The sequence below is a fragment of the Klebsiella sp. ME-303 genome, from assembly GCF_007910085.1.
GTDB lineage: Bacteria > Pseudomonadota > Gammaproteobacteria > Enterobacterales > Enterobacteriaceae > Klebsiella > Klebsiella michiganensis.
On the sequence record NZ_VOJB01000095.1, the window covers coordinates 43,180 to 100,850 of the forward strand.

Below are 57,671 nucleotides of genomic sequence, written 5' to 3' on the forward strand. Positions count from 1 at the left end.
TGACCCACGAAGCGTGCTGTAAATCAATCCCCCGGTGGTTAAGCAGCGTCGGCATCCAGCTGGAGAGCAGATAGATAATCAGCAGGCTCATAAAGAACACCACCCATAGCATTAAGGTGATGGCCAGCTGGCGACCGGTGAACAGCTGGCTGATGCTGCCCTTCGCCCCTGCGGCAGGCTCATCAAGCCAGAAATGGGTATCGGTATAGCGTTCGCCGGTTATGGCACTAACGTTTTTGGCAATCACCGCCTGCGGGAGCTGGCGACGGATCTGCCAGCGCGGAGATTCGGGAAGCAGCGGTATCAGCGCCACCGCCAGCAGCAGCGGCAAAACGCCGCCCAGCACCAGAATACCGTGCCAGCCAATCAGCGGGACCAGCTGCGCGCTGACCACGCCGCCGAAGGCCGAGCCGAGGGTGAATCCACAAAACATCAGGGTCACCAGCGCCCCGCGCCGCCGGGCGGGCAGATATTCCGAGGTCATGGTAATGGTATTAGGCATCGCGCCGCCGAGGCCGAGACCGGTCAGAAAACGCAGGAACACCAGCATCTGTAGATCGGGGGCAAACGCGGAAAGCAGGCTGAACAGGCCGAACAGCGCGACGCAGAACTCAATCACCCGTTTGCGGCCAAAGCGGTCGGAGAGCGGACCGCAGAGCAGCGCCCCGGCGGTCAGGCCCAGCAGCCCTGCGCCAAATAGCGGCGCGAGGTCACCGGCGGTTAATTGCCAGTGGCTGCGGATATCCGGCGCAATAAAACCAATCGCGGCGGTATCGAAGCCATCAAGCATCACCACCAGGAAACAGCAGATAATCACGCGCCACTGCCGGGCGCCGACCGGCACAGCGTTGAGTAGTTTTTGTAGTTCAAGTCGTTGAGTCATGATTATGCCTCAGAGCAGGTAGGGGTAGATGTTGTATTTATTTCTTTTATGTTGCGAGTTTGTAACTGTGGCAATGAAATGTACAATGGTATTTCGGGCATAGACATAACCTGGAGGTTATCGCTGATGGCAGACTGGACGCAGAAACTGAAGCTGCACCATTTACAGATGCTGGTGGCGCTGGGGGAGCAAGGCAATCTCACGCAGGTGGCGAAAATGATGAACATTACTCAGCCCGCGCTCTCCAAATGGCTCAGCCAGTTTGAAGACGAAGTCGGCATGGTTTTGTTCGAACGCCACAGCAAAGGTCTGCGCCCGACCGAAGGCGGAAAGCTGCTGCTTCAGCACGCCCAGCGGCTGATTAACGATATGTCGCGTTCGCAGTATGAAATCGAGCGTTTTAAACAGGGAGGACAGGTGGGCAGCCTGATGATCGGCTGTTCGCCGGTGGCGACCGACTGCGTCTCACAGGCGATCCTCGAACTGCTGAAAGAGATGCCGACCCTGCACCTGAATATTGAAGAGAAAGTGATGACGCCGCTGCTTAACGACCTGCTCGCCGGGGTGGTGGATGTCGTCGTCGGGCGCGTCGGCGGGCGGGCGCTGGAGCTGCCGCTGAGCTACCGGGTGCTCTACACCGAACCGGTCTGCTTTGTCGCCCGCCCCGATCACCCGCTGGCCCAGAAATCGCGATTAAGCTGGGCCGACCTCTCTCCTTGGCGCTGGATCGTCTGGCCCACCGGCACGCCAATTCGCCTGAGCATCGACAACGCGCTGGTGGATAACGGCGTGATGCTGCCGGAAAACACCATTGAGTCCGCCTCGATGAACGTCACCAGCAATCTGCTGCAGAGCAGCGATATGGTCTCGATTCTCTCACTGCGCCTGGCACAGCGCTACGCGGCCCAGCACCAGCTGGCGATTCTTAATTTGCCGCGCATTGAACAAAAAGGTAGCGTTGGGGTGTTCTGGCGAAAAAGTGAAGCGCCGTCGCTGGCGCTGAGCCGATTTCTCCATTGCCTGTCCCTGCAATCTTCACTCTGACCGCCGTCCGGTCCGGTGTTCACGGTCTCTATCGCAGGTATGCGCAGAATTCATGATGTGATCGGTAGCACATTTTTGGCTTTAATTGTATGATGAATGCGGTTCATCAAGGGTTATTACCATGAGTAAATCACTGATTATTATCTGGCAGTATCTGCGCGCTTTCGTGCTCATCTACGCCTGCCTGTATGCGGGCATTTTTCTCTCTTCGCTCCTGCCGATCGCGATTCCCGGCAGCATTATTGGCATGTTGATTCTGTTTTTTCTGCTGGCGCTGCAAATCTTGCCTGCACAGTGGGTCAACCCCGGCTGCAACATCCTGATTCGCTATATGGCGCTGCTGTTTGTACCTATTGGCGTCGGCGTCATGCAGTACTGGGATTTACTGCGCGCGCAGTTTGGCCCGGTGGTGGTCTCCTGCGCGATAAGCACGCTGGTGGTCTTTTTAGTGGTCAGCTGGAGTTCACACCTGGTTCACGGTGAGCGCAAAGTGGTTGGGCAAAAAGGAAGTGAAAAATGATCCATGAAATCTGGTGGTCGCTGCCGTTAACCCTGGCCGTCTTTTTCCTTGCCCGCAGGCTGGCGGCGCGGTTTAAATTTCCGCTTCTCAACCCGCTGCTGGTCGCGATGGTGGTGCTGATACCTTTTCTGCTGATTACCGGCATCTCCTACGAGCGCTATTTCCTCGGCAGCAAAATTCTTAACGACCTGCTGCAGCCGGCGGTGGTGGCGTTGGCCTTTCCTTTGTATGAGCAGCTGCACCAAATCCGCGCCCGCTGGAAGTCAATCATCACCATCTGCTTTATCGGCAGCGTGGTGGCGATGGTCACCGGCACTACCGTTGCCCTGATGATGGGCGCAACCCCGCAGATTGCCGCCTCTATTTTGCCGAAATCGGTAACGACGCCGATTGCCATGGCGGTGAGCAGCAGCATTGGCGGGATCCCGGCGATCAGCGCGGTCTGCGTTATTTTCGTCGGCATTCTCGGCGCGGTCTTTGGCCACACCCTGCTGAATGTGATGCGCATCCGCACCAAGGCCTCGCGCGGGCTGTCGATGGGTACCGCATCCCACGCCCTGGGGACCGCCCGCTGCGCTGAGCTCGACTATCAGGAAGGGGCGTTCAGCTCGCTGGCGCTGGTGCTTTGCGGGATTATTACCTCGCTGGTCGCGCCGTTTTTGTTTCCGCTCATTTTAGCGGTGGTGGGTTAAATGTGATTTTAATCACATTTTTAAATGCAACACAGATTAGTTGCAATGACAATGAGATGTTTATCACATATACAGGTTGTAACCACCCGTACACTAGATTTCCATTACATTGTTATGAGGCAACGCCATGCACCCACGTTTTCAAGCTGTTCTTCCCCAACTGGCGGCGGACCTGCAAGCGGCCATCGCCCCGATGCTGGCCGACCCGCATTTCCCGGCCCTGCTGAATGCAGACCAGGTGGCAGCGCTGCAAAGCGCGACGGGGCTGGATGAAGACGCGCTGGCCTTTGCTTTGCTGCCGCTGGCGGCGGCCTGCGCGCGGGCCGATCTGTCGCATTTTAACGTCGGCGCGATTGCCCGCGGCATCAGCGGCACCTGGTACTTCGGCGGCAATATGGAATTTCTCGGCGCCACCATGCAGCAAACCGTGCACGCCGAACAAAGCGCCATCAGCCACGCCTGGCTGCGCGGCGAAAAATCCCTGCGGGCGATTACCGTGAACTACACCCCCTGCGGCCACTGTCGTCAGTTTATGAACGAACTGAACAGCGGCCTGTCGCTGCGCATCCACCTCCCCGGGCGCGAAGCGCATTCGCTGCAGCACTATTTGCCGGACGCTTTCGGCCCGAAAGATCTGGACATAAAAACCCTGCTGATGGATGAGCAGGACCACGGCTTCCCGCTCAGCGGCGACGCGCTGGCTCAGGCGGCGATTCAGGCGGCCAACCGTTGCCATATGCCTTACAGCAACTCACCATCCGGCGTTGCGCTGGAGCTGAAAGACGGTACCCTTTTCACCGGTAGCTATGCCGAAAACGCCGCCTTTAACCCGACGCTGCCCCCGCTGCAGGGTGCGCTGAATCTGCTGAGCCTCAACGGATACGATTACCCGGATATCCAGCGCGCGATCCTGGCCGAGAAGGCCGATGCGGCGCTTATCCAGTGGGACGCCACCGTGGCGACGCTGAAGGCGCTGGGCTGCCATAATATCGATCGCGTACTGTTAGGTTAGTCACATTCTGCGGGCCAAACGGCCCGCGCTGTTGAAAATCCCCGCAATTAAACGACGGTTTCTTGCGCTTGCCCGACGGGTAAAGTAGCCTGAAGCTTCCTTCGTCCACTATTGAGCCAGGTTCATGTTAAAGCGTGTGTTATACAGCCTGTTAGTCCTGTTCGGCTTGCTGCTGTTAACCGTGTTGGGACTCGACCGCTGGATGAGCTGGAAAACCTCTCCCTATATTTACGATGAGCTACAGGACCTGCCCTACCGCCAGGTCGGCGTCGTGCTCGGTACCGCCAAGTACTACCGTACCGGGGTTATCAACCAATATTATCGTTACCGGATTCAGGGCGCGCTGAACGCCTACAACAGCGGCAAGGTGAACTACCTGCTGCTCAGCGGCGATAACGCACTGCAAAGCTATAACGAGCCGATGACCATGCGCCGCGATTTAATTAAAGCCGGCGTCGATCCGGCGGATATTGTGCTGGACTATGCGGGTTTCCGTACGCTCGATTCGATTGTCCGCACCCGTAAAGTCTTCGATACTAACGACTTTATTATTATTACCCAACGCTTCCACTGCGAGCGCGCGCTGTTTATTGCCCTGCATATGGGGATTCAGGCGCAGTGCTACGCGGTGCCGTCGCCGAAGGACATGTGGAGCGTTCGCCTGCGCGAGTTCGGCGCCCGCTTCGGCGCGCTGGCGGATCTCTATATTTTTAAACGCGAACCGCGCTTTTTAGGCCCGCTGATCCCGATTCCCGCGCTGCAGGAAGTTCCCGACGGCGCGCAGTCCTATCCGGCGGTCACGCCGCAGCAGCTGCTGGAGCTGCAGAAAAAAGAGAAGTAAAGCCTCCATAAAGTGAGCGTGATAACTGGCGTCTTATCGAGCGGGAATACTTTTCTGATTACGCGAGTGAGTATCGGGATACTGAGGATAGATACCCTGAATAATTCGAGTGGCAGGAAGGCGGCAAATTATCATCCAGAAAATGCAAAAGGCAGACGCCTGAACTGACGCCTGCCTTCATTCACTACTCGTTACTTCTTCCGCGCATACTTAAGCGAATCCAGCGCCACGGCGAAGATGATAATCGCCCCTTTGATGATGTACTGCCAGTACGGGTTCACGCCGATATAGGTCAGACCGTAGTTGATGACGGTGAAGATTATCACCCCGGTCACCACGCCAAATACGGTACCGACGCCGCCGCTGAACGATACGCCGCCGACCACGCAGGCGGCAATCGCATCCAGTTCATACATAAAGCCAAGGTTGTTGGTCGCCGAACCGATACGTCCGGCTTCCAGCAGCCCGCCGAACGCGTAGAACACGCCGGAGAGCGCATAAATCATCAGCAGGTTCAGGGCGACGTTGACGCCGGAGACCTTCGCCGCTTCCGGGTTACCGCCGATAGCAAAAATGTTTTTACCAAAGCGGGTCTTGTTCCACAGGATCCATACGAAGAATACGGCAATCAGCGCATAGAAGGTGATATACGACAGGCGGAATGAGCCCAGCGCCACAAACCCCTGGGCAAACTGCGAGAAGTGGCTATCGAAGCCGGAAATCGGCGACGCGCCAACAAAGTCGTAATACAGGGAGTTGATACCGTAAACGATGATCATCGTGCCGAGGGTGGTGATAAACGGCGTCACGTTCAGGTAAGCGATGATAATACCGTTGATAAGACCAATGACCGCGCCGATCGCACACACCAGCAGGATAACCAGCGGGATCGGCATCGTGGCCATCTCCGGGAACACCTTATTGGCATTGTCCACCGCCTGCAGCATCGTGGCGGCGATAACCGCCGCCAGGCCGACCTGGCGTCCGGCTGAAAGGTCGGTTCCCTGGGTGACAATAAGTCCGGCCACGCCGAGAGCGATAATAATACGCACCGAAGACTGGGTCAGAATATTACTTAAGTTCAGCAAACTTAAGAAAGTCGGATCCTGGAAAATAATAATGGCCAGCAATACTAAAAGAACCACGTAAATCCCACCTTCTTTCAAATAGGTGAGAAAACTCTTTTTATTTAACGCACTCATGAGGAGCCCCTGATCTTAAAGGTGCAACGACGCAAGACGGAGAATTTCGTTTTGCGTGGTGGTTTTAGTCTCAACAATTCCGGCAACAAGACCATTGCTCATTACCAGAATACGGTCAGTAATACCCAGCAGCTCCGGCATCTCGGAGGAAATAATAATGATTCCTTTGTCTTTTTTTGCCAGCTCGGCGATCAGCTGGTAAATTTCGAACTTCGCCCCAACGTCAATGCCGCGCGTGGGTTCATCGAGCATCAGAATTTCCGGCTGGGTCAATAACCAGCGACCGATAATCACTTTTTGTTGGTTACCACCGGACAGCGAACCAATTTGCGTGTGCTGCCCCGGGGTTTTCACGCGCATCGAATCAATCACCCATTGGGTATCGCTTTTCATGCGTGAATTATCCAGCAATCCGACCTTATTCTTGTATTTCTTAATATTGGAGATCAGCGAGTTAAAACCGATATCCAGGTAGGCATAAATTCCCGTCGAACGGCGCTCTTCGGTCACCAGCGCAAAGCCATGGTTGATGGCTTCATTGGCATTATGGTTATTAATCTTCTTACCGTGCAGCTTGATCGTCCCGCCGGCCTTCTCGCGAATACCAAATAACGTCTCCACGATATCGGTACGTTTCGCGCCAACCAGTCCGGCAATCCCCAGGATTTCGCCTTTGTGCAGATCGAAAGAGACATCGCGAATCGATGGCTGGCGCAGTGAGGTTAAATTGCGCACCTCAAGAATTACCTCACCCGGCTTATTCTCCTTGTTCGGGAAGCGCTGATTGAGGGAGCGGCCCACCATCATCGCGATGATCTTATCCATATCCAGCCCTTCCAGCGGCTGGGTGGCAATCCACTGGCCGTCGCGCAGGATGGTAATTTCATCGCACAGCTGGAAGATCTCTTCCATTTTGTGGGAAATATAGACTATGCCGCAGCCGCGCTCTTTCAGCTTGCGGATAATTTTAAACAGATGGTTGACCTCTTTTTCGGTTAACGAAGAAGTCGGCTCATCCATAATCACAATTTTGGCGTTATAGGAAAATGCCTTCGCAATTTCAATCATCTGCATTTGCGATACCGATAGCGTTCCGACGCGAGCGCGCGGGTCGATATCAATATCCAGCTCATCGAAAATCGCTTTGGTATCACGATACATTTTGTCCTGATCGACAAACATGCCTTTGGTGGGATAACGCCCCAGCCACATGTTGTCCATTACCGAACGTTGCAATACCAGGTTTAATTCCTGATGAACCATTGAAATACCGTTTTCCAGGGCTTCTTTTGCCGAATGGAAATCGATCTCTTGTCCCTGAAAAAGAATACTGCCGGAATCTTTTTGATAGATTCCAAATAGGCATTTTAATAATGTAGATTTGCCCGCGCCGTTCTCCCCCATTAACGCGTGAATAGAGTGGGGACGAACCTTGAGGTTCACATTATCGAGAGCCTTGACGCCAGGAAACGATTTGTTGATGTTGCTCATTTCCAACAAATATTCGCCTGACCGTTCGCTATTATTGCTGACCATAGTTATACCTGGCTGCGTGCGTGCATACCCCAGCCGACGCATTAACGACGAGCCGGGACGAGTTCTGTATCAGGAATAATCGGGCGTACAAGCGCGTACGCCCGCAGCTTATTAAGCGATTACTTACCGATAAATTCGCTCAGATTATCTTTATCAACGCCAACGTACGGTACGCGGACAATCTTATTATCAATTTTCCATTGAGTACCGGCAGCCGGTTCTTTACCATCGGCCAGGTTTTTCGCCAGATCGAAGGTGGCTTTCGCCTGATTGTTGGCATCGTTCAGTACGGTACCCGCCATGGCGCCGGATTTCACCAGCGCCAGCGCTTCAGGCAGCGCATCGACGCCGAATACCGGAATGCTGCTCTTATTGTGCGCTTTCAGCGCTTCTACCGCGCCCATGGCCATCGCATCGTTGTTAGCGATGACGACTTCAATTTTGTTGGCATTCGGGCCAGACAGCCAGGCATCCATCTTATCTTTCGCCTGAGCGGTATCCCACATGGCGGTATCTAACGCCAGTTGCTGAGTTTTGAAGCCTTTATCGTTCAGCTCTTTAATAACGTAGGTGGTACGCGCTTCCGCATCCGGATGGCCCGGCTCGCCCTTCAGCAGGACAAACTGAATCTGGCCGTCTTTATTCAGATCCCAGTTCGGGTTCGCTTTCCAGTGCTTGGCAATCAGGTCACCCTGAATCACGCCGGACTCTTTTGAGTCGGTACCGACGTAGTACGCTTTATCGTAGCTATCCAGCGCCTTGCGGGAAGGTTCTTTGTTAAAGAACACCACCGGCACGTTCTGGCCACGCGCTTTATCGATGACCGTCCCCGCCGCCGCCGGGTCAACCAGGTTAATCGCCAGCGCCTTCACCCCTTTTGCCAGCAGGACGTCAATCTGATCGTTCTGCTTGGACTGGTCATTTTGCGAGTCATTCATCAGCAGCTGAACATCCGGCGCTGATTTGCCATCTTTTTCAATCGCCTTACGCACCACCGACATAAAGTTGTCGTCGTATTTATAAATGGTCACGCCGATACGGGTATCTGCTGCGTGAGCCGCGGCGCCAAATAACATGCTAGCCATTACAGCAGACAGGGTTAACACCTTCTTATTCATGGAATCTCCGGTTTTATTATGCAGGGTCTTTGGTGTGAAAATGGCTGGCGAGCGTTACATTTATGTTACTGCACAGCGACATTCACGACTGTAATTCTGTCTTCCGTGTAGGGTAACGCTCCTGAAAAACGGCTTTATTAATCGTTTAACCGCCGATTACTGCTGTAAAAGTGATTAATCACCGTGACATAGTATGTTCAGACTTGTAAACGCAGCAATCATAGTCAGCTTAATGTTAACAAACTGTGAAATCACTCACATATTGAAAGCGGTTACATCAGGCAGATAATTAGTTAGTGATCGGCCCCACAATTTGCCTCTGCGCCACCGAATGTCGGCGCACCAGCGTCGGCATAAAGCAGTGGCTGGCATCACGATCCAGCTTTCCCGCCGCGCCCTGTAGCGCCAGCTCTGTCGCCAGTTTCGCCATCGACATAATCGGATAACGAACCGTCGTCAGCTGCGGGTCGGTGTAACGGGAAATGGGGATATCATCAAAACCGATCAGCGAAAGATGCTGCGGTACGGCAATGCCGTTATCTTTAAGCGTCGTGAGCGCGCCGGCCGCCATACTGTCGTTGTAGGCGAAAACCGCGCTCAGACCAAGGTTGCGCCCCAGCAGTTCGACCATCGCCGCCTCACCGCCCTGCATATCCGGCGACCCGGATCCCACCCAGCTTTCGGGAGCGACAATGCCGTGTTCATGTAACGCCCTTAACCACCCTTCTCGCCGTAAATCATCATCTTCAATGCCGTGATTGGAAGAGAGGTAGCCGATGCGCTGGTGACCATGATTGAGCAGCATGCGGGTCGCCATCAGCGCGCCGCTGACGTTATCCAGCCCAACGCAGCGGTGGGCGTATCCCGGCACGATGCGGTTAATCAGCACCATTCCCGGCATATGCTCCATAAAATCCCCCAGCTCCGCGTCGCTCAGCGCTTTAGAGTGGACGATCAGCGCTGAACAGCGCTGGCGAATCAGCACCTCAATGGCGTTACGCTCTTTTTCCGCTTCATGATAGCTGTTGCCGATAAGCACATATTTCTGATGCTGCTGGGCGACGGTATCAACCGCTTTGACCAGCGCGCCAAAAAAGGCGTCCGACACGTCCATCACGACCACGCCGATGGTATCGCTGACCTGCGTCGCCAGCGCCTGCGCGTTGGCGTTCGGCCGATAGCCCAACAGCGTTACCGCCTTCATTACCGCTTCTCGCGTATCCGGGCTCACCAGCGCGCTGTTATTCAGCACGCGCGAAACCGTCGCGACGGAAACACCCGCCTGGCGGGCGACATCACGAATGGTGATCATACTCACCGACCTGTAGAGCATTGCAGTACGTCACACTCACCTCCTGTGTTCAGCAAGGAGGCTATTCTGGCAGCGACGTGCCGTACGCTACGTGAGTGAAGTCACAGGGATGGAAACGGTTACATCCATTTTGTTAATGATTGTGATCCAGATCGTTATCTGGATGTATCTTTTAATGATGTCCCCGACGCACGCAGGGTGAATTGACGCCATAGCCACTCAACGGGCCCCTGGCGGAAATGACGTAGCCAAAACCACGAGAAGAGAATATTAACCGCCCATACGGCCGGTACGAAGGCTAACAGCTGTAAGCGGTCATACTTCATAAACAGGCCGAAGCGGTAGAACAGGGTAGTGCAAATCAGGGTCTGCAGCAGATAGTTGGTTAGCGCCATGCGCCCGACGCAGGCAATCGCCCCCACCAGACGACTCTGACACAGCTGCGGCCAGAAGCCCCAGGCCAGCGCCGCGTAGCCGATGGTTTGCAGCGGCGCGCCCAGCTCCCGCGGCGCCTGTAGCAAAAATGCGCACCAGCGGTAGTCCCAGCCAAGATGCCACTGGGCAATAATCGAGGGCAAGTTGACCGCCATTCCGGCCGCAATCAGCAGCCCGCCGGTACGCCGATAGTGGCGAAGGCTGAACTGCCCTTTGAGCCAGCCGCTGCGCATCAGCGCGGCGCCCATCAGCATCATACCGGCCAGCTGCCAGCCGTACTGCGCGCCCAGCGCCAGCAGGTTATCCGACAGCATATCCGCACGATTGCTCACCGCTTCAAAGCCGCCTTTTAGCTTCCAGTACTGCTCGTACTGCAAATTTGCCGCGTCCGGCAGCCACGAACGATTGGGCGTATTGCCGGAAATCAATCCCAGCAATAGCAGTACCGCCACGCCGATAACGTACAGCACCACGCCGGTATTAAACAGCGATTTGACATCGTGCGCGTCGCGCACCATCCGCCAGCCCACCAGCCCGACCAGCGCATAGGCCAGCAGAATATCGCCGTCCCAGAAAAACAGTCCGTGAATAAAGCCAAGCAGCGCCAGCAGCGTCAGGCGCGACTGGATCCAGCGCTTGCCGCGCGGCAGCAGAAGCTGAAGTCCGGCGCCAAACAGCAGGGCGAAGAGGGTCAGGAATTTGACCTGCGCCAGCAGATCGAGAATCGCCCAAGTCCAGGCGTCGCTGGCGGAAATGTTCCCGGACCACGCCGGGTTGAGGTAAGCGGCCTTCGGTAAACCGAAGGCGCTGATATTCAGTAGCAGGATACCGAGGATGGCGACGCCGCGGACAAAGTCCAGCGTGACATTTCTCTCCATGTACCCTGCTCCGTTTTAGTTGTGGTGACGTACGGCGCGCAGGAACTCCTGGCGGGTATTCTGGCTGGATTTAAACAGGCCGCCCAGCGACGTGGTGGTGGTGGCGCTGGTCGCATCGCGAATGCCGCGCGCTTTCACGCAGTAGTGCACCGCATCGATGGAAACCGCGACGTTGCTGGTCCCCAGCAGCGTTTGCAGCGCGGTGAGGATCTGCTGCGTCAGCCGCTCCTGCACCTGCGGACGCTGGGAGAAGAACTGCACGATACGGTTAATTTTCGACAGGCCAATCACCGAATCTTTCGGGATATAGGCCACCGTGGCTTTGCCGTCAATGGTCACAAAATGGTGTTCACAGGTGCTGGTCAGGGTGATATCGCGCACGGTCACCATTTCATCAACCTGCATCTTATTTTCGATGACGGTGATTTTGGGGAACCGGGCGTAGTCCAGTCCGGAGAAGATCTCATCGACGTACATTTTGGCGATGCGATGCGGGGTCTCCATCAGGCTGTCATCACTTAGATCAAGGTTTAACAGCTGCATAATCTCGGTCATGTGTCCGGCGATCAGACGCTTGCGAGTTTCATTATCAATTTCTTGTACTGGCGGACGCAGCGGCGTCTCCAGCCCACGAGCGACCAGCGCTTCATGAACGAGTATGGCTTCTTTACTCAGTGATGACATTTTTGTTCTCCTGCAGGTGTGGCGCTCTTTGCTCTTCTGAGGGCAAAGTTTGTATTCATTGTGCGTGAGGTGACGCACAGAATCCAGTAGCCGCATCGATAATTGTTGAAATTGGCGTCACCTCTCGTTCCACGCCGCCAGACCAGCGCACTACGATGCGTCACGCAACGCCCTGCTCACCTTGCCGCAACCAAGCCAATCGCCGACCCATAGCGCGACGCCTGCCGCTGCGGCAAGGTCAGCATGTTGGTTAAAAGTTGCATTAATGATGCAATACGTTCCGAAAAGGAGGAAGTGAAAGTTACTCACGAGGGCATGAAATATCTGTATTATGGAAAATTACGCCTGAGACACTTAAGGAGCCCTGCATGGAACTGCTCGAAGAGCACCGCTGTTTTGAAGGTCGGCAGCAACGCTGGCGGCACGACTCCGCAACGCTGAACTGCGCAATGACCTTCAGCATCTTTTTACCTCCCGCCGCCGCTGACGCGCCGCCGCCGGTTCTCTACTGGCTCTCCGGCCTGACCTGCAACGATGAAAACTTCACCACCAAAGCGGGCGCTCAGCGCGTCGCCGCCGAACTGGGCATTGCGCTGGTGATGCCGGACACCAGTCCGCGCGGTGATAACGTTGCCGACAATAGCGCTTACGATCTGGGGAAAGGCGCTGGTTTTTATCTCAATGCCACCCAGGCGCCGTGGTCCGCGCATTTCCGCATGTACGATTACCTTCGCGACGAGCTGCCGCAGCTGATTGCCCGCGAGTTTAATCTCAGCGGCCGCTGCGCCATCAGCGGGCATTCCATGGGCGGCCACGGCGCGCTGGTGATGGCGCTGAAGAATCCGGGCCGCTTCGTCAGCGTTTCCGCGTTCGCGCCTATCGTTAACCCGACCCAGGTTCCCTGGGGCAAAAAAGCGTTTACCGCCTATCTGGGAGCGGATAAAGCGGCCTGGCAGGCCTGGGACAGCTGCGCGTTAATGCAGGCCAGCAGCGAGTCAGATGCGATTCCAACCCTGATTGACCAGGGTGACAGCGATACATTCCTCGCCGAACAGCTGCAGCCGGCGGTGCTGGCGGAAACCGCGCGTCAGAAAAGCTGGCCGTTAACCCTGCGTATTCAGCCCGGTTACGATCACAGCTACTACTTTATCGCCTCATTTATTGAGGACCACCTGCGTTTCCATGCCCGACACCTCTTCTCCTGATCCTTCAATGCGTCGTGAATCACCTTCCCGGCGCATTGATGCTTTTCCATCTGGCTTCACCCTGAGCGCCTTTAGCGAGGGCTGGCAGGGAAATCCGCCAGCCCTCTTTTATCGCCCGGTTAGAAGCGGTAATCGACGGCCATAAAGTAGCGGCGGCCTTCTTCCGTATAGCTATAGTCGTCGCGGCTCAGATCCTTATCGCCCACGTTGAGTACCCCGGAGCGCAGCTTGACGTTTTTGGTGACGTTCCAGGCCGCGCCGATATCAAACATGGTGTAGCCGCCGGGCGTTTTGCCCGTCGCGCTGACCGAACGCTGTTCGCCGGTATAGTTGGCGGTGACGTAGAAGGACCAGTCGTCCAGCGGTTTCCAGTCGAGGGTACCGTTAGCGGTATGGAACGGCAGCGTTTGCAGCGGTTTATCGCCGCCGTTACTCAGGTCGCGGCCATCGTTGTAGGTGTAGTTGACCGTCAGCTTCCATTCGTCGCCGAACGGCACCTTCAATTCCGTTTCTACCCCTTTGATACGCGCCTTATTGACGTTGAAGTAGCGGAATACCGGCACACGCTTACCGTTCACGGTTTTCCAGCCGACAAAATTCGGGTAGCCCGGCGCTTCGCTGGCGCTGGAAGTACGCAGGATATCGATCATATCGTCAACGTTATTCTGGAAGGTGGTGACGCTTCCTTCCACGCCTTCAAGCCAGCCTTCTTCACCGCGATAGTAAAGACCCAGTTCGAAGCTTTCGCTGGTTTCCGGTTTCAGATCCGGGTTACCGATAATGCTGCACGAGCCGCGGCAGGAGTTGGTGGTCCAGTCCGGGTTCAGCTGCAGCAGGGATGGCGCTTTAAATGCTGTCGCCCAGCCGCCCTTCACGGTCACGGTATCGGTGGCGTTATACACCAGATAAGCTCGCGGGCTCCAGTGATCGCCATAGGTCTGGTGATCGTCCATACGAATGCCGGTCGTTAAGGCCAGAGGCTCGATTATCCGCCATTCATCTTCGAGGAACAGCGCGTACTGGCTGGCGGAAGTGGATTTACCGCCGCTGCTCAGGTTGACCGGATCTTTCAGCTTATCGTGACGCCATTCGCCGCCGAAGGTCAGCAGCTGGTTGATCATGCCCAGCGGCAGAACGTATTTGCCGTCCACCGAGTTACTCTCAGATGTGATCGTGCCGGCCTGGCCCGGATTTTTATTATCCACTTTCTCGCCGTAGAATTTCAGCTCGCTATTGCCGACATCCCAGCGGCCGTTGTGGCTCAGGGAGTAGTTCTGGCGCTCAAGGCGGTTGCGGTCAAGAGAGTCGGAATCCCGATCCTGGCGATCGAACCCGTAGCCAGCGGTGATGTCCTGATTATCAGTGGGCGTCCAGGCGAATTCGACGTTGCCGTCGCGGCTGGTGAAGCCTTCAATACGCGGCGTTTCGCCAGCTGCGTTGCTGGAAGCCTGCTGATCGTCCTTGGCACGCTTTGCCAGGCTGCCGTAGGCTTTCATCCCCAGCACGCCGTCAATCAGCGGGCCGCTGGTAAAGAACTGACCGTTGTACGTATCGCCGCGATCGCGGTGTTCCTGAATGGTGGTATCCGCGCTGAGGGTGCCCGTCCACTGCTGACCGACTTTTTTGGTGATGATATTGACCACGCCGCCGAGGGCGTCGGAACCATAGAGGGAAGACATCGGCCCGCGCACCACTTCGATACGCTCAATGGCATCAACCGGGATCCAGTTGAGGTCAAAATCGTTGTGGCGGAAAACGGCGTTGCGCGAGTTAACGCGTTTGCCGTCAACGAGGATCAGCGTATAGCCGCTGCTGAGGCCGCGAATGCTCACCCCTTTGCGGTTATCCCCTTCGTTGGTGAGCTGCACGCCCGGCACTTCCCGCAGTACATCCTTCAGGTTTTGTACCGGTCTACGCTGCAGATCCTGTTGGGTGATAACGCTAATACTGGCGGGCGCATCTTTGACGCTCTGTTCAGTTGCCGCAGCGGTGACGACCAGCGTTTCTTCGTTAACGTCGGCGAGCGCCGGAAACGCCAGGGATACGACGGACGCGCATAATCCGGCCCGGACAAAAGGGTTTAGCCTGAACATTCCATATCTCCATGAGGTGTACAACAAAACAAACAAAAAAGGTCCTGCTCACAGGTACTGTCGGCATAGCGCTCTAACGGCGTATGCGCGCAATTTTTTACAGTAGATGTGGCTGGTCGCCCCTTGTCAGTCTGACCCTCTGCAAGATACGGGGATTGGCTTCATCCTGAATTTGGCGGAAATGATAAAGATAATGATTACAATTATCAATAAAATTATGAATAACTGTATCAACATGTAAGAATCGCAGACATAAAAAAAACCCTCTCGATGAAAGGGTTTTATCTTACGGCGTCAGCTGACCTTAGCTTTTAAAACGCTCCGGGAACTTCATTTCGCTGTAGCGCACAAAACGCGTTCCTTTCGCCAGCTTGTAACCGAACCAGATCACCAGGAACAGCGGAATGCCGATATAGGTTGCCGCCACGCCGCCCCAGTCGATGGTATCTTTGAGGAACGCTTCGTAATTCTGGCCCAGGGTAATGATCAGGCACAGCACGAAAGCGAAGATCGGCCCCAGCGGGAAAAAGCCGGAACGATACGGCAGATCGTTGAGATCGTTCCCCTGCAGCACGTAGCCACGACGGAAGCGATAGTGGCTAATAGCAATCCCCAGCCAGGCGATAAAGCCGGTCATGCCGGAGGTATTCAGCAGCCACAGGTAAACGGTCTGATTACCGAACATCGAGCTCAGGAAGCACAGCCCTGCAATCACCGTGGTGGCATACAGCGCATTACGCGGCACGCCGCCTTTAGACAGTTTAGAGAAAATACGCGGCGCTTTGCCATCGCAGGCCAGGGTGTAGAGCATGCGGGTGGACGCGTACATCCCGGAGTTACCCGCCGACAGTACCGCCGTCAGAATAACCGCGTTCATAATCGCCGCCGCCGACAGCAGCCCCGCGTGCTGGAAGACCAGCGTGAACGGGCTGACGGAAATATCTTTCACGTCGTTACGCAGCAGGCTCGGGTCGGTATACGGAATAATCAGGCTGATGATCAGGATGGCGAACACATAGAACAGCAGGATACGCCAGAACACCTGCCGCACGGCGCGCGGAATGTTCTTCTCCGGATTTTCCGACTCGCCGGCCGCGATGCCGATAAGCTCGGTTCCCTGGAACGAGAAGCCGACAATCATCGCCACGCCAATCATCGCCGCAAAGCCGCCGGCAAACGGCGCATCGTCGACAACCCAGTTGCTCCAGCCCGCCGGCTGTGCGCCTTTAAAGATGCCAAAGATCATCATCACGCCGACAATAATAAAGATGATGACGGTGGCCACTTTGATCAGCGAGAACCAGTATTCCGCTTCACCAAAGCCTTTTACCGAGATCCAGTTCAGCAGGAACATGATGCCGAGGAACAGCGCGCTCCAGACCCAGCCGGGTGCATCGGGGAACCAGTAGGTCATCACCAGCTGAGCGGCAACGAGGTCAACGGCGATGGTCACCGCCCAGTTGTACCAGTAGTTCCAGCCCAGCGCGAAGCCAAAGCCTTCCTCAACGTAATTCTGCCCGTAGGTGGCAAAAGAGCCGGACACCGGCATAAACGCCGCCAGCTCGCCGAGGCTGGTCATCAGGAAATAAACCATCAGGCCGATGAGAATATAAGAGAGCAGCGCCCCACCCGGGCCCGCCTGAGAAATCGTTGCGCCAGAGGCAACAAAAAGACCTGTACCTATGGAACCGCCAATCGCGATCATGGTCAAGTGGCGCGCCTTCAGTTCACGACGTAAACCGGGCGCTTCTGTGGTTTTAGTATCCGAAACCATGTGAAAATGCTATCCATCCAAAAAACGAGGCGAGATTGTAGCAGAGTGTCTGTGATCCATCCGATACAATTGCAAAGTTATAAGAGAGCTTCATGATCGAGCATGGATTATTAGTAAAGCATGAAATCCCGAAAACGCCAGCGCGCGTGGCGTCAGCTTTTACACGTCGCAATAATGCAGAAATCGCTGTAATGCCTTGGAAATATGCTTCTGCCGGTGATGAATGCGCCACAAGGTACGGGTTAAGCGCGGCAGCGGAATCGTCAGCTCCACCAGCGATCCGACTTCAAGCTGCTCCGCCACCACGCGTCGCGACAGGCAGCTAATGCCCAGACCGTGGCGCACCGCGTGCTTGATGGCTTCCGAGTTGCCCAGCTCCATCCCAAGATGAAACGCCGGTAAATGCGAGAGTAATAAATAGTCGACGATCTCCCGGGTCCCGGAGCCGTGCTCGCGTAAAATCCACGGCGCTTCCGCCAGCCGTTGCAGCGTCACCTCCCCTGCCAGCAGCGGCGAATCCGGCGCGGCAAAGACCACCAGATCATCTTCCAGCCAGGGTTCGGCGATAATATCCGCGGCGTGACAGGGACCTTCAATCAGCCCGATATCCACGCGCAGATCGGCCACCGCATTGATCACGTCCTGGCTATTGCCCACGCTCAGCTCCAGCGGTAAATCCGGCAGATCGCGTCGATAGCGCGCAATGATTTCCGGCAGAATATAGTTGCCGATGGTGCTGCTGGCGTAGACGCGGATCGCGCCGTTGTCGCCGCGAAACAGCTGCTCTATCTCCAGCGCCCGCTCCAGCAGCGCCAGCGCCCGCGGATAAAGCAGCCTGCCGTGCTCGTTGACCACCAGCCTTTTCCCTACGCGGTCAAAGAGCTGCACCCCCAGCTGCCCTTCCAGTTCGGTCAGCGCCGCGCTAACCGCCGACTGGGAAAGCGCCAGCATTTGCGACGCCTGAGTGGTCGATCCGCTTTTTAAAACTTCAGCAAAAACTTCCAGCTGACGTAGCGTGATATGCATATTTTTCCTGCCTTTATAGACGACTCGCGATCCGCGGCGTGAGGCTGAGGCCCATCGTTCTCAAACCGCGAAACCGCGTTTTTACCACTTATTTCGATTAATTATAAATATATAATCAATTTTATATTTAAACCAGCGAGTCGTATGCTTTTCCCAGACAAAGGAGAAGGTTATGACAGCACTCACTTTACCGACTAAACATCGCCCATTGCGGCACTTTGCACCTGGACTGGCGCTCACCGCCCTGCTCACCGGCGCAGCGCTGTGGGCCGGTAGCTTTCCGGCTATCGCTGGCGCGGGCTTCAGCGCCCTCACGCTGGCCATTTTATTCGGCATGGTCATCGGTAACACGGTTTACCCGAAAATCTGGCAGCCCTGCGACGGCGGCGTGATTTTTGCGAAGCAGCACCTGCTGCGTCTCGGCATCATCTTATACGGCTTTCGCCTGACGTTCGCCCAGATTGCCGACGTCGGCGTCGGCGGTATCGTGATTGACGTTCTGACGCTTTCCAGCACCTTTTTGATCGCCTGTTTTCTTGGGCAAAAGGTTTTCGGCCTCGATAAACATACCAGCTGGCTGATTGGCGCCGGCAGCAGCATCTGCGGTGCGGCAGCGGTACTGGCGACGGAACCGGTCGTCAAAGCGGAGGCCAGCAAAGTCACGGTCGCCGTCGCCACGGTGGTGATTTTCGGTACCATTGCCATCTTCCTGTACCCGGCGATTTATCCCTTCCTGGCGCACTGGTTCACGCCGGAAGCCTACGGCATTTATATGGGTTCGACGATGCATGAGGTTGCTCAGGTTGTCGCGGCAGGCCACGCGGTGGGTCCGGACGCGGAAAACGCGGCGGTGATTGCAAAAATGCTGCGCGTGATGATGCTGGCTCCGTTCCTGCTGTTCCTCGCCGCGCGCGTGAAGCAATTAGCCCCGGCAAACGGCGGTGAGAAAAGTAAAATCACCATTCCGTGGTTTGCGATCCTGTTTATTCTGGTGGCGGTGTTTAACTCCTTCCACCTGCTGCCGAAAGCGGTTGTCGATATGCTGGTCACGCTGGATACCGTACTGCTGGCGATGGCGATGGCCGCCCTCGGCCTGACCACCCACGTCAGCGCGCTGAAAAAAGCCGGCGCCAAACCGCTGCTGATGGCGCTGATGCTCTTCGTCTGGCTGATTGTCGGCGGCGGCGCGATTAACCTGGCCATTCATAGCCTGATGGCCTGAAGCCCCTCGCTACTCAGGTTGTATTAAGGATGATGTAACTCTCCGGCTAAGCCGCTATCATTACCCTCCCCCCAGCGGCTTAACTGGAGTTTTTTATGAAATATATTGGAGCGCACGTCAGCGCCTCCGGCGGTGTAGCCAACGCCGCCATTCGCGCAGCCGAAATCGGCGCGACCGCATTTGCCCTCTTTACCAAAAACCAGCGCCAGTGGCGCGCCGCCCCTCTGAGCGACGAAACCATTGCTGAATTTAAAGCCGCCTGCGAAAAGTACCAGTTCGGCCCGGGGCAAATTCTGCCGCACGACAGCTATCTGATAAACCTCGGTCATCCGGTTGAGGACGCGCTGGAAAAATCCCGCGATGCCTTTATTGATGAACTCTCCCGCTGCCAGCAGCTCGGCCTGACGCTGCTGAATTTCCATCCGGGTAGCCATCTGCAGCAAATCCCGGAAGACGAATGTCTGGCGCGTATCGCCGAATCGATCAATATCGCGCTGGCAAAAACCGAAGGCGTCACGGCGGTCATTGAAAACACCGCCGGCCAGGGCAGTAACCTGGGCTTTAAGTTTGAGCATCTGGCGGCCATCATCGACGGTGTGGAAGATAAATCACGCGTCGGCGTGTGCATTGATACCTGTCACGCCTTCGCCGCCGGCTACGACCTGCGCAGCGCCGAAGAGTGCGAAAAAACCTTCGCTGATTTCGACCGAATTGTGGGTTTCCAGTATCTGCGCGGTATGCACCTGAACGATGCGAAAAGCGCGTTCGCCAGCCGCGTTGACCGTCACCACAGCCTGGGTGAAGGCAATATTGGCCATGATGCTTTCCGCTGGATTATGCAGGACCGCCGCTTTGACGGTATCCCGCTGATTCTGGAAACGATCAATCCTGATATCTGGGCGGAAGAGATCGCCTGGCTGCGGGCGCAGCAAACGGAAGAGGCCACGGTCTGATATGAACGACAGGGAAAAGCAGATCCTCAAAATTTTGCGGCGCAATCCGCTAATTCAGCAGCATGAGATTGCCGATATTCTGCAGATTAGCCGCTCCCGCGTGGCCGCGCACATTATGGACCTCACGCGTAAGGGGGCCATCAAGGGCAAAGGCTACATCCTTACCGAGCAGGAGTACTGCGTCTCGCTGGGCGCGGTGAATATGGATATCCGCGGAATTGCCGATATTCATTATCCTCAACCGGTCTCCAACCCGGGGAATATCCAGTGCTCCGCCGGCGGCGTGGCGCGGAACATCGCGCATAACCTGGCGCTGCTGGGCCGCGATGTGCATTTGATTTCCGCCGTCGGCAGCGACTTTTACGGCGAAACGCTGCTGGAGCAAACCCGCCAGGCGGGCGTTAACGTGCAGAGCTGTATCCGCCTGCACGGCCATAACACCGCCACCTACCTCTCCATCGCTAACCCGCAGGAAGAGACGGTGCTGGCGATTAACGATACGCATATTTTACAGTCGCTCACGCCCCAGCTGCTGAATCAGTACCGGGATCTGCTGACGCATGCCGGCGTCATTCTGGTCGATTGTAATTTGACGGAGCAGTCGCTGGAGTGGGTATTTACCCTGGCTAACGGCATTCCGGTATTTGTTGATACCGTGTCCGAGTTTAAAGCGCACCGCATTCGCCCATGGCTGGGGAAGATCCACACCCTTAAACCCACGCTGCGCGAACTCCAGATCCTCTGGGGACAGGCTATCGAAAACGACGCGGATCGCGATCGGGCGCTAGCATGGCTGCACGAAAGGGGAACTCAGCGGGTGGTGATTTGCTCGGAAGACGACGCTGTTTTCTGTAGCGAAGCAGGGGGTGAACGCTTCCGAATGAGTCTGCCGGACCATACGACGATAGACAGCTTCGGCGCCGACGATGCGCTAATGGCAGGGCTACTTTATAGCTATCTCGACGGTAGCGACTTTAAAGAGAGCGTCGCTTTCGCCATGGCCTGCACCGCCATCACCCGCGCCAGCGACGGTATCAACAACCCCTCGTTGTCCGTTGATAACGCGCTCAATTTACTTCCCGGCGTGGCGTAGCGCGCACCGCAGGCGCGGTGCGCGCAGCCTGTTATGCCAGACCAATAAAGAACCCGGCAATGGTGGCGCTCATCAGGTTAGAGAGCGTGGCCGCCGCCAGGGCGCGCAGCCCAAGCTGGGCAATCTCCGGCGCGCGCTGCGGTGAAATGGCCGAAAACGCCCCGACAACCACGCCGATCGAGCCAAAGTTGGCGAAACCGCACAGCGCGAACGAGATGATCGCAACGGTTTTCACGTCCAGATTGCCGCCGGCTTGCAGATAGGGAGAAAAGTTGAGGTAGGCGACGAATTCGTTTATCGCCAGCTTTTGGCCAATCAGGCTGCCCGCCAGCGTCGCATCGCTCCAGTCAACGCCCATAATCCATGCCAGCGGCGCGAGCAGGAAGCCGAAAATTCCCTCCAGCGTGGCGTGACCGTAGCCGAACCAGCCGCCAATGCCGCCGATAATACCGTTCAGCAGAGCAATAATCGCCACAAACGCCATCACTACCGTTGCCACCCCGGCGGCAATTTTCAGGCCGGTCATCGCCCCTGACGCCGCCGCCTCAATAACGCTTTTCGGCGGCGTCTCGGTGAAGGAGAGATTGTCGAAAGTGACCTGGGATGCTTCGGTTGCCGGACTCAGCATACGGGCAAACAGAATCCCGCCGGGGATAGCCATAAGCGAAGCGGCCAGCAGATAATCAATCGGCACGCCCATACCGGCATAGCCGATCATCATCGACCCGGCGATCGACGCCATCCCGCTGCAAATCGCGGTAAACAGCTCATTGCGGTTGAGCTTGTTGATAAACGGTTTGACGATCGCCGGGATCTCATTTTGCCCAAGAAAAATGGTGGTCACGGCGACAAAAGACTCAATTTTGCTGATATTCAGCGCCTTCTGGAAGATGCCCCCGAGAATCCGGATCAGCAGCCCCATCACGCCGAGGTAGTAAAGCAGGCTTATCAGCGCGGTGACAAAAATGATGGCGGGCAGCACGCGGAAGGCGAAGATAAAGCCGGCGCCGTCAAACAGCACGTCCATCTTCGGGCCGACCAGTGAACCAAAAATAAACGCGCTTCCGGCGTCGCTATAGGACATGACTTTATGTACCCCAAGCGCGGCCTGCTCGACCAGCCACTTGCCCGGCGGAAAGTAGAGCATCACCCCGCCAATGACGATTTGCAGCAGCAGCGCCGCCCCTACCGTTCTGACGCTGATGCGTTTTTTATTGACTGACAGCGCAAAGGCAATGGCCAGCAACACCACCATCCCCAGAAGACTTCTCATGATGTCCATAATGATATCCTTACCTGGTGGAAAACCCGGCGCGGGCCAGGCTTTCGGTATCGTTGATATCGGGGCGGGCAACCGCAAACGGCCCGCAACTGCCGTCAGGCTACCTGCTGATACTCTTTGGCAATCTCGCAGGCCAGAATGGCGTTGTTGAAGACCAGCTGAATATTGGATTTCAGGCTGTCTCCGCAGGTCAGCTCCGCAACGCGGGCCAGCAGGAACGGCGTACTCGCTTTCCCCACCACGCCCTGCTCTTCCGCCTCCTTCACCGCCCGGTTGATGGCGGCGTTGATTTTCTCTTCCGGCATCGCGAACGCTTCAGGAATGGGGTTCGCCACCACCATGCCGCCATTCAAACCCGACTGCCATTTCACCGCCATCGCTTTGGCGATCTCTTTGGCGCTATTGAGGCGAATGCTGACGTCAAACGGGCTGGTTCGGCAGAAGAATGCCGGCAGCGCAGAGGTTTGATAACCAATAAGCGGAACGCCAAACGTTTCTAAATATTCGGTCGTTAAACCGAGATCGAGAATAGATTTTGCACCGGCGCAGACGACGGTGACGTTGGTATTTGCCAGCTCCTGCAAATCGGCGGAAATATCAAACGTGTGCTCGGCTCCGCGATGTACACCGCCAATTCCGCCGGTGGCGAAGACTTTAATTCCGGCCATTGCGGCAATAATCATGGTGGACGCCACGGTGGTCGCGCCATTTAATCCCGCGGCGACAACAAAGGGTAAATCACGACGACTGACTTTGGCGACGTTATGCCCTTCGCGGCCCAGCAGTTCAATTTCTTCACGGCTTAAGCCAACTTTCATGACGCCATGAATAATCGCAATGGTTGCCGGCACCGCCCCCTGGCGACGAATGGTTTCTTCTACTTCCAGCGCCGTTTGCGCATTTTCCGGAAATGGCATGCCGTGAGAAATAATGGTCGATTCCAGAGCCACTACTGGCTGATTATTTTTCAACGCCTGCTGAACTTCCGCAGAAACCTGTAATAATTCAGAGGAAATATTTAATTCAGACATATTCTTTCTCCACTACCTTTTTTACGTTGGCGTAAGATAATTCAGGGTTATTGGTGAATTCCGATGAGAGCGCCAGAGAAGAGCATCCCTGAGCAAACTTCACCGCTTGCGAAAATGAACAGCCGTCGAGCCAGCAGCAGGCAAGGCCGGCCATCATGGCGTCACCGGCGCCGGTGACGTTAACGACCTGCGTTTTTAGCGGCGCTGACCAGCCGCGTTCGCCCTCTTTCTCGCTGTAGTAAACCCCGTCGCCGCCCATGCTCAGCACCAGGCGCTTCAGGCCACGCTGATGAAACCAGTCGGCAACGCGCGCGACGTCATCCGTGCCGGACAGCGCGATGCCGCTCAGCGTTTCAGCTTCAATTCGGTTCGGTTTCAGGGTGTGAATACGCTCCAGATGCTGGCTGATTTTCACGCATTTCCAGGCTGAAACCGGATCGACAAAAACGGGCGTTGCGCCGCAGTTTTCCATCAGCCAGGCGAGAGCGGCCTCGCTGATATTGCAATCAACGACAATCACCGCAGCGTTGCGGATAAAATCATGATGCTGTCTTAAAAACGCTGGCGTAATATGTTCTGTGATGCTCATATCATTAATCGCCACCAGCATTTCACCGGTATTATCAAGCAGCGATAAATAGCTTGAAGTACCTTCTCCCTGGATAACCTGACATTTATCGACGTGAACCCCGGACTGGGCCGTTTGTTTTAATAGAGAGTGGCCATAAAAATCGTCACCGACAACCGATAATAGCCACGCTGTTTTATTTAACAAGGCAATGTTTTGCGCAATGTTTCGCCCTACGCCGCCGGGAGTATATTTTATTTTCCCGGGGTTAGAATCCGCATAGTTCAACGATACATTGGAATAACCAGCAACATCCATATTTGCCGATCCAATAATTACAACGTAATCATTTTCAGGCATAAAAATACCCTCCAGCATAAAAAATGCTATGGCAGTGGAATTATTGAATATCAATAAATAAGCATACTCCCATTCATCACCCCTCAGTAAACACATGTTTGAATGTGAACATGTGTTTATGTTAAGCGGAATGTTTTTAAAGTAAAGAGGTCAGCAAGAGGGATTTCATATGAACATGAACAAAATCACAAAAAATGAGCCGTATGGTTTTTAAACAGTTTAAAAATGCGAAGGAGAGCACATACGGCAGGATGAGCGGGAGGAGATGAGGCATAAAAAAAGGGCAGAGAAGACTCTGCCCTTGAGAACGATTTAGTAGGTCGATCAGGCTGCTTTTTCGACTACCTGAACTTCAGGACGTTTCAGCACCGCGTAGGAGAGCCCTGCGACCAGCGTACCGACGACAATCGCCATCAGGTAACCGAGTACCGGCGTAATCGCGCCAGGAATCAGCAGGACGAACAGACCGCCGTGCGGCGCCATCAGCTTAGCACCGACCGCCATGGACATCGCGCCGGTGACCGCGCCGCCAACGATACAGCAGGGCAGGACGCGCATCGGGTCGCGAGCAGCGAACGGAATCGCGCCTTCGGTGATAAAGCACAGGCCGAGAACCAGTGCGGCTTTACCGCCTTCCTGCTGCGCTTTGTCGAACTTGTTACGCGCAACCAGCGTCGCCAGACCCAGCGCCAGCGGTGGAACCATACCCGCCGCCATAATGGCCGCCATCGGCGCATAGGTTTGGGTACTCAGAAGACCAACACCAAAGGCGTAGGCCGCTTTGTTCACCGGACCGCCCATGTCGGTACACATCATACCGCCGAGGATCGCACCGAGCAGAACCGCGTTTGCCGTGCCCATGGTTTGCAGCCAGTGGGTCAACGCTTCGAGGATCCCGGCAACGGGCTTACCAATCAGGTAAATCATCGCCAGACCTACGATCAGGCTGGAAACCAGTGGAATGATCAGGATTGGCTTCAGCGCCTCCATACTTTGCGGCAGTTTCAGCTTCGTACTGATCGCTTTCGCCACGTAACCGGCAAGGAAACCAGCGATGATACCGCCGATAAAGCCGGACCCGGTGCTTACCGCCAGCATACCGCCGATAAGACCCGGCGTCAGGCCCGGACGGTCAGCGATGGAGAAGGCGATAAAGCCCGCCAGTACCGGCACCATCAGCGCGAAGGCTGAGCCCCCACCGATTTGCATCAGCGCGGCGGCCAGGGTGTCTTTCACTTCAAAGGCTTTAATACCAAAAGCGAAGGAAAGCGCGATACACAGACCGCCCGCCACTACCATCGGCAGCATGTACGACACGCCGGTCAGCAGGTGGCGATAGGCGCCAGCGGACTCTTTTTTGCCTTCCGCCGCGGCCTGGGATTTACCCGCAGGCTGATACGGTTTCGCTTCAACAACGGCTTTATCCAGCTCCTGAGCGGTTTTCTTCAGCGCCAGACCGGTGGTGGTGCGATACATCGGCTTACCGGCAAATTTCGCCAGATCCACTTCGATATCGGCAGCCACCACTACCAGATCCGCCTGTTCAACTTCTTCCGGGGTGATTGCATTGCCCGCGCCCACGGAGCCGCGCGTTTCAACTTTCACCCACCAGCCGCGTTTTTTGGCTTCGGTTTCAATCGCTTCCGCCGCCATAAAGGTGTGCGCCACCCCGGTCGGACAGGCGGTGACCGCCACGATGCGTTTCGGACCGTTGGTCGCTGCAGGTACAGCGGCAGCGGCCGGGGCACTGTAAGGCGTTGCATGGCTTTTGGCCTCACCGAGGAACAGCTCCGGGTGCGCTACGGCGCGGTTAATATCGCCGAGATAGACCTTTTTGCCGTTCAGCGCGCTGTCGGCCGGCAGCGCCGTGCCCAGCACAATCGCCAGCTCAGCGTCGTTCGGGTTATCAATCAGTTCGAGTTGCGCTTTTTGCGCCGCAGTGCTTAACAGGGTCTTCGCCATATAGGCGCGAGCCTGTCCAAGCCCGGCATCAATAATCAGCAGCGTTTTCATTATGCCTCTCCTGCTGTTAATTAAAGGGTTGTAAGTCGACGCGCGCCATCATTGCGGCCAACTGGGTACGATCGGTAATACCGACATTGCTCTGACTCACCGCCAGCGCGGCAACTGCCGTTGCCAGGCGCAGCGTATGTTCGCTGGACTCACGCATCAGCAGGCCATAAATCAGGCCGCCAACCATGGAGTCACCGGCGCCAACGGTGCTTACCACTTCAACGGAAGGCGGCTTGGCAATCCACTCTCCGGATGCGTTAACCCACAGAGCGCCTTCTTCGCCAAGGGAGATAACCACGTGGGCAATTCCCTGCTCACGCAGCGCATGAGCGGCTTCAATCACATCTTTCATTTCAGGCAGCTTGCGGCCCGCCCAGATTTCCAGCTCGCGACGGTTAGGTTTAACCAGCCACGGCGCCGCTTTCAGACCGGCAACCAGCGCTTCGCGGCTGCTGTCAAAAATGATGCACGGGCACTGGCTACGCAGACGGGTCATCCAGTCAGTGAATGCTTCCGGGCTGACGCCAGACGGCAGGCTACCGCTCACGCAAACCATATCGAACTGGCCCAGCCAGCTCAGGGAATCGTTAACAAAACGCTCCCAGTCGCCCGGCGTGACTTCAAAGCCGGAGAAGTTGAAATCGGTGACTTCGCCGTCTTTCTCCGTCAGCTTGACGTTGATACGGGTACGGCCCTGAACAACCTGAAAACGGTTAGCAATGCCCAGCTCGCTGAACAGCTGCTGAAAACCATCCTGATTGTCTTTACCGAGGAAACCGCCAACGGTGACGTCGATACCGAGATCTTTCAGCACTTTTGCAACGTTGATCCCCTTCCCTGCGGCGTGCAAACCGGTAGTGCGAACAAGGTTAACCTCACCGCGTTCAATTTCCGGGGTAAAACCCACCAGGTCATAGGCCGGGTTTAAAGTAATCGTTGCGACACGTCTGCTCATTTATGCGCCCTCCCCAAGGCCTGCGGCGATCGCTTCGCCAATCGCATCCAGCGCCTGCTGCGCATCATCACCCTGCGCGGTAAAGCGCAAGCGGTGACCTTTTTTCACGCCCAGCGCCACGACCTTCATCAGGCTGCGGCCGTTGGCCGGTTTGCCCGAACCATCAAGGTTGGTGACGGTAATGTCGCTGGAGAATTGTTTAATGGTATTAACCAGCATCGTGCCGGGACGCGCGTGCAGCCCGTGCTCGTTGCGGATAACGTATTCCGCGCTGAGAACATCTTCCGCAATCGCGTCGTCGCTGGTCAGCAGCGCCAGCAGCGTGGCGCCATCAGCCTTCAGCAAACGGTCAGCTTTTTTGTCGAGCAGCAAATTGCTCAGGCGATTAAGCACGGCGGTCGGCTGGTCATCGGCCATCGCGACGGTGATCAGTAGAGAAACCGGCTGCTCATCGCTGGTAAAGGCGTTGGCCGCGCGGCTGACGGCAACGGCGCTGCGCAGGTTGCCTTCGGTGCTGTCGTTCAGCCAGATGCCCTGACCGAGGTTCAGCGGTTTATCATTAATCGTACGGCTAACAAAGGAAGCATCGACCGCGCCGGCTTCTTTCAGCCGAGCGGCATTCAGCGCCTGCAGGGTCAGCAGGTCGCTGGCGACAACGTCCAGGGTCAGCGTCTCGTTATCCAGCTTCAGCGCTTCGCTCTGCTTTTCACCCATCAACAGGGCGCGCAGCTCTTCAGCGGTCGTCGCGGACTTAAGTTGTTCAGCAACGGAGTCGTCGCTCAGCACGTGGGTCAGCTGACGCAGCAGCCCCAGGTGTTCATCCGAGCTGGCGGCGATACCGATGGCGACGTAGGCGGTTTGCCCTTCGCCCCAGGTCACGCCCTGCGGGAACTGATACACCTGAACGCCGGTTTTCAGTACCTGATCGCGGGTGTCGGTGGTACCGTGCGGAATCGCAATACCGTTGCCAAGGAAAGTGGAGGTTTGCTGCTCGCGAGCCAGCATCCCGTTGATGTAGCCGTCTGCCACGTTGCCCGCGCTGACCAGCGCGGAGGCAACCTGACGAATAGCCTCTTCTTTATTACCGGCCTGCTGACCGGGATGAATATCCTGCACAGATAACTGGAACATGGTTCTCCTCTCCTGCTGAATTGAATCGTTTCAGCTACTTTGAGAAAAAATGCGTCATCTACCTGCCGGAGAATCTCCCGATGACGCTGAAACGTTTCAAGAAGTCTGTACCTTTATTAGCCGCCAGGCAAGAAAAGTTCGTTTTCTGATAACAGAAGTTAGAGATACAGCACACTTTTGCTGAAGCGGGAGCGTCGAGGCCGGAAAAACTTCAGCTTTCTGCTGAAGTTTGATTTTGAAACATCTTTTTGATTTATTCGTGCCCTGGTACTGTTCATTTTCTGAGTGACGGCGTAAACTCCGCGACTCCTGAAAACCGATGAACGCCGACATGCAAAACAGTAGCGCCGCCCTGCCACGACGCGGGTTTGATTTCACCTCTTCCGCCTTTCTGATCGTCGCCTTCCTGACGGGTATCGCCGGGGCACTCCAGACGCCAACGCTGAGCCTGTTTCTGACGAACGAGGTTCACGTACGGCCGGCGATGGTCGGCTTCTTTTTTACCGGTAGCGCGGTGATCGGCATTCTGGTGAGCCAGTTCCTAGCCGGGCGTTCGGATCGCAAAGGCGACCGCAAGCGGCTGATTGTCTTCTGCTGCCTGATGGGCGTGCTGGCCTGCGTGCTCTTCGCCTGGAACCGTAACTACTTTATTTTGCTGTTCATCGGGGTATTTCTCAGCAGCTTCGGCTCCACCGCCAACCCGCAGATGTTTGCCCTCGCCCGCGAGCATGCGGACAAAACGGGCCGCGAGGCGGTCATGTTTAGCTCGATTCTGCGCGCTCAGGTATCGCTGGCATGGGTTATCGGACCGCCGCTGGCCTACGCGCTGGCCATGGGTTTTGGCTTTACGGTGATGTATCTCAGCGCGGCAGTTGCCTTTGTGGTCTGCGGCGCGATGGTCTGGTTTTTTCTTCCCAGCATGCGTAAAGAGCCGAAGATCGCTACGGGCCATCTTGAAGCGCCGCGCACCAACCGCCGCGACGCGCTGCTGCTGTTTATCATCTGTACGCTGATGTGGGGAATCAACAGCCTGTACATCATTAATATGCCGCTGTTTATCATCAATGAACTGCATTTACCGGAGAAGCTGGCCGGGGTCATGATGGGCACCGCCGCCGGGCTGGAAATCCCGACCATGCTGATTGCGGGCTACTACGCCAAACGTTTCGGCAAGCGTTTCCTGATGCGCATCTCTGCGGTGGCCGGCGTGCTGTTTTACGTCGGCATGCTAACCGTACATACCCCTGGACTACTGCTGGCCCTGCAGGCGCTGAACGCCATTTTTATCGGTATCCTGGCCGGTATCGGCATGCTCTATTTTCAGGATCTGATGCCCGGACAGGCGGGCGCGGCCACCACGCTTTATACCAATACCACGCGCGTTGGCTGGATTATCGCCGGTTCGCTGGCGGGAGTCGTTGCGGAAGTCTGGAGCTATCACGCCGTATTCTGGATTGCGCTGGTGATGGGGGTCGTCACTCAGGCCTGTCTGTGGCGTATTAAAGACGTTTAAGGGTATCCGCGCCGGCTTGCACCGTCACGAAGTGCTCAGCTCAAGATGAAGCAGCCAGGTCATGGCGTCTTCGCGATTGGTGGCGCACATTTCCGCTTCCGGCTTCAGGCTGGCGCACACTTTCGGCCTTAACGGCGAGCCAAAAATAGCGCAGAGATTATTTTGCGATAGCTGCACGCAGCGGGTGTTTGCCGGCTTGCCTTGCGGCATGCCCGGGATAGGGCTGGAGATAGAAGGAGCGATACAGCAAGCTCCGCATTCAGGGCGGCATTCCATAATCGACTCTTCCGATAACGCTTTTAGCAGCCCAGCCTAAACGTTTTACCTGAAGATAGCAAAACCGACGAATTCCACTTGCCTGAAAGGCCCGGCGCGAGTAGTTTTACGCGATATTTTCGACCCTTTAAGTGACAGGATTACCGCAATGCCAAGAGCGAATGAAATTAAAAAAGGTATGGTGCTGAATTACAACGGCAAACTGCTGATTGTTAAAAATATTGATATTCAGTCACCCAGCGCCCGCGGCGCAGCGACGCTGTACAAAATGCGTTTCTCCGATGTACGCACCGGCCTGAAAGTGGAAGAACGCTTCAAAGGCGACGACATCGTCGATACCGTCACCCTGACCCGCCGCTTCGTTGACTTCTCCTATATCGATGGCAACGAATACGTCTTTATGGATAAAGAAGATTACACCCCGTATATCTTCACCAAAGAGCAGATCGAAGAAGAGCTGCTGTTTATGCCGGAAGGCGGCATGCCGGATATGCAGGTTCTGACCTGGGACGGCCAGCTGCTGGCGCTGGAACTGCCGCAGACCGTGGATCTCGAAATCGTTGAGACGGCGCCGGGTATCAAAGGCGCATCCGCAAGCGCGCGTAACAAACCGGCGACGCTGAGCACCGGCCTTGTTGTTCAGGTGCCTGAATACCTGAGCGCGGGAGAGCGTATCCGCATCCATATCGAAGAGAGCCGCTACATGGGCCGCGCGGACTAAACTCCGCGTTTGCAACACCCTGGAGGGCAGCCAGCGGCTGTCCTTTTTATTAGCCCCTTATCCGCAATCTCCCCCTCCGCCAAAAGCTGTTATACCAATAATAGCGAAGCTACCGCTAATCTCACCGGCTCTCTCCGCATACTTTGCGGCCTGACCGTTTACCGCGACAGAATTGCATGATCAAGTTCACATTAAGCGGATAAATAAGGCTCACCAATTTAATTTGTTGTCATATATCTTTACACTGGCCATGTTAATTATTGGTTAATCAGGTGTGTTAAGAATGACAACCATTGCGACAGCCACGCTGCCGGAAGGCGTACAGCTTCCTCGATACGATCGCAGTCAGCTGCGTTCGCGTATTGTGCATTTCGGTTTTGGCGCGTTTCATCGCGCGCACCAGGCCCTTCTCACCGATCGGGTGCTCAACGCCGGCGGCGGAGACTGGGGGATTTGTGAGATTAGCCTGTTCAGCGGCGATCGGCTGATGAGCCAGCTTCGCCAGCAGGACCACCTGTTTACCGTGCTGGAAAAAGGCGCCGAGGGCAATCAGCCGATTGTTGTCGGCGCCGTTCATGAGTGTCTGAATGCGAAACTGGATTCGCTGGCCGCCATTATTGAGAAATTTTGCGAACCGCAGGTCGCCATTGTCTCTCTGACCATCACCGAGAAGGGCTACTGCATCGATCCGGCCAGCGGCCAGCTGGATATGACGCAGCCGCGCATTATTCACGATCTGCAAAATCCGACGCTGCCGCAATCGGTTCCCGGCATTCTGGTGGAAGCGCTGGCGCGCCGCCGACAGCGGGGGCTACCGCCGTTTACCGTCCTCTCCTGCGATAATATTCCCGATAATGGACATGTGGTAAAAAACGCCGTGCTGGGAATGGCCGAAAAACGGGACCCCGAGCTGGCGCAGTGGATTGCCGAACACGTCAGCTTTCCCGGTACCATGGTTGACCGCATCGTGCCCGCCGCCACCGATGAGTCGCTGGCAGAAATTAGCGCGACGCTAGGCGTGGAAGACCCCTGCGCAATCAGCTGCGAACCCTTTATCCAGTGGGTCATTGAAGATAACTTTGTTGCCGGTCGCCCGGACTGGGAAACCGCGGGCGTCCAGATGACCGATGACGTTTTACCGTGGGAACAAATGAAGCTACGGATGCTCAACGGTAGCCACTCGTTTCTCGCCTGGCTTGGCTATCTGGCTGGCCATGCGCACATTAGCGACTGCATGCAGGATCCGATTTTCCGCAGCGCCGCCTACCGCCTGATGCTTGACGAACAGGCGCCGACCTTATCCATTCAGGGCGTTGACCTGACGGCGTACGCTGACAGCCTGATCGAGCGCTTCAGCAACCCGGCGCTGAAGCATCGCACCTGGCAAATCGCCATGGACGGTAGCCAGAAGCTGCCGCAACGTATGCTTGAGGGTATTCGCGTCCATCTCGCTCGGGGCAGCCGCTGGCCGCTGCTGGCGCTCGGCGTGGCCGGCTGGATGCGCTACGTCAGCGGTATTGACGATGCCGGAAATGCGATTGATATTCGCGATCCGCTGGCCGATAAGATGCAGAAACGGGTTGCTGCCAGCGATGAACACCAGCGCGTGGCGGCCCTGCTTACGCTGGAAGAGATCTTTGGCCGCGACCTGCCGCAGAACCCGCAGTTTGTCGCTCATATCACCGCCGCATGGCATCAGCTCGCCGCTTTTGGCGCGCGTCAGGCGATTGCCGGCACGCTGAACGCTTAACAATTTCTGCCTTTTAGCGGACAGATCCTCCTTCTGTCCGCGGTAGGACTTCTCTTTTCCCCTTTTTTTCGTCAGGATAGCGTAACTGTTACAACATTACATTTACCCTGGAGAAAAAGTGACCAAAACCAATTTGATCACGGGGTTTCTCGGCAGCGGCAAGACGACGTCGATTCTGCATCTGCTGGCCCATAAGCCCGCGGATGAAAAATGGGCCGTGCTGGTCAACGAGTTTGGTGAAGTGGGCATTGACGGCGCGCTGCTGGCGGAAAGTGGCGCGCTGCTCAAAGAGATCCCCGGCGGCTGCATGTGCTGCGTGAACGGTCTGCCGATGCAGGTCGGGCTCAACACCCTGCTGCGCCAGGGCAAACCCGATCGCCTGCTGATTGAACCCACCGGGCTTGGCCATCCTAAACAGATCCTCGATATGCTGACCGCCGCAATATACGAGCCGTGGATCGACCTGCGCGCCACCTTATGCGTGCTGGATCCGCGCCAGCTGCTGGACGAAAAAATTGTGACCAACGACAACTTTCGCGACCAGCTGGCCGCCGCTGACGTCATTATCAGTAATAAAGCCGACCGCGCAACGGAGGAAAGCCAACGCGCATTCGCCGCCTGGTGGCAGACCTATGCCGGCGATCGGCGGTTCGTCAGCGCCACGCGGGGGAATATCGACCCGGCACTGCTTGATTTGCCGCGCCGCAATCTTGCGCCGCTTCCCGCCAGCCCCGAACACGCGCACGGCCACGGGCAGAAACAGGGCCTTGCGGCACTGAGCCTCCCTGCCCATCAGCGCTGGCGTCGCAGCCTCAATAGCGGCCAGGGCTATCACGCCTGCGGCTGGATTTTTGACGCCGAAACCGTTTTCGACACCGTGGCCCTGCTCGAATGGGCGCGCCTGGCGCCGGTCGGGCGCGTAAAAGGCGTGATGCGCATCGCGGAAGGAGTGGTACGCATCAACCGCCAGCAGCGCGATCTGCATATTGAGACGCAGAACGTTTCTCCCCCCGATAGCCGTATCGAGCTGATTGCCGATACCGAAACGGACTGGAACGCACTGCAGGCCTCCTTGTTGAGGATTCGTTTAAGTTAAGACGGCTATGGTTGCCGTCGTTTACCCAACACACGATAGTTATGATTAAAAATCGAATTCCCCTAATCCTGCTGCTGAACGCGGCGGGTGTTGCGCTTTTTTGTTCATGGTACCTTCCCGTTAACCATGGTTTCTGGAATCCGCTGGACTCGGCGATCTTCTATTTCTTTAACCATCTGGTTGGCGTGAGCACCGCTTACACCTGGCTGCTGGCGATTATCAACAACCGCGCATTTGATGCCTGCTCGCTACTGGCAATGGGCAGCCTGATGCTAAGCTTCTGGTTTAAAGAGCAGAGCGCCGGACGCCGCCGGGTGATTATCATCGGCCTGGCGATGCTGCTGGCCGCCGTCATCATCAATCAGCTTGCCCAGCACCTGATGCCGGTTAAGCGCGCCAGCCCTTCGCTCTCTTTTACCGATATCACCAAAGTGAGCGATGTGATCTCCTTCCCCACTAAAGATGCGTCTAAAGATAGCTTTCCAGGCGATCACGGTATGATGCTGCTGATTTTTGCCTCATTTATGTGGCGCTATTTTGGTCGCCGGGCGTTTGCCATCGCGCTGGTCATATTCGTGGTGTTCGCTTTTCCACGCGTAATGATTGGCGCTCACTGGTTTACCGATATTGCCGTCGGCTCATTAACGGCGGTACTCATTGGTGCCCCCTGGGTATTGATGACCCCGCTGAGTGATAATGTCATTGCGTTATTTGAGCGTTATCTTCCGGGTAGAAAAACTAAAAATTAAATCTATCTTTACAATTAATTAATATCATTCATAAGGGATCGTTCTGGGTCCCTTTTTTTGTCCGCGCGTTTTTTCTCATCCGGCATCATCTTCCCGTCATAGTAATCATGTTAGAAATGAGTAAATTGCGTATTTTTTACCCATTGCTGTCGCTATTTTGCCCTTTGCCGATGATTCACTTTTTGTCGCAAAAATACTTATAAGAAAATGCGTAAAACCGCTCGCCATCCCCCGGTTGATCGGGTAACCTCAATCTCGTTTTGCCTCGTCAGCGACATCAATTCAGAGAATGAATAAATTTGTGCGTCAGTCCACAGTTTTATGCTTACGGAATTGTCTCATTGCGACCAGGTAATTAGGCTCTAACACGTTTGGCATTTTTTATAACGACATTGTCGTTAAGGACAACAAGGGATAACACACAGCATGGTCAAATCTCAGCCGATTTTGAGATATATCTTGCGGGTCGCCCCCGCGATTGCAGTTGCGGTTCTGCTTTCCGCGTGTAGTTCAAATAGTACCGCCAGGAATATGCATTCTGAGACGCTTGCTGTGGGTAGTGGCGATTTATCATCACTGCAAGCCTCTCAGGATGAATTTGAAACAATGGTCCGCAACCTGGACGTTAAGTCCCGCTTGATGGATCAATATGCCAGCTGGAAGGGCGTGCGTTACCGCCTCGGCGGCAGCACCCGTAAAGGCATCGATTGTTCCGCCTTTGTGCAACGGACTTTCCGCGAACAGTTTGGCCTGGAACTGCCGCGCTCGACTTCAGAGCAGCAGGATTCCGGAAAATCGATCAGCCGCGCGCAGCTGCGCACCGGTGATTTAGTTCTGTTCCGTGCAGGTTCCACGGGCCGCCATGTAGGGATCTACATCGGCAACAATCAGTTTGTTCATGCTTCCACCAGCAGCGGTGTGACGATTTCAAGCATGGATGAGCCGTACTGGAAAAAGCGCTATAACGAAGCGCGACGCGTTCTGAGCCGTTCGTAATCGTCTTCTGCCGTTGGTTAATCCCTTGGCCAACGAAAGAAATAAAAAAAACACTGCCGAGGCGGTGTTTTTTTTTGCTCGCCAGCCAGGAAACTTCGTAAAATAAGCGATGTCTTTAAGCAGGGATAGAAAAAGCGATTTCTATCAGCCCCCTGGCGCAAATCAACAATACGGACTGACTATATAGCCTATGCCTACCCGTCATCTCGCTCCCCGGCGAAAAATCTGGCTGACCAGCATATGTGTTGGAATAGCCGTCGCCCTGCTGGCCGGTAGCATCCAGTTTATGGTGATTTATCACAACCGCGCGGAGCGTTTCGACGCCATTATTCATAACGTTCATACGTATCTGCAGGACTACTTTCACGATTTGAAGCAGACGATTCAGGGCATGCAGCCGCTGGTCGATCAACCCTGTGAAAACGTTGCCTCAGGCTTAACCGCCCATGCGGCATTCAGCCCGAACGTCCGCGCCATCCTGCTGGTCAAAAATGGCCTTGCGTTTTGCTCCTCCGCCACAGGCGCTATGAACACGCCCTTAACCCAGCTCATTCCGCAGCTTAATCTTACTCAAGCGGTCGATATGGCGATTCTGCCCGGGACGCCAATGATGCCGAAAAGCGCCGCGCTGGCGCTGTGGGTCCGCAGCCCACACGGCGGGAAAGACGGTATTTTTGTCTCGATTAATGCCAACCTGACGCCCTATATTCTCTACTCAGCCCGACAGAATGATTTCAGCGGCCTGGCGCTGGCCATTAAGGACACCGCCATTTCCACCTTCAGCAACCAACTTATCGACCCGCAGACGCTGCTCTCGCCGCCCATTCGCCAGACGCAAATCGACGGCCTGCCGCTGAAGGTTTATCTCTACGCGAACAGCTGGCTGGCGGAGAATACGCAGTTTGCTCTGCTGCTGGGCGTCGTGTGCGGGCTGCTGGCCGGGCTTTTAAGCTACTACATCCTGACGATTAAATCGGACCCGCGCAAAGAGCTGCTGCTGGCGATCAAAAACGATCAGTTCTATGTGGTTTATCAACCGGTGGTGAGGTCAGAGACGCTGCGCATCAGCGGCGTTGAGGTGCTGATGCGCTGGCGACATCCCGTGGCCGGCGAGATCCCTCCCGATGTGTTTATCAACCTTGCTGAAACCCAGCAGATCATTATTCCGCTCACCCGCCATCTGTTAAAACTGATTGCGCAGGATGCGCCTGTTCTGCAAACGCTCCTGCCCGCAGGGAGCAAGCTGGGAATAAATATCTCCCCCCTTCATCTGCACGCAGGCAGCTTTCAGCAGGACCTTCAGCACTTCGCCGCCGCCATGCCGGCCGGCCATTTTAGCGTGGTGCTGGAGATCACCGAGCGCGCGATGATCGATAAAAATCGATCCTTAGGGAACTTCGACTGGCTGCACGAACAGGGCTTTGAAATTGCGATTGATGATTTTGGTACCGGCCATAGCGCGCTAATCTATCTGGAGCGCTATGACTTTGATTACCTGAAGATAGACCGCGGCTTCGTGCAGGCTATCGGCACTGAGACCGTCACCTCACCGGTGCTTGATGCCGTTATCACCCTGAGCCGCCGCCTGAAGCTCACCACGGTCGCTGAAGGGGTGGAAACGCAGGAACAAGCGGAATGGCTGCGCGACCACGGGGTAAACTATTTACAGGGCTACTGGTTAAGCCGGCCGCTGACGCTGGACGCGCTGATCGCCGCCCATGATGAACCGGCGAAATATTTCACAAGCCGCTAAGGGTCCTTTATTATTTGCTATCAAAGGTCAGGCCGCTTCAGGTCTGACATTGGAGGGCGTCATCCTGGTTATTTTTGCACGCATCAGCCTGATCCTGCTGACCTTATTTAGCCTGCAGAGCCAGGCGCAAACGATTAAAGAGAGCGACAGGTTCGCTATTATCGGCGAACCGAAATACGCCGCGGGCTTTGACCATTACGATTATGCCAACCCCGCCGCGCCTAAAGGCGGGGCGATTACCCTCGCGGCCATCGGTACTTTTGATAATTTCAATCGCTACGCCATGCGCGGCAACCCCGGTATTCGTACCGAAAGCTTATACGACACGCTATTCACCACCTCTGATGATGAGCCCGGCAGCTACTATCCGCTGATCGCCGAGCATACGCGCTATGCCGATGATTTTTCATGGATGGAGATCGCGCTCAATCCCCGCGCCCGCTATCACGATGGCAGCCCCGTCACCGCCAGCGATGTCGCGTTTACCTTCCAGAAGTTTATGACCGAAGGGGTGCCGCAGTTTCGCCTCTATTATAAAGGCACCACCGTAAAAGCCATCGCTCCGCTCACCGTACGCATTGATTTAGCCAAACCGGGCAAAGAGAACATGCTTAGCCTGATGACGCTACCGGTGATGCCGGAAAAATTCTGGAAAAACCATAAACTCAGCGACCCGCTATCCGCCCCACCGCTGGCCAGCGGCCCGTATCGCATCACCGCCTGGCGCATGGGCCAGTACATTACCTACTCGCGGGTTAAGGACTACTGGGCCGCCGACTTACCGGTCAACCGCGGGCGCTGGAATTTCGATACGCTGCGCTACGACTATTACCTGGACGACAACGTCGCTTTCGAAGCCTTTAAGGCCGGCGCCGTCGACCGTCGCGAAGAGAACGTTGCCAAGAACTGGGCTACCCGCTACGTCGGGCGCAATTTTACCCACGGCTATATCGTTAAAGATGAATACACCAACACCTCGGCGCAGAATACGCAGTGGCTGGCCTTTAACATTCAGCGCCCGGTATTTTCCGACCGCCGGGTACGCGAAGCCATTACCCTCGCCTTTGATTTTGAATGGATGAATAAGGCGCTGTTTTATCACTCCTACAGCCGCGCCAACAGCTTCTTTCAGAATACCGAATACGCGGCGCGCGATTATCCGGATGCCGACGAGCTGGCGCTGTTAACGCCGCTGAAAAAAGAGATCCCGGCCGAAGTTTTCACGCAGATATACCGCCCCCCGGTTTCCAGCGGCGATGGTTTCGAACGCGCAAACTTGCTGAAGGCGGATGCCATCCTTAACCAGGCGGGATGGATAGTGAAAAACCAGCGGCGGGTTAATGCGAAAAGCGGCAAACCGTTACGCTTTGAGCTGCTGCTTCCTTCCGGCAGCAGCGATCGCTGGGTCCTGCCCTTCCAGCACAACCTCCAGCGGCTCGGCATCGTCATGGATATTCGCCAGGTCGACAACTCCCAGTACAGTAACCGCAAGCGCAGCCGGGATTACGACATGATGCCCAACGTCTGGCGCGCCACGCCATGGCCCGGCACCGACCTGCAAGTCTCCTGGGACTCCGAATATATTAACTCCAGCTATAACGCCTCAGGGGTACAAAGCCCGGCCGTCGACCGGCTCATCGCGCAGATTATTCGCTGGCAGGGTAATAAAGAAAAGCTGCTGCCGCTGGGCCGGGCTCTCGACCGCGTGCTGACCTGGAACTATTACATGCTGCCGATGTGGTATATGGCGCAGGACCGAACCGCATACTGGGACAAATTCTCCTTCCCGCAGACCCGCGCGGTCTACTCCTCCGGTTTCGAAAACTGGTGGTACGACGCAAGCAAAGCGGCCAGACTCCCCGCGGACAGACGCTAAGGAATTAAGATGGGTGCATATCTGCTCCGCCGACTACTGCTCATCATCCCCACCCTGTGGGCGATTATCACCATTAACTTTTTTATTGTGCAGATCGCGCCCGGCGGTCCGGTCGATCAGGCGATTGCGGCGATTGAGTTCGGCGACCGCGGCGGCTTGCCCGGCGCCGGAGATGGCGGCATGGCCGCCAGCCATGCGCGTACCGGGGTCAGCAACATCAGCGATGGGCACTATCGCGGCGGGCGCGGGCTGGACCCGGAGGTGATTGCCGAGATAACCCACCGCTACGGCTTTGATAAGCCGCTGCACGAGCGTTATTTTAAAATGCTCGGTGATTATCTGCGCTTTGATTTTGGCGATAGCCTGTTTCGCAGCTCATCGGTACTGCAGCTGATTAAAGACAGCCTGCCGGTCTCTATCACCCTGGGCCTGTGGAGTACGCTCATCATCTACCTGGTGTCGATTCCGTTGGGGATCCGTAAAGCGGTCAGCAACGGCAGCCATTTTGACGTCTGGAGCAGTACGCTGATTATTATCGGCTATGCCATCCCGGCGTTCCTGTTTGCCATTTTGCTGATCGTTATCTTTGCCGGCGGCAGCTATTTCGATCTCTTTCCGCTGCGCGGGCTGGTGTCAGCCAACTTCGACAGCCTGCCCTGGTACCAAAAAATCCTCGACTATCTCTGGCATATCACCCTACCGGTGCTGGCAACGGTGATCGGCGGTTTTGCCGCCCTCACGATGCTGACCAAAAACAGCTTTCTTGATGAAATCCGCAAGCAGTACGTGGTTACCGCACGCGCCAAGGGCGTCAGCGAAAAGCAGATCCTTTGGGGCCACGTGTTTCGTAACGCGATGCTGCTGGTGATTGCCGGTTTCCCGGCCACCTTTATCAGTATGTTTTTTACCGGCTCGCTGCTGATTGAGGTGATGTTCTCGCTAAACGGACTGGGACTGTTGGGCTATGAGGCCACCGTATCTCGCGATTACCCGGTCATGTTCGGCACGCTCTATATTTTTACTCTGATTGGCCTGCTGCTGAATATCATCAGCGATATCAGCTATACGCTGGTCGATCCGCGAATCGATTTTGAGGGCCGCTAATGTCATTTTTTAGTCCCGTCAATCAGGCCCGCTGGGCGCGTTTTCGCCACAACCGCCGCGGCTACTGGTCGCTATGGCTCTTTTTAGCGCTTTTCGCCTGTAGCCTGTGCGCAGAGCTTATTGCTAACGATAAGCCGCTGCTGGTTCAGTACCGCGGCAGCTTCTACGTTCCGCTCCTGAAAAACTACAGTGAGACCACCTTCGGCGGCAGCTTTGCCACCGCCGCCGACTATCAGGACCCGTGGCTGCAAAAACGGCTGGCGGATAACGGCTGGGCCCTGTGGGCGCCGGTTCGTTTCGGCGCGACGACCATTAATTTCGCCACCGACGCGCCCTTCCCTTCGCCGCCGTCAGGACAGAACTGGCTGGGCACCGATGCCAACGGCGGGGACGTGCTGGCGCGTATTCTGTACGGCACGCGCATTTCCATTCTCTTTGGACTGCTGCTGACCTTCTTCTCCAGCGTACTGGGGGTGATGGCCGGCGCCGTTCAGGGGTATTACGGCGGGAAGATTGACCTCTGGGGGCAGCGGTTTATCGAAGTCTGGTCGGGAATGCCGACGCTGTTTTTGATTATCCTGCTCTCAAGCGTTGTACAGGCCAACTTCTGGTGGCTGCTGGCCATTACCGTGCTGTTCGGCTGGATGACGCTGGTCGGCGTGGTCCGGGCTGAGTTCCTGCGCACCCGTAACTATGATTATATCCGCGCCGCGCAGGCGCTCGGCGTCAGCGATCGCGCCATTATTCTGCGCCATATGCTGCCTAACGCCATGGTCGCCACCCTGACCTTCCTGCCGTTCATTCTGTGCAGTTCGATAACCACCCTGACCTCGCTCGATTTCCTCGGCTTTGGCCTGCCGCTGGGCTCCCCTTCGCTGGGCGAACTGCTGTTGCAGGGTAAAAACAACCTGCAGGCGCCCTGGCTGGGCATCGCCGCCTTTCTGTCGGTGGCGGTCCTGCTGACATTATTGATTTTTATTGGTGAAGCGGTTCGCGACGCCTTTGACCCAAGCAAGGCGGTGTAGCATGACGCAACCTTTGTTAGATATCGATAACCTCTCCATCGCCTTTCGCCAGCAGGGTGAGACAACTCCCGTCGTCAGCGAACTGTCGCTGCAGATTGCCGTCGGCGAGACCCTGGCGCTGGTCGGCGAGTCCGGCTCCGGGAAGAGCGTGACCGCGCTATCGGTGCTGCGGCTACTCCCGTCGCCGCCGGTCAGCTATCCTGCCGGCGACATCCGTTTTCACGGCCAGTCGCTGCTGCACGCGGATGAACGCACCCTGCGCGGCGTGCGCGGTAACCGCATTGCGATGATCTTTCAGGAGCCGATGGTTTCGCTTAATCCACTGCATACTCTGGAAAAACAGCTGTACGAAGTGCTCTCTTTGCATCGCGGGATGCGCAAAGAAGCGGCGCGCGGGGAAATCCTCGACTGCCTCGATCGCGTCGGCATCCGCAGCGCGCCCCGGCGGCTGGCCGACTATCCCCATCAGCTTTCCGGCGGCGAGCGCCAGCGGGTGATGATCGCCATGGCGCTGTTAACCCGCCCGGAGCTGCTTATCGCCGACGAACCCACCACCGCGCTGGACGTGTCGGTGCAGGCGCAAATCCTCACGCTGCTGCGGGAGCTGAAGCAAGAGTTGAATATGGGGCTGCTGTTTATCACCCATAATCTGAGCATCGTTCGTCAGCTCGCCGACCGCGTCGCGGTGATGCAGAACGGCCGCTGCGTGGAACAAAACGGCTGCCGGGCGCTGTTTTCCGCCCCCGAACACCCTTATACCCGCCGCCTGCTGGATAGCGAGCCGTCGGGCGATCCCGTCCCGCTCGCACCCGATGCCCCGGTGTTGCTGCGGGCGGAAAATTTGACTATCGCCTTCCCGATACGTAAAGGTCTGCTGCGGCGAGTTGTCGATCATAACCGGGTCGTTAACGCCCTCAGCTTTCATTTGCGCGCGGGAGAAACGCTGGGGCTGGTCGGCGAGTCCGGATCGGGCAAAAGCACCACCGGGCTGGCGCTTCTGCGTCTGATTCATTCCGATGGCGCGATCGCCTTTGACGGTGAGGCGCTTCAGGGACGTAATCGTCGGCAGATGCTGCCGCTGCGTCGTCGCATGCAGGTGGTCTTTCAGGATCCTAACTCATCGCTAAACCCGCGGCTCAACGTGCTGCAAATTATCGAAGAGGGATTGCGCGTCCATCAACCGACGCTCACGCCGGCCGAACGGGAGCAGGCGGTGATTCAGGTGATGCAGGAGGTCGGCCTCGATCCACACTCACGGCATCGCTACCCTGCCGCCTTCTCCGGCGGCCAGCGTCAGCGCATCGCGATCGCCAGGGCGCTGGTCGTCAAACCGCAGCTTATCGTGCTGGATGAGCCCACCTCATCGCTGGATAAAACCGTACAGGCGCAAATCCTCGCGCTGCTGAAGGCGTTACAGCAAAAGCATCAGCTGGCCTATATTTTTATCAGCCATGATTTACGCGTCGTGCGGGCGTTGTGTCATCAGGTGATGGTGCTGCGGCAGGGGGAAGTCGTCGAGCAGGGTGAGTGCGAGCGCGTATTTACCGCTCCGCAGCAGGAGTATACCCGTCAGCTGCTGGCGTTAAGCTGACGGTCAGAAGGGATTGTTGCCGGAGAAAGGTTCCGCAATCGCCACGCCGAAATTTTTCAGGCGGCAGGTTGCAGCGAATTCGTCCTGACGGTTAACAAACAGGCACGGTTCCCCTTCGCATTCAACGACAGAGCTGTCGACCTCGATGTCGCTAAGCGCCTGGCTGAGCTTATGCATGACCGGCCACGCGCTTTCGCCATCGGGGCTGAGTAATTTCAACGCCACGAGGCTGTTTTCGCTCTGGGCGCCGTTTTGCGGAATCGGTTCAACTCTTGAACCTGCAAAACCGGCCAGCCAGCGATAGCTCTGCGGCAGACGGTGTACGATAGAGAGTTGCAGTGTATTCACGTGTTTACCCCGGAAGCAAAATACTTCACAATAATTTTACATCAATACTAACACATTATTGACAACCAGTCCTCTTCCTGCACAGAAAACGCTTACACCAGTGGCATAGCCGTGTTATTGGTTTGTAATGTAAAAGTTTATAATTGTGCAGATGGAACATCTTCGGGCTATATGTACCCGTTTCTGTGATCTAAAACAACTTTTTTATCGCAATCATGCGACTTTTTGAACGATTTGATTTTACATAAAATAAACAAATCGCTGAACAGAGAAGCCAGATTTGGTTGACATGCATCAAAAAAAGGGGCGATATCGCCCCCCTGAAGTCGCTTAGCGCGCGGCTTTGCGCCGTCGGCTGGCGTAGAGGTAAAAGAGGATGGAGCTGCTGGCGCAGAAGGCGATAGAAATCAGCATTGGCCAGGCGGTGGTAAACGTCGCCATCGACAGCAGCGCGCCGACAATGGCGCCAATCCCGAAACGGAACGTCCCTGCCAGCGAGGAAGCGGTCCCGGCCATATGCGGAAACTCATCGAGAATCACCGCCATCGCGTTAGAGGAGACCATCGAAACGCAGCCGATGAACGCCGCCACGCCAAACACCAGCGCCCAGAACCCCACGCCAAACAGCGCGCACACGACCATCCACGCCGCCATCGCAAACTGGATCCATAGCCCGGCGCGGAACATGTTCAGCGCCCCAACCCGCCGCACAAAGCGGCTGTTGATCATGGTCATGACAAACAGGAAGACGACGTTCAGCGCAAAATAGTAGCCAAAGTGCTGCGGTGAAACGTGGTTGATATTGATATAGACAAACGGGCCGGCGCTCAGAAACGAGAACATCCCGGCGAAGCTGAAACCGCTTGCCAGCATATAGCTCAGCACCCGCTTGTGGCGAAACAGCGTCGCGAAGTTGCCGAGCGTAGTGCGAATATGAAATTTCTGCCGGCGTTCCGGCGGCAGGGTCTCGCTAATAAAGAAGGCGATCATCGCCGAGGCTAATAGCGCCGCCACCGCGAGGATCCAGAAGATCGCATGCCAGCTAAACCACACCAGCACCGCTCCGCCGACCATCGGCGCCACCAGCGGCGCGACGGTGGTCACCAGCATGACGAACGACATCATCCGCGAGAACTCTTCCTTGGGATAGATATCGCGCATCAGGGCGTTAATCACCACGCTCGCCGCCGCGGCCGCCAGGCCGTGGAAAAAGCGCATGGTGATCAGCATATCGATAGTCTGCGACAGCGCGCAGGCCACCGCCGCCGCGGCAAAAACCAGCGTGCCCCCCAGTATCACCGGTTTACGCCCCATGCTGTCCGCCATTGGGCCATATAAAAGCTGGCCCAGGGCAAAGCCCAGAATATAGGTACTGAGCGTCATCTGCGCGCTGCCGTCCGGCACATTAAACTGCGCCGCAATCACCGGCAGCGCCGGAAGATACATATCGATCGACAGCGGCATTAACATGGCCAGCAGGCCAAGAATAAACACAATCCCTAATGAAGAATTCTGCTTTGCCGTCACGTTTTACTCCGCGCATGTTGGCCGCCAACGCTGGCAATTTCTTCTGCCGTCAGCGGACGATATTCACCCGGCGCCAGCGACGCATCAAGCGCGATATCGCCAATACGTTCGCGATGCAGGCCAACCACATGATTCCCCACCGCGGCAAACATCCGCTTCACCTGATGGTAGCGCCCTTCGCTAATGGTCAGGCGGACTTCGGTCGGCGTCACCACTTCCAGCACCGCCGGTTTGGTCAGGTCTTTCTCATTATGCAGCTGAACGCCTTTGGCAAACTGCTCGGCGGTGGACTCATCCAGCGGATTTTCCAGCGTCACCAGATAGGTTTTTTCGCAATGGTGGCGCGGGGAAGTAATGCGGTGCGACCACTGGCCATCGTCGGTCATCAATACCAGTCCGGTGGTGTCGATATCCAGACGCCCCGCGGCGTGCAGCTTGTGCGCCACCGGCTCGTCGAGGAAATAAAGGACCGTCGGATGATCCGGATCGTCGGTGGAACAAACGTAACCCTGCGGCTTGTTGAGCATAAAGTAGCGCGGGCCGGTCTGCTGAACCAGCGTATTGCCGTCATACTCGACGTCATGCTCCGGCAGAAGCTTGAAGGAGGAGTCTTTTACAATGTCGCCGTCCACGGTAACGCGGCTGCCGCGGATTTCACGCCCGGCAATAGCCCGGCTAACGCCAAGTTGCTGAGCGATAAACTTATCAAGTCGCATGAGATTTTTTTAGCCTGTACAAGTGCTGGAGCGGGCAACGCGCCCGAAAAAGAAGAATTTCATGGGGTAGTATAACGGGCTATTAACACCACTCAAGGGAAAAGATTCGTGGCATACTATTCGCGAGTTAATTAACCGCCATAAATTCATGACATTTACATTACGTCCCTACCAAAAAGAGGCGGTCGACGCGACGCTCGCCTGGTTTCGCCGCCATCATGAACCTGCCGCGATTGTGCTGCCGACAGGCGCAGGTAAAAGCCTGGTTATCGCCGAACTTGCGCGCCTGGCGCGCGGTCGCGTGCTGGTGCTGGCGCACGTTAAAGAGCTGGTGGCGCAGAACCACGCCAAGTATTGCGCGCTCGGCCTGGAAGCGGATATTTTCGCCGCGGGCCTCAAGCGTAAAGAGAGCCACGGTAAAGTGGTCTTTGGCAGCGTGCAGTCGGTCGCCCGCAACCTCGACCAGTTTCAGGGCGAGTTTTCGCTGCTGATCGTCGACGAGTGCCACCGCATCAGCGACGATGATGACAGCCAGTATCAGCAGATTATCAGCCACCTTCAGCAGGTCAATCCGCACCTGCGCCTGCTGGGGCTGACCGCGACGCCTTTTCGCCTCGGTAAGGGGTGGATTTACCAGTTCCACTACCACGGCATGGTGCGCGGTGATGAAAACGCGCTATTTCGCGACTGTATCTACGAGCTGCCGCTGCGCTATATGATTAAGAACGGCTACCTGACGCCGCCGGAGCGGCTGGATATGCCGGTGGTTCAATATGACTTCAGCCGCCTGCAGGCGCAAAGTAACGGCCTGTTCAGCGAGGCTGATTTAAACCACGAACTGAAAAAACAGCAGCGCGTCACGCCGCATATCGTCAGCCAAATCGTTGAATTTGCCCAAACGCGCAAAGGGGTGATGATTTTCGCCGCCACCGTTGAACACGCCCGCGAAGTGACCGGGTTGCTTCCGCAGGGCGAAGCGGCCTTAATCACCGGTGAAACGCCGGGGCCGGAGCGCGATCGCATCATCGACGCGTTTAAAGCTCAGCAGTACCGCTATCTGGTTAACGTCGCGGTACTGACGACCGGCTTTGATGCGCCGCATGTCGATCTGATCGCTATCCTGCGCCCGACCGAGTCGGTGAGCCTTTACCAACAGATCGTCGGCCGCGGCCTGCGCCTGGCGCCGGGTAAGACGGACTGCCTGATTCTCGATTACGCCGGGAATCCGCACGACCTTTACGCGCCTGAAGTGGGAACGCCGAAGGGGAGAAGCGACAACGTGCCGGTCCAGGTTTTTTGCCCGGCATGCGGTTTCGCCAATACCTTCTGGGGGAAAACCACCGCCGACGGCACGCTGATTGAACACTTTGGCCGCCGCTGCCAGGGCTGGTTTGAGGATGACGAAGGCCATCGCGAGCAGTGTGATTTTCGTTTTCGCTTTAAAAACTGCCCGCAGTGTAACGCGGAAAACGATATCGCCGCCCGCCGCTGCCGCGAGTGCGATACCATCCTGGTCGACCCCGACGACATGCTGAAAGCCGCGCTGAAGCTTAAAGACGCGCTGGTGCTGCGCTGTAGCGGTATGGATCTGCAGCACGGCGCGGATGACAAAGGCGCCTGGCTAAAAATTACCTATTACGATGAAGATGGCGCGGATGTTAGTGAGCGCTTCCGCCTGCATACGCCCGCCCAGCGTACCGCCTTTGAGCAGCTCTTTATCCGCCCGCATACCCGAACGCCGGGCGTGCCGCTGCGCTGGATAACGCCCGCCGATATCCTCGCCCAGCAGGCGCTTCTGCGCCATCCGGACTTTGTCGTGGCGCGCATGAAGGGGCAATACTGGCAGGTGCGGGAGAAAGTATTTGATTATCAGGGCCGATTCCGCCGGGCCAACGAACTGCGCTAATCGCCCTCACGTCTGAGGTTTTGGTTGCTGCAAACACCTATGGCGGCTATAATGCCGCCCGCTTTTGCATTCGCAAAGCAGATAATCTGCCTGCTGCTGGGTCGCCTGTAGCAGGATTTATATATAGAGAGACATCAATGTTTACTATCAACGCAGAAGTACGTAAAGAGCAGGGTAAGGGTGCGAGCCGCCGCCTGCGTGCAGCTAACAAATTCCCGGCCATCATCTATGGCGGCGAAGCTGCGCCAGTAGCAATCGAACTGGATCACGACAAAGTGTGGAACATGCAGACCAACGCTGAGTTCTACAACGAAGTTCTGACCATCGTTGTTGATGGCAAAGAAGAGAAAGTTAAAGCTCAGGCTGTTCAGCGTCACCCGTTCAAGCCGAAGCTGACTCACATCGACTTCGTTCGCGCTTAATCGCCGACTGAAAGTTGTATGGCAAGCGCCCCGCTCCGCAAGGTTCGGGGCGTTTTGTTTATCAGTCGAGTAGCGTTGACCTGTTCAGCGCAAGATGCTGCACCAGCATAATCGTTTTCGCATCGACGATTTCCCCTTCGCGAATAGCCTGCAACGCTTTTTCCAGCGGCCACTCCAGCACTTCGATATCTTCCCCTTCCGTCGCCAGTCCGCCACCGTCGCCGCGCCGATCGTCGGCAGAGTATTCGGCAATGAAAAAGTAAAGCTTCTCCGTCACCGAACCGGGGCTCATGTAAGCGGTGAATACCGGCTCAATACGCGTGACGCGAAAACCGGTCTCCTCTTCGGCTTCGGCAACGATGCGCGCTTCCGGGGAAGCGTTATCCAGCAGTCCGGCGGCGGCTTCGATCAAAAATCCATCATGACCGTTAATCCACACCGGAAAGCGAAACTGGCGAACCAGCACTACCGTTTGCTTTTCACGATTGTAGAGCAGGATCACCGCGCCGTTGCCGCGGTCGTAAGCTTCCCGGCTCTGCTCCTGCCAGCGTCCGTCCCGGCGCAATAGTTCAAAAGTATATTTCTTGAGCGTGTACCAGTTATCCGATAACAGCGTTTCGCGGATATGGCGAACGCGCGGTGCGTCAGCGTGCATGTTTTTCCCCTTTTAGGTGACAGTTAGCAACATAACATGCATAATCGTGCACAAACAAGATCACTCATGAAGGTATTTTGATGCTCGCCAGCCAGAGAAAACAGCAGATTTTGCAGATCCTCGCCGAGGAAAAACAGGTGATGTCCGGGGATCTCAGCCAGCGCTTTAGCGTATCAGAGGACTCCATTCGCCGGGATCTGCGGGAGCTGGCCGCGGAAGGCAAGCTGCAGCGCGTCCACGGCGGCGCGCTGCCGGTTTCCGAAGCCATCGCGCCTATTGAAACAAGAAAGAACGTGCAAATCGCCTCAAAGCAGAGCATTGCCCAGCGCGCGGTTGAGCTCATTCAGCCCGGTCAGGTAGTGGTTGTCGACGGCGGCACCACCACCGGGGAGATGGTGCGCCTGCTGCCGGATAACCTCGCGTGTACCGTGGTCACCCATAGCCCGGGGATTGCCGTCGCGCTGGTGGAAAAACCGCTCATCGAGGTGATTTTGATCGGCGGCCGGTTGTTTAAACATTCCGTCGTCAGCGTCGGGTCTGCGGCCCTCGAGAGTATTTCCCGTATCAACGCCGATCTGTTTTTTATGGGCGTCACCGGCGTTCACCCACGGGCGGGATTCACCACCGGTGACTATGAAGAAGCGGGCATTAAACGCGCGCTGGCGGCGCGGGCTGCCGAAACGGTGGTGATGGCGTCACAAGAAAAGCTTAACTCCGCGTCGGCCTTTGCCATCGGCGAGCTGGGGGCAGCCAGTACGCTGATCGTGGATACGACCCTGGACGAGGCGCTGCGACAGCAGCTAACCCTGGCGGGGGTAGAAATCCTCTACGCCCTGTAATGCGGGTTCAGGCAAAAAAAATCCCGACTCGACGTCGGGATTTTACGCATTAATTTCCGCCAGAAGTACGGCGCTGTAGCTGGTCGCGCAGGTTCGGCGGCGTGCCTTTTATGGTTAAGGTATCCGTAGCCGGATCCCAGAACACCCGCTCGCCCAGCAGCATAGCGTCAAAATTAATGGTTAACCCGCCGCCGCTGCCGGCAAACTTGGTTAACTGACGCAGCGTGCTGCGATCCGCCGGGAAGCTCTCTTCCAGCTCGTAGCCTTGTTCGGCGGTAAATTCCTGAAAGGTCTTCTCGCTGACGCCCGCCAGCTCTTTCGACAGCGACTCCAGCTCGATTTCCTCACCGGCCTGCAGCTGTTCGTTGCAGTAGCTGTATACCTGCTGGCGCACGTTTTGACGTTCAGATTTATCCAGCTGCGCATCGGCGGCGAAATCATCCAGCGCCTGCAGCAGGCCGCGGTTCTGCGCTTTGGCGTTCAGCCCTTCGCTGGCGCCGAGGAAATCCATAAAGAAATCCGCCACCTTGCGCCCTACCCGCCCCTTCAGGAAGGTCAGATAGCGCGTTGACTCCGGGTTGGTTTCCCACTCGGTTAAATCAATACGCGCGACGATATCCGCGTGATTGATGTCCAGATAATGGGTGGAGCTGATATCCAGCTCTTCGTTGACTCGCATGCTGCTTAGGTTGTTCAGCACCGCCACCATCAGATATTCCACCGCCAGATAACGATACTGGCAAAACAGCACAATACCGCCTTCTGCAAAGGGATATTTTGCCAGTTCGTCGCGCAGGCGCCCGGTAGCGGCGCGGCTAAACGGCAGGAACGCTTCTTCGCCCTTACGCTGCCCGCGCAGCGCCTGCGCCAGCTCGCTCTCTTCATTAAACAGGCCGTAGGCTTTATTTTTTGCGCTGTAGACACGATGTAGTTCGGCCATCATCTCGACAACCGTCGCCGTCGGCTCCAGCAACGATTCGCGCAGCACCAGCTCCAGATTTTGTTCATCACGTTTGATTAACTGATGCAGGGCAATCTGGTCGATATCCAGACTCATGTTAAACTCTCCTTTTAGACCGGGCGGTATTCAACCACCGCGGGGGCAACGACGCAACCGCCGAGTGACTCTTTGCGAGCGAAGCCGCGCGCTTTTGCGTCGTGGCGAAAAAATGCGGAAAAAAAGCTGCTGCTACGGTAATATGTTGCCCTTTCACGAACAAACAGATTTTGAGTTTATGCCGCAATTATCCCGCTATAGCGATGAACACGTCGAACAGCTGCTCAGCGAGCTGACGAGCGTTCTGGAAACACATAAAGCGCCCGTTGACCTTTCACTGATGGTTCTGGGCAATATGGTGACTAACCTGATCAACAGTAGCGTCGCGCCGGCGCAGCGTCAGGCCATCGCCCGTTCTTTTGCCCAGGCGCTGCAGTCATCTATCAACGACGATCCAGCGCACTAAGGATAACGAACAACAGTATATGGTGACTCTTCGTCAGCCCTACCGAGAAAAAGTCTCCCAGATGGTCAGCTGGGGGCACTGGTTCGCCCTTTTCAACATGTTGTTGGCTATGGTGCTCGGCAGTCGCTATCTGTTTGTCGCCGACTGGCCAACGACGCTTGCCGGACGCCTCTTTTCGTACGTCAGCCTCGTTGGTCACTTCAGCTTCCTGGTCTTTACCAGCTACGTGCTGATTCTTTTCCCGCTGACTTTTATCGTCGTCTCTCAGCGCTTAATGCGCTTTATCTCGGTTATTCTGGCGACCGTGGGCATGACGCTGCTGCTGATCGACAGCGAAGTTTTCACCCGTTTCCACCTGCATCTTAATCCCTTTGTCTGGGAACTGGTTATCAACCCCGACCAGAACGAGATGGCGCGCGACTGGCAGCTGATGTTTATCAGCGTACCGATCATTTTCCTCCTGGAAATGCTCTTCGCGACCTGGAGCTGGCAGAAGCTGCGCAGCCTGACGCGCCGCCGCCACTACGCCCGACCCGTTGCCTGGTTCTTCTTTATCTCCTTTATCAGTAGCCATCTGGTCTATATCTGGGCGGATGCCAACTTCTATCGTCCGATCACCATGCAGCGGGCCAACCTGCCGCTCTCCTATCCGATGACGGCGCGCCGTTTCCTGGAAAAACATGGCCTGCTCGACGCGCAGGACTACCAGCGCCGTCTGGTGGAACAAGGCGCGCCGGAAGCCGTCTCGGTGCAATATCCGCTGAGCGATCTGCGTTATCGCGATCTCGGTACCGGTTATAACGTGCTGCTGATTACCGTTGATAACCTTAATTATTCGCGCTTTGAGAAAAACATGCCGGCGCTGGCCGGGTTCGCGAAAGACAACGTGAACTTTACCCAGCACATGAGCTCCGGCAACACCGCTGACAGCGGCATGTTTGGCCTGTTCTACGGTATTTCACCGAGCTATATGGACGGCGTTCTGTCTGCGCGCATCCCTGCGGCGCTGATTACGTCGCTGAATCAGCAGGGTTATCAGCTGGGCCTGTTCTCATCAGATGGCTTTAGCAGCCCGCTCTACCGTCAGGCGCTGCTGTCAGATTTCTCACTGCCCGTCGCGAAAGCGCAAAGCGACGAGCAGACGGCAAACCAGTGGATTAACTGGCTGGACCGCTACGCCCAGGATGAAAACCGCTGGTTCTCGTGGGTTTCGCTCAACGGCACTACCTTTGACGACGGGCAGCAGCAAAACTTCGTCCGCCGCTACGGTAACGCCGCGGGCGCGGTCGATACGCAAATTGGCCGCGTGCTGAACGCGCTGCGGGAAGCGGGCAAGCTGGACAACACGGTGGTTATCGTGACCGCGGGCCGTGGAATGCCGCTGAACCCGCAGCATGAGCAGTTTGGCTGGTCGCGCGAGCAGCTGCAGGTTCCCTTAGTGATCCATTGGCCGGGCACGCCGGCTCAGGAGATCGCGACGCTGACCGATAATAAAGACGTGATGACGACGCTGATGCAGCGTTTGCTCCACGTCTCTACCCCGGCCAACGAGTATTCGCAAGGTGAGGATCTGTTTAGCGCCGCCCGCCGTCGTGCCTGGGTCACCGCGGCCAATAGCGATACGCTGGCCATTACCACGCCGAAATTCACGGTTGTGCTTAATCACAACGGCACTTACCGAACGTGGAACAGCGACGGCGAGAAAATTAACGATCAAAAACCGCAGCTCAGCTTGCTGCTGCAGGTGCTGACCGATGAAAAACGCTTTATCGCTAACTGATTGATTATTTATAAATCAATCAGTCATTTCCCGGCTTGCATTCGCTTGGGGAACGGGTAATATTGTTCCCCACGAATCGGCACGTAGCGCAGCCTGGTAGCGCACCGTCATGGGGTGTCGGGGGTCGGAGGTTCAAATCCTCTCGTGCCGACCAAAAATCCCAGTAAAACCAGCCTCTTAAGGCTGGTTTTTTTATGCCTGTTTTTTGCGCGTGGAGTTAATGGGGTGAAACTGGGGTGAAACCCCGACAAAACTACATGACCGGGCAATCATCAAACTCCCCTAAGCCACGTTTCCATTGACGCCTGGAGCTGGCTGATCCGCTGACGAAACGCCGCGATATCCGCTTCCGCCTTAGTATCAAAGGCTTCGCTGCAGGAGTGCTGGTCCTGTAGTTTTTGAAAAAATCGTGATTTTGCCGACATACTTTTACTGTCCGTCAGGAAATTAGAGGTGGGTCTGTGCATCAAGATACTGCTGCTGTTTAAGGTAGCGTATCAGCACGCGCCCTTCAGGCATGAACGCCGTGCCGTAACGCACCAGACCGATGCCCCTGAGTTCGGCATCAATGGCATAACGCAATTCCCCCGGAATAGTCTGCTCAAGCAGAACCACATCAATTTTCTTAAGCCGCGGCTCGTACTTCAGCAGTACAGCCGATAACGCTCCCATCAGTTCATGGGCAGTCCCTGGCATCCCCTGCAGGATTTTAGTCATATCCGGCAGACCGTAGTCCGGCAGGTGCGCCAGCGTACCGGCGCGGCAGTTGAGGATACGCTGCATATTGTCCAGCACAGAAATGATGGTCTGGTTCTGCTCGCTGACCTGATACAGATCAATGCCGCCAGTAAAATTGCCGTAGAGCGTTTCATATAGTGACGGACGGGGTGACTCACTCATCTTTCAGCGCCTGCAGGGTCAGCCGGTTGTTGCCCGCTTCGATGACGCGTGCCTTATCCGGATCGAGGTCATCGCGGCTCAGCACCACCCGCCAGGTGTTGTTCTCCTGGTCCGGCGACATAAACATGCCAGCCACCGCAACATACTGCGCGGTTTCCTCCATCGGCATATCCACCATCACCGCCCCACCCGGCTGCAGACGAATATCTTTCTCCGCTATCAGGTCTGCTTTAATAGCCTGACTGTCAGCCTTAAACAGTGACGGGTAGTCCGTCGTGTCGAAGGTTTTTCGGTCCTTGAGCTGGTAAATACGTACCACCGTCGACAGTGCCACGCCGCCTGCATTGCTGTTGACGGCCTCGCGGGCGCGAATATCCAGATGCAGGGTCTTTATCTGCTTATAAAAAATTGATTTAGTCACGGCAACGGTGCCGTCTGTCACTTTTTGCGTCAGCCCACAGCCAGCGAGTATCAGTGTGATACCCGCGGCCAGCGCAATCTGAGGAAAATTACCAGCGATAATCGCCATCTTCATCGGTCTCCCTGCGGTGAATATTTTCCTGGACCCGCTCATAGCGGCCAAGATTGATGTTTATAATTTGAGGGTGTACGACGGTATTCGTCGCATTCAGCGGCCGCATCACGGCGGTGCGGCCCAGCTGCACTGCACCAGCTTTGGGTTTAGTACTCATCGTCGCATCCGGCAGCAGGCAACGGTCGACACATAACTGCAGGCGCACATCGAGCCGTGAGCCAAGATACACATGCAGCAGAGCCATTAAATCCGTGTGAAGCTCCCCGCCCGGTAGCCAGCCCGGCACTTCAGCCGGGTCAGTGGTGGTCAGACGCATCAGTACCTGACTATTCACATCGGTGGCATAGTTACCCATCACCGGACGGTTTGTCAGGGTGACGGGCTGGCTGACGCTCATGGTCAGGGGCTTCTTCAGCGGCACGCGGCGTTTGTCGTGGTGCCAGATTTTTACCTGCGTGCCGGGTGCCAGCAGACGCACCAGTGAGGCCATGCCTTCTGCAGTCCTCCCCGGCAGCATCATGACCGGCAGCAGCGCCAGAAAGCGTGAGGCTGGCGCGGCGATACTGTCTGTACAGCCGTCAATCCCGAGCCCGGCCAGCCCCAGCAGGTACTGCGAAGTTTTGTCCTTACCGCCTTCCTCAAAAGTTGCCGGATACGAATATTTCCGCCAGATGCGGTAGTACTGGGCAATCAGCCGGTGATTGAAGATATCGAGGAAATCCGCCGTGGCCTCGTACCCTTCCCGCCGCTGGGTGATATCATCGATATAGTGCGTCGGCAGCGGAGACTCCACGCCATAAAGCCCCATAAAGGTGATACGTACCGTCGGCGGAAGATGCGGGTACTCAGCAGCGTCGAATGACCTGATTTCTGAAGCCGGGAAGCCCATCCCCGGGTGCGGCCTAAAACGTACCGGCTCATGACGTACCTGCCAGGTGCTGCCCGTAACCGGTTTGTCCGGCTGGCTCTGCTCCAGCAACTGACAGAAGCGGTAAAAATTGATATATGGCAGCCGGTCACCCAGCCGCTCCATCAGCCTGGCAGGCGCGGACTGTGATTCTCTTTCCACCGGATGCATTTTCCTTCTGGCTGAACGATGAGGGTAAGCTGGTTGAACTGGTTCATATCGACATACAACGCAAAAAACCGGTTAAGCATTTCACCAAACAGATGAATATCGCCCTCACCGGTAAAACCATTGCTGTCGAGGGTCACTTCGATATCCAGGCCCCGTAGCAGGTAGCCCTGCTCAAAGCGCTGAAGGCGGTGATGCTCCACATGCTGAATAGCCTCCAGACGCCGGGTGTTCAGTTCATCTTCCTGCCAGTTATAGAGCGCAAGCGTCCCGCGCAGCACTTCAGCGGTACTCAGCATATTCAGGAATCCGGAGCCCAGGTGGCTCAGCACCCGCCAGTGGAATCGGTCTTCCGCAGGCGGGTAGACCGGCAGCGTCGGTTTGCAGAGGTTGCGTACTGAAAGCGGTGTACTGACCACCTGCTCACAGCGATCCAGCAGCGTGCTCTGCAATGCCCGGCGTGGTAACTGACCGTTGGTGCCGGTGATTTGTAGCGACACGGCTTCGCGGTCAAGGAGGCGGTCATCTTCCCACTGGTGACCGCCGAGGATAAGCCAGGTGTCATACAGCCCGGTCACACTGCGCTTCACGCGGGTATGGTAGTAACGCGGTGGTGCCTGGCGGCGCATCATCCCGCCTTTATGGCGGAAGGAGCTGAACGGCACATACTCCGCGTCGTTCGTCCGGTTTGAGCCGGTGACCGAATCCACGGAGTAAATCTCGGTGTGTCCGTCCTGCAGCCGTTTGGGGCGCAGCAGGTACTCACTTTCCAGGCCCGTAATGGTGAGCGGGTCCGCCTCCAGGGTGAACAGATTAATCACCGGCACGCAGTGCAGTCGAACCGCGTCATCGGTGACCGGCAGATCAGACGGCCACGGCGTGCTGAATACCACTTCAATGTCGAAGTACTCTGTCCCGGCAGGCGGCGTGATGCCGTCCAGGCCATTAAAGTGGACAAACATAAACTTGTCGCGGAAGGTGAAGTACTCCAGCAACAACTGGTAGCCGCTGAAGGCGGTATCCCCCTTCGGCCACAGCCCGTCTTCCTCCGAAAATCCTCCCGGCGAGAAGTACCCGTCAAGCCGGATACGATCGGTCTGCCCGGGCAGACGCATATACAGGGCAGCCTGTCGTTTCGTGAGCATCAGGTGCAGCTGACTGCTGACGGGTGCATCTGCGCCGAGATAGAGGCTCAGGCGGCTGAGGTCGGCATGCGACCAGTCCGCCTGACTACTGCAGGCCATGCGCATCCGCAACAGCGAACGTCCGTCAGGTTCGGTGGTCATGGTGACCGCTGAGACACTCAGGGGATTGAGCATTACATCCTGGGTCGTACGGTAACGACAGACCGTGTTCTTCGGCCCCACCGGGCGGGAGTACACCTCCAACCCCGCGGGCACGACTTCGGCCATTTTCATGGCATGCAGCGCTGGGGTAAGTGCCACCACCGAAAGCGACGGAATGGTACGCAGGTAATGCGGCCAGAGCATACTGACCAGCCCTTCGGTGAGTTCCGGCAGGTCGTCGTCAATCTTTTCGCGCAGCCGTCCCATCGAGAAAGCAAAGCCTTCAAACAGGCGTTCGACATACGGATCCGGTGTACCAGCTTTATCCAGGTCGAGCATCGCTGCACGATCGGGATGGGTTTGCGCGAACTCTTTTGCGGCTTCACGCAGGTAGCGCATTTCTGCATCAAAATAGCGCAGGGTCTGATCTTTCATATGCGTTCCAGCAGGAGTTAACCCTAGTGTTGTTGCCCGATGATTAAGCGTAGAAATGTGAGGGAGACAGGGAAAAATACGATATCTGCAGCAAGGGCCACAGGTGTGAGCACAATGTTGGTAGCAAGATTCTTCGGATAAAAATCGGTTTCATTGTCGGTCGCGTAAAATTCAACTTTATACTTTCGCCCCAGTGACTCGGTATTGGTGAATGTATAATTGAGACTTTTCCTTGGAAGAACTACGCCCTCAATATTGACATCTTTCCAGTATCCCCCCTTCGAGTTCTGGAAGCCTGAATGCTTAATGACATCTATATCGTATTCTGAAAGCTCACCTTCGCTTTTATTAACCCAGACACGTAACGAATCCTTAAAGCGAAAGATAGCATCCCCTTTTACAGAACGAGCCAACTGAAGCTTGAGCGTATTTTCTTCTTTATCTGCAATCAGTGGGATTTTGTCTGTTAAT

At 56.2% G+C, this 57,671-nt stretch carries 52 protein-coding genes and 1 tRNA gene (1 of these 53 running past the window's edge); 26 read left to right on the forward strand and 27 right to left on the reverse strand.

The features are described 5' to 3' along the window. The coding region (locus tag FQK12_RS27770) for an MFS transporter (RefSeq protein ID WP_261393149.1) at window positions 1–883 on the reverse strand (883 nt) is incomplete at its 3' end. Window positions 884–1,009: 126 nt separating this feature from the next. Here FQK12_RS27770 and FQK12_RS23005 point away from each other — a divergent pair. The 5 genes from FQK12_RS23005 to sanA all read left to right on the forward strand — a co-directional run bounded on the left by FQK12_RS23005 (window position 1,010) and on the right by sanA (window position 4,992). Further along, complete coding sequence (locus tag FQK12_RS23005) at window positions 1,010–1,927, forward strand: LysR family transcriptional regulator (protein ID WP_004852655.1); 918 nt, start codon at window positions 1,010–1,012, stop codon at window positions 1,925–1,927. Window positions 1,928–2,048: 121 nt separating this feature from the next. Next, a complete protein-coding gene (locus tag FQK12_RS23010; protein ID WP_014230151.1) occupies window positions 2,049–2,447 on the forward strand; it encodes a CidA/LrgA family protein in 399 nt (132 codons plus the stop codon). After that, window positions 2,444–3,139 (forward strand): CidB/LrgB family autolysis modulator, encoded by a 696-nt coding sequence (locus FQK12_RS23015; RefSeq protein ID WP_004122851.1) that lies wholly within the window; start codon window positions 2,444–2,446, stop codon window positions 3,137–3,139. Before FQK12_RS23010 ends, FQK12_RS23015 begins: the two co-directional genes overlap by 4 nt. A 127-nt stretch (window positions 3,140–3,266) precedes the next feature. Continuing rightward, window positions 3,267–4,151 (forward strand): cytidine deaminase, encoded by an 885-nt coding sequence (cdd, locus tag FQK12_RS23020; RefSeq protein WP_014230152.1) that lies wholly within the window; start codon window positions 3,267–3,269, stop codon window positions 4,149–4,151. A 124-nt stretch (window positions 4,152–4,275) separates the two neighbouring features. Continuing rightward, entirely contained in the window at window positions 4,276–4,992 is a 717-nt protein-coding gene (gene sanA, locus FQK12_RS23025; protein WP_004852661.1) for an outer membrane permeability protein SanA, read from the forward strand. Window positions 4,993–5,183: 191 nt separating this feature from the next. Here the strand turns inward: sanA and mglC are convergent, their stop codons facing one another. From mglC to folE, 6 genes are all read right to left on the reverse strand, one after another. After that, a complete protein-coding gene (mglC, locus tag FQK12_RS23030) occupies window positions 5,184–6,194 on the reverse strand; it encodes a galactose/methyl galactoside ABC transporter permease MglC (protein WP_004122861.1) in 1,011 nt (336 codons plus the stop codon). A 15-nt stretch (window positions 6,195–6,209) separates the two neighbouring features. After that, window positions 6,210–7,730: a galactose/methyl galactoside ABC transporter ATP-binding protein MglA gene (gene mglA, locus FQK12_RS23035; protein WP_014230153.1), complete on the reverse strand. Its 1,521-nt coding sequence runs from the start codon at window positions 7,728–7,730 to the stop codon at window positions 6,210–6,212. 119 nt (window positions 7,731–7,849) lie between these two features. After that, on the reverse strand, window positions 7,850–8,848 hold the full coding sequence (mglB, locus tag FQK12_RS23040; protein WP_014230154.1) for a galactose/glucose ABC transporter substrate-binding protein MglB: 999 nt from the start codon (window positions 8,846–8,848) through the stop codon (window positions 7,850–7,852). Window positions 8,849–9,137: 289 nt separating this feature from the next. Continuing rightward, entirely contained in the window at window positions 9,138–10,160 is a 1,023-nt protein-coding gene (galS, locus tag FQK12_RS23045) for an HTH-type transcriptional regulator GalS (RefSeq protein ID WP_014230155.1), read from the reverse strand. A gap of 155 nt (window positions 10,161–10,315) precedes the next feature. Then, window positions 10,316–11,473 carry a DUF418 domain-containing protein YeiB gene (gene yeiB, locus FQK12_RS23050; protein WP_014230156.1) on the reverse strand — a complete coding sequence of 386 codons (1,158 nt, stop codon included), beginning with the start codon at window positions 11,471–11,473 and terminating at the stop codon, window positions 10,316–10,318. Between the two features lie 15 nt (window positions 11,474–11,488). Next, window positions 11,489–12,157: a GTP cyclohydrolase I FolE gene (gene folE / locus FQK12_RS23055; protein WP_004103895.1), complete on the reverse strand. Its 669-nt coding sequence runs from the start codon at window positions 12,155–12,157 to the stop codon at window positions 11,489–11,491. Between the two features lie 368 nt (window positions 12,158–12,525). Here folE and fghA point away from each other — a divergent pair, with 368 nt between their 5' ends. Further along, on the forward strand, window positions 12,526–13,362 hold the full coding sequence (gene fghA / locus FQK12_RS23060; protein ID WP_014230157.1) for an S-formylglutathione hydrolase: 837 nt from the start codon (window positions 12,526–12,528) through the stop codon (window positions 13,360–13,362). A gap of 119 nt (window positions 13,363–13,481) precedes the next feature. Here fghA and cirA read toward each other — a convergent pair whose 3' ends face one another. The 3 genes from cirA to yieE all read right to left on the reverse strand — a co-directional run bounded on the left by cirA (window position 13,482) and on the right by yieE (window position 18,255). Beyond that, window positions 13,482–15,455 (reverse strand): catecholate siderophore receptor CirA, encoded by a 1,974-nt coding sequence (cirA, locus tag FQK12_RS23065; RefSeq protein WP_014230158.1) that lies wholly within the window; start codon window positions 15,453–15,455, stop codon window positions 13,482–13,484. A 304-nt stretch (window positions 15,456–15,759) separates the two neighbouring features. Further along, on the reverse strand, window positions 15,760–17,229 hold the full coding sequence (locus FQK12_RS23070) for an amino acid permease (RefSeq protein WP_004852681.1): 1,470 nt from the start codon (window positions 17,227–17,229) through the stop codon (window positions 15,760–15,762). Between the two features lie 159 nt (window positions 17,230–17,388). Then, entirely contained in the window at window positions 17,389–18,255 is an 867-nt protein-coding gene (gene yieE / locus FQK12_RS23075; RefSeq protein ID WP_014230160.1) for a DNA-binding transcriptional regulator YeiE, read from the reverse strand. A 172-nt stretch (window positions 18,256–18,427) separates the two neighbouring features. Between yieE and FQK12_RS23080 the strand changes: the two genes are divergently transcribed. The 3 genes from FQK12_RS23080 to FQK12_RS23090 all read left to right on the forward strand — a co-directional run bounded on the left by FQK12_RS23080 (window position 18,428) and on the right by FQK12_RS23090 (window position 21,523). Next, complete coding sequence (locus FQK12_RS23080; protein WP_014230161.1) at window positions 18,428–19,477, forward strand: YeiH family protein; 1,050 nt, start codon at window positions 18,428–18,430, stop codon at window positions 19,475–19,477. A 95-nt stretch (window positions 19,478–19,572) separates the two neighbouring features. Beyond that, complete coding sequence (gene nfo / locus FQK12_RS23085; protein ID WP_014230162.1) at window positions 19,573–20,430, forward strand: deoxyribonuclease IV; 858 nt, start codon at window positions 19,573–19,575, stop codon at window positions 20,428–20,430. A gap of 1 nt (window position 20,431) precedes the next feature. Beyond that, window positions 20,432–21,523 (forward strand): sugar kinase, encoded by a 1,092-nt coding sequence (locus FQK12_RS23090; RefSeq protein WP_014230163.1) that lies wholly within the window; start codon window positions 20,432–20,434, stop codon window positions 21,521–21,523. Between the two features lie 31 nt (window positions 21,524–21,554). On the opposite strand, the gene FQK12_RS23095 is transcribed toward FQK12_RS23090, so the two are convergent. The 6 genes from FQK12_RS23095 to fruB form a co-directional block, all read right to left on the reverse strand. After that, window positions 21,555–22,805 (reverse strand): NupC/NupG family nucleoside CNT transporter, encoded by a 1,251-nt coding sequence (locus FQK12_RS23095; RefSeq protein ID WP_014230164.1) that lies wholly within the window; start codon window positions 22,803–22,805, stop codon window positions 21,555–21,557. A gap of 95 nt (window positions 22,806–22,900) precedes the next feature. Further along, the gene (locus tag FQK12_RS23100) at window positions 22,901–23,836 is read right to left on the reverse strand and encodes a pseudouridine-5'-phosphate glycosidase (RefSeq protein WP_014230165.1); all 936 of its coding nucleotides are present in this window, start codon (window positions 23,834–23,836) and stop codon (window positions 22,901–22,903) included. Then, window positions 23,829–24,764, reverse strand: coding sequence for a pseudouridine kinase (locus tag FQK12_RS23105; protein WP_032719921.1), 936 nt, complete (start codon window positions 24,762–24,764; stop codon window positions 23,829–23,831). The genes FQK12_RS23100 and FQK12_RS23105 overlap by 8 nt, the downstream gene beginning before the upstream one ends. A gap of 324 nt (window positions 24,765–25,088) precedes the next feature. Next, a complete protein-coding gene (gene fruA / locus FQK12_RS23110; RefSeq protein ID WP_014230167.1) occupies window positions 25,089–26,777 on the reverse strand; it encodes a PTS fructose transporter subunit IIBC in 1,689 nt (562 codons plus the stop codon). 16 nt (window positions 26,778–26,793) lie between these two features. After that, on the reverse strand, window positions 26,794–27,732 hold the full coding sequence (fruK, locus tag FQK12_RS23115) for a 1-phosphofructokinase (RefSeq protein ID WP_004103928.1): 939 nt from the start codon (window positions 27,730–27,732) through the stop codon (window positions 26,794–26,796). Then, window positions 27,733–28,863 carry a fused PTS fructose transporter subunit IIA/HPr protein gene (gene fruB, locus FQK12_RS23120; RefSeq protein ID WP_014230168.1) on the reverse strand — a complete coding sequence of 377 codons (1,131 nt, stop codon included), beginning with the start codon at window positions 28,861–28,863 and terminating at the stop codon, window positions 27,733–27,735. It abuts the gene before it with no gap. Window positions 28,864–29,194: 331 nt separating this feature from the next. Here fruB and setB point away from each other — a divergent pair, with 331 nt between their 5' ends. Next, window positions 29,195–30,376, forward strand: a complete 1,182-nt coding sequence (gene setB / locus FQK12_RS23125) for a sugar efflux transporter SetB (RefSeq protein WP_014230169.1) — start codon at window positions 29,195–29,197, stop codon at window positions 30,374–30,376. A gap of 24 nt (window positions 30,377–30,400) precedes the next feature. On the opposite strand, the gene FQK12_RS23130 is transcribed toward setB, so the two are convergent. Continuing rightward, on the reverse strand, window positions 30,401–30,652 hold the full coding sequence (locus FQK12_RS23130; RefSeq protein WP_014230170.1) for a YkgJ family cysteine cluster protein: 252 nt from the start codon (window positions 30,650–30,652) through the stop codon (window positions 30,401–30,403). A gap of 148 nt (window positions 30,653–30,800) precedes the next feature. On the opposite strand from FQK12_RS23130, the gene yeiP reads away from it, so the two are divergent. The 10 genes from yeiP (at window position 30,801) to yejF (ending at window position 43,313) form a co-directional block, all read left to right on the forward strand. Beyond that, on the forward strand, window positions 30,801–31,373 hold the full coding sequence (gene yeiP, locus FQK12_RS23135) for an elongation factor P-like protein YeiP (RefSeq protein ID WP_004122911.1): 573 nt from the start codon (window positions 30,801–30,803) through the stop codon (window positions 31,371–31,373). 283 nt (window positions 31,374–31,656) lie between these two features. Further along, entirely contained in the window at window positions 31,657–33,123 is a 1,467-nt protein-coding gene (locus tag FQK12_RS23140) for a mannitol dehydrogenase family protein (RefSeq protein WP_014230171.1), read from the forward strand. 118 nt (window positions 33,124–33,241) lie between these two features. Next, window positions 33,242–34,219, forward strand: coding sequence for a CobW family GTP-binding protein (locus FQK12_RS23145; RefSeq protein ID WP_014230172.1), 978 nt, complete (start codon window positions 33,242–33,244; stop codon window positions 34,217–34,219). A gap of 35 nt (window positions 34,220–34,254) precedes the next feature. Further along, on the forward strand, window positions 34,255–34,968 hold the full coding sequence (locus tag FQK12_RS23150; RefSeq protein WP_025106743.1) for a phosphatase PAP2 family protein: 714 nt from the start codon (window positions 34,255–34,257) through the stop codon (window positions 34,966–34,968). A 426-nt stretch (window positions 34,969–35,394) separates the two neighbouring features. After that, window positions 35,395–35,964, forward strand: coding sequence for a bifunctional murein DD-endopeptidase/murein LD-carboxypeptidase (gene mepS / locus FQK12_RS23155; protein ID WP_004122922.1), 570 nt, complete (start codon window positions 35,395–35,397; stop codon window positions 35,962–35,964). A 190-nt stretch (window positions 35,965–36,154) separates the two neighbouring features. After that, window positions 36,155–37,717, forward strand: a complete 1,563-nt coding sequence (locus tag FQK12_RS23160) for a cyclic di-GMP phosphodiesterase (protein ID WP_014230174.1) — start codon at window positions 36,155–36,157, stop codon at window positions 37,715–37,717. 70 nt (window positions 37,718–37,787) lie between these two features. Beyond that, window positions 37,788–39,593 carry an extracellular solute-binding protein gene (locus FQK12_RS23165; protein ID WP_025106741.1) on the forward strand — a complete coding sequence of 602 codons (1,806 nt, stop codon included), beginning with the start codon at window positions 37,788–37,790 and terminating at the stop codon, window positions 39,591–39,593. A gap of 9 nt (window positions 39,594–39,602) precedes the next feature. Then, a complete protein-coding gene (locus tag FQK12_RS23170) occupies window positions 39,603–40,697 on the forward strand; it encodes a microcin C ABC transporter permease YejB (RefSeq protein ID WP_004122930.1) in 1,095 nt (364 codons plus the stop codon). Beyond that, entirely contained in the window at window positions 40,697–41,722 is a 1,026-nt protein-coding gene (locus FQK12_RS23175; protein ID WP_004852714.1) for an ABC transporter permease, read from the forward strand. The genes FQK12_RS23170 and FQK12_RS23175 overlap by 1 nt, the downstream gene beginning before the upstream one ends. A gap of 1 nt (window position 41,723) precedes the next feature. Then, window positions 41,724–43,313 carry a microcin C ABC transporter ATP-binding protein YejF gene (gene yejF / locus FQK12_RS23180; protein WP_014230176.1) on the forward strand — a complete coding sequence of 530 codons (1,590 nt, stop codon included), beginning with the start codon at window positions 41,724–41,726 and terminating at the stop codon, window positions 43,311–43,313. Between the two features lie 3 nt (window positions 43,314–43,316). On the opposite strand, the gene FQK12_RS23185 is transcribed toward yejF, so the two are convergent. The 3 genes from FQK12_RS23185 to rsuA form a co-directional block, all read right to left on the reverse strand. Then, the gene (locus FQK12_RS23185) at window positions 43,317–43,661 is read right to left on the reverse strand and encodes a YejG family protein (protein ID WP_004122937.1); all 345 of its coding nucleotides are present in this window, start codon (window positions 43,659–43,661) and stop codon (window positions 43,317–43,319) included. 330 nt (window positions 43,662–43,991) lie between these two features. Further along, window positions 43,992–45,188 (reverse strand): Bcr/CflA family multidrug efflux MFS transporter, encoded by a 1,197-nt coding sequence (locus FQK12_RS23190; RefSeq protein WP_014230177.1) that lies wholly within the window; start codon window positions 45,186–45,188, stop codon window positions 43,992–43,994. Continuing rightward, on the reverse strand, window positions 45,185–45,904 hold the full coding sequence (gene rsuA / locus FQK12_RS23195) for a 16S rRNA pseudouridine(516) synthase RsuA (RefSeq protein WP_014230178.1): 720 nt from the start codon (window positions 45,902–45,904) through the stop codon (window positions 45,185–45,187). Before rsuA ends, FQK12_RS23190 begins: the two co-directional genes overlap by 4 nt. A gap of 148 nt (window positions 45,905–46,052) precedes the next feature. Between rsuA and FQK12_RS23200 the strand changes: the two genes are divergently transcribed. Beyond that, entirely contained in the window at window positions 46,053–47,810 is a 1,758-nt protein-coding gene (locus FQK12_RS23200) for a DEAD/DEAH box helicase (RefSeq protein WP_014230179.1), read from the forward strand. A 137-nt stretch (window positions 47,811–47,947) separates the two neighbouring features. Continuing rightward, window positions 47,948–48,232, forward strand: coding sequence for a 50S ribosomal protein L25 (rplY, locus tag FQK12_RS23205; RefSeq protein ID WP_004114143.1), 285 nt, complete (start codon window positions 47,948–47,950; stop codon window positions 48,230–48,232). Between the two features lie 61 nt (window positions 48,233–48,293). Here the strand turns inward: rplY and FQK12_RS23210 are convergent, their stop codons facing one another. Further along, entirely contained in the window at window positions 48,294–48,887 is a 594-nt protein-coding gene (locus FQK12_RS23210; protein WP_014230180.1) for an NUDIX domain-containing protein, read from the reverse strand. 80 nt (window positions 48,888–48,967) lie between these two features. Between FQK12_RS23210 and FQK12_RS23215 the strand changes: the two genes are divergently transcribed. Continuing rightward, window positions 48,968–49,726: a DeoR/GlpR family DNA-binding transcription regulator gene (locus FQK12_RS23215; protein WP_014230181.1), complete on the forward strand. Its 759-nt coding sequence runs from the start codon at window positions 48,968–48,970 to the stop codon at window positions 49,724–49,726. A 49-nt stretch (window positions 49,727–49,775) separates the two neighbouring features. Here FQK12_RS23215 and yejK read toward each other — a convergent pair whose 3' ends face one another. Continuing rightward, on the reverse strand, window positions 49,776–50,783 hold the full coding sequence (yejK, locus tag FQK12_RS23220) for a nucleoid-associated protein YejK (protein ID WP_004122954.1): 1,008 nt from the start codon (window positions 50,781–50,783) through the stop codon (window positions 49,776–49,778). Window positions 50,784–50,961: 178 nt separating this feature from the next. Between yejK and FQK12_RS23225 the strand changes: the two genes are divergently transcribed. The 3 genes from FQK12_RS23225 to FQK12_RS23235 all read left to right on the forward strand — a co-directional run bounded on the left by FQK12_RS23225 (window position 50,962) and on the right by FQK12_RS23235 (window position 53,123). Then, complete coding sequence (locus FQK12_RS23225; RefSeq protein WP_004133900.1) at window positions 50,962–51,189, forward strand: YejL family protein; 228 nt, start codon at window positions 50,962–50,964, stop codon at window positions 51,187–51,189. A 19-nt stretch (window positions 51,190–51,208) separates the two neighbouring features. Continuing rightward, window positions 51,209–52,969: an LPS biosynthesis-modulating metalloenzyme YejM gene (gene yejM, locus FQK12_RS23230; protein WP_014230182.1), complete on the forward strand. Its 1,761-nt coding sequence runs from the start codon at window positions 51,209–51,211 to the stop codon at window positions 52,967–52,969. A 77-nt stretch (window positions 52,970–53,046) separates the two neighbouring features. Then, a tRNA-Pro gene (locus tag FQK12_RS23235) sits at window positions 53,047–53,123 on the forward strand. Between the two features lie 293 nt (window positions 53,124–53,416). Here the strand turns inward: FQK12_RS23235 and tssE are convergent. From tssE to FQK12_RS23265, 5 genes are all read right to left on the reverse strand, one after another. After that, window positions 53,417–53,869 (reverse strand): type VI secretion system baseplate subunit TssE, encoded by a 453-nt coding sequence (gene tssE / locus FQK12_RS23245; protein ID WP_014230184.1) that lies wholly within the window; start codon window positions 53,867–53,869, stop codon window positions 53,417–53,419. After that, complete coding sequence (tssJ, locus tag FQK12_RS23250) at window positions 53,862–54,398, reverse strand: type VI secretion system lipoprotein TssJ (RefSeq protein WP_014230185.1); 537 nt, start codon at window positions 54,396–54,398, stop codon at window positions 53,862–53,864. Before tssJ ends, tssE begins: the two co-directional genes overlap by 8 nt. Further along, window positions 54,379–55,482, reverse strand: coding sequence for a type VI secretion system baseplate subunit TssG (gene tssG / locus FQK12_RS23255; RefSeq protein WP_032693684.1), 1,104 nt, complete (start codon window positions 55,480–55,482; stop codon window positions 54,379–54,381). The genes tssJ and tssG overlap by 20 nt, the downstream gene beginning before the upstream one ends. Continuing rightward, complete coding sequence (gene tssF, locus FQK12_RS23260) at window positions 55,437–57,200, reverse strand: type VI secretion system baseplate subunit TssF (protein WP_014230187.1); 1,764 nt, start codon at window positions 57,198–57,200, stop codon at window positions 55,437–55,439. Before tssF ends, tssG begins: the two co-directional genes overlap by 46 nt. Window positions 57,201–57,223: 23 nt before the next feature. Then, window positions 57,224–57,671: part of a hypothetical protein coding region (locus FQK12_RS23265; protein WP_146295773.1), annotated on the reverse strand (this coding region is incomplete at its 5' end). The annotated region continues 185 nt past the right edge of the window; the window shows 448 of its 633 annotated nt.

Excerpts from the sequence above, each read along its gene's own strand:
- FQK12_RS23005 (WP_004852655.1), top strand. The coding sequence starts at position 1,010 with ATGGCAGACTGGACGCAGAAACTGAAGCTGCACCATTTACAGATGCTG.
- FQK12_RS23010 (WP_014230151.1), top strand. The coding sequence starts at position 2,049 with ATGAGTAAATCACTGATTATTATCTGGCAGTATCTGCGCGCTTTCGTG.
- FQK12_RS23015 (WP_004122851.1), top strand. The coding sequence starts at position 2,444 with ATGATCCATGAAATCTGGTGGTCGCTGCCGTTAACCCTGGCCGTCTTT.
- cdd (WP_014230152.1), top strand. The coding sequence starts at position 3,267 with ATGCACCCACGTTTTCAAGCTGTTCTTCCCCAACTGGCGGCGGACCTG.
- sanA (WP_004852661.1), top strand. The coding sequence starts at position 4,276 with ATGTTAAAGCGTGTGTTATACAGCCTGTTAGTCCTGTTCGGCTTGCTG.
- mglC (WP_004122861.1), bottom strand. The coding sequence starts at position 6,194 with ATGAGTGCGTTAAATAAAAAGAGTTTTCTCACCTATTTGAAAGAAGGT.
- mglA (WP_014230153.1), bottom strand. The coding sequence starts at position 7,730 with ATGGTCAGCAATAATAGCGAACGGTCAGGCGAATATTTGTTGGAAATG.
- mglB (WP_014230154.1), bottom strand. The coding sequence starts at position 8,848 with ATGAATAAGAAGGTGTTAACCCTGTCTGCTGTAATGGCTAGCATGTTA.
- galS (WP_014230155.1), bottom strand. The coding sequence starts at position 10,160 with ATGATCACCATTCGTGATGTCGCCCGCCAGGCGGGTGTTTCCGTCGCG.
- yeiB (WP_014230156.1), bottom strand. The coding sequence starts at position 11,473 with ATGGAGAGAAATGTCACGCTGGACTTTGTCCGCGGCGTCGCCATCCTC.
- folE (WP_004103895.1), bottom strand. The coding sequence starts at position 12,157 with ATGTCATCACTGAGTAAAGAAGCCATACTCGTTCATGAAGCGCTGGTC.
- fghA (WP_014230157.1), top strand. The coding sequence starts at position 12,526 with ATGGAACTGCTCGAAGAGCACCGCTGTTTTGAAGGTCGGCAGCAACGC.
- cirA (WP_014230158.1), bottom strand. The coding sequence starts at position 15,455 with ATGTTCAGGCTAAACCCTTTTGTCCGGGCCGGATTATGCGCGTCCGTC.
- FQK12_RS23070 (WP_004852681.1), bottom strand. The coding sequence starts at position 17,229 with ATGGTTTCGGATACTAAAACCACAGAAGCGCCCGGTTTACGTCGTGAA.
- yieE (WP_014230160.1), bottom strand. The coding sequence starts at position 18,255 with ATGCATATCACGCTACGTCAGCTGGAAGTTTTTGCTGAAGTTTTAAAA.
- FQK12_RS23080 (WP_014230161.1), top strand. The coding sequence starts at position 18,428 with ATGACAGCACTCACTTTACCGACTAAACATCGCCCATTGCGGCACTTT.
- nfo (WP_014230162.1), top strand. The coding sequence starts at position 19,573 with ATGAAATATATTGGAGCGCACGTCAGCGCCTCCGGCGGTGTAGCCAAC.
- FQK12_RS23090 (WP_014230163.1), top strand. The coding sequence starts at position 20,432 with ATGAACGACAGGGAAAAGCAGATCCTCAAAATTTTGCGGCGCAATCCG.
- FQK12_RS23095 (WP_014230164.1), bottom strand. The coding sequence starts at position 22,805 with ATGGACATCATGAGAAGTCTTCTGGGGATGGTGGTGTTGCTGGCCATT.
- FQK12_RS23100 (WP_014230165.1), bottom strand. The coding sequence starts at position 23,836 with ATGTCTGAATTAAATATTTCCTCTGAATTATTACAGGTTTCTGCGGAA.
- FQK12_RS23105 (WP_032719921.1), bottom strand. The coding sequence starts at position 24,764 with ATGCCTGAAAATGATTACGTTGTAATTATTGGATCGGCAAATATGGAT.
- fruA (WP_014230167.1), bottom strand. The coding sequence starts at position 26,777 with ATGAAAACGCTGCTGATTATTGATGCCGGGCTTGGACAGGCTCGCGCC.
- fruK (WP_004103928.1), bottom strand. The coding sequence starts at position 27,732 with ATGAGCAGACGTGTCGCAACGATTACTTTAAACCCGGCCTATGACCTG.
- fruB (WP_014230168.1), bottom strand. The coding sequence starts at position 28,863 with ATGTTCCAGTTATCTGTGCAGGATATTCATCCCGGTCAGCAGGCCGGT.
- setB (WP_014230169.1), top strand. The coding sequence starts at position 29,195 with ATGCAAAACAGTAGCGCCGCCCTGCCACGACGCGGGTTTGATTTCACC.
- FQK12_RS23130 (WP_014230170.1), bottom strand. The coding sequence starts at position 30,652 with ATGGAATGCCGCCCTGAATGCGGAGCTTGCTGTATCGCTCCTTCTATC.
- yeiP (WP_004122911.1), top strand. The coding sequence starts at position 30,801 with ATGCCAAGAGCGAATGAAATTAAAAAAGGTATGGTGCTGAATTACAAC.
- FQK12_RS23140 (WP_014230171.1), top strand. The coding sequence starts at position 31,657 with ATGACAACCATTGCGACAGCCACGCTGCCGGAAGGCGTACAGCTTCCT.
- mepS (WP_004122922.1), top strand. The coding sequence starts at position 35,395 with ATGGTCAAATCTCAGCCGATTTTGAGATATATCTTGCGGGTCGCCCCC.
- FQK12_RS23160 (WP_014230174.1), top strand. The coding sequence starts at position 36,155 with ATGCCTACCCGTCATCTCGCTCCCCGGCGAAAAATCTGGCTGACCAGC.
- FQK12_RS23170 (WP_004122930.1), top strand. The coding sequence starts at position 39,603 with ATGGGTGCATATCTGCTCCGCCGACTACTGCTCATCATCCCCACCCTG.
- FQK12_RS23175 (WP_004852714.1), top strand. The coding sequence starts at position 40,697 with ATGTCATTTTTTAGTCCCGTCAATCAGGCCCGCTGGGCGCGTTTTCGC.
- yejF (WP_014230176.1), top strand. The coding sequence starts at position 41,724 with ATGACGCAACCTTTGTTAGATATCGATAACCTCTCCATCGCCTTTCGC.
- rsuA (WP_014230178.1), bottom strand. The coding sequence starts at position 45,904 with ATGCGACTTGATAAGTTTATCGCTCAGCAACTTGGCGTTAGCCGGGCT.
- FQK12_RS23200 (WP_014230179.1), top strand. The coding sequence starts at position 46,053 with ATGACATTTACATTACGTCCCTACCAAAAAGAGGCGGTCGACGCGACG.
- rplY (WP_004114143.1), top strand. The coding sequence starts at position 47,948 with ATGTTTACTATCAACGCAGAAGTACGTAAAGAGCAGGGTAAGGGTGCG.
- FQK12_RS23210 (WP_014230180.1), bottom strand. The coding sequence starts at position 48,887 with ATGCACGCTGACGCACCGCGCGTTCGCCATATCCGCGAAACGCTGTTA.
- FQK12_RS23215 (WP_014230181.1), top strand. The coding sequence starts at position 48,968 with ATGCTCGCCAGCCAGAGAAAACAGCAGATTTTGCAGATCCTCGCCGAG.
- yejK (WP_004122954.1), bottom strand. The coding sequence starts at position 50,783 with ATGAGTCTGGATATCGACCAGATTGCCCTGCATCAGTTAATCAAACGT.
- FQK12_RS23225 (WP_004133900.1), top strand. The coding sequence starts at position 50,962 with ATGCCGCAATTATCCCGCTATAGCGATGAACACGTCGAACAGCTGCTC.
- yejM (WP_014230182.1), top strand. The coding sequence starts at position 51,209 with ATGGTGACTCTTCGTCAGCCCTACCGAGAAAAAGTCTCCCAGATGGTC.
- tssE (WP_014230184.1), bottom strand. The coding sequence starts at position 53,869 with ATGAGTGAGTCACCCCGTCCGTCACTATATGAAACGCTCTACGGCAAT.
- tssJ (WP_014230185.1), bottom strand. The coding sequence starts at position 54,398 with ATGGCGATTATCGCTGGTAATTTTCCTCAGATTGCGCTGGCCGCGGGT.
- tssG (WP_032693684.1), bottom strand. The coding sequence starts at position 55,482 with ATGCATCCGGTGGAAAGAGAATCACAGTCCGCGCCTGCCAGGCTGATG.
- tssF (WP_014230187.1), bottom strand. The coding sequence starts at position 57,200 with ATGAAAGATCAGACCCTGCGCTATTTTGATGCAGAAATGCGCTACCTG.